The sequence below is a fragment of the Streptomyces sp. NPDC034099 genome, from assembly GCF_055575415.1.
The window spans coordinates 1-56142 of sequence record NZ_JBVISR010000007.1 but is presented as its reverse complement, the minus strand read 5'-3'; the positions used below and the strand labels follow the sequence as shown (position 1 = coordinate 56142).

The window sequence follows — 56142 nt, the reverse complement described above, 5'->3', positions numbered from 1 at the left end:
CAGCTGGAGGCCGCGATCGAGCACGGCGCGCTGACCCCCGGCAGCCTGCTGGGCAACGAGATCGAGCTGGCCGCGCGGCTCGGTCTGTCCCGGCCCACCGTCCGCCAGGCCATCCAGTCGCTCGTCGACAAGGGCCTGCTCGTGCGCCGCCGCGGCGTCGGCACCCAGGTCGTGCACAGCAAGGTCCGGCGACCGCTGGAACTGAGCAGCCTCTTCGACGACCTGGAGGCGGCGGGCCAGCGCCCGGCCACGAAGGTCCTGGTCAACACCGTCGTGCCGGCCACCGCGGAGATCGCCGCCGCGCTCGGCGTCGCCGAGGACAGCGACGTGCACCGCATCGAGCGGCTGCGGCTGACGCACGGGGAACCGATGGCGTACCTGTGCAACTACCTGCCGCCCGGCCTGGTCGACCTGGACACCGGGCAGCTGGAGGCCACCGGCCTCTACCGGCTGATGCGCGCCGCCGGGATCACCCTGCACAGCGCCCGGCAGTCCATCGGCGCCCGCGCCGCCACCCCCGGTGAGGCCGAGCGGCTCGGCGAGGACGCGGGCGCCCCGCTGCTCACGATGGAGCGCACCACCTTCGACGACACGGGACGCGCCGTCGAGTTCGGCACCCACACCTACCGGCCGTCCCGCTACTCCTTCGAGTTCCAGCTGCTCGTGCGGTCCTGAGCGAAGCACCGCCGGTCCCCTCTGCGTCCCGTCCGGCGGCGGCTCCCACCGTGCGGGTTCGTCGCATTGTCCGGACAATGTGACCCTCGGCCGATCCCCGGAGGCATGCGCTCCGCTTGTGTGTCGGACAATGGGGCGTTTGGGGTTTCCAGAACCCGGCCGGGGTGGTGACAGACCCCGCACGCACAGCACGGCACAGCAAGAAGGGCACGGCCTCGTGGCACGGTTTCGGACATGGGTGGGCATCGCGCTGGCAGGGGCACTCTCGCTGTCCCTGGCGGGTTGCAGCAGCACCGGCGGCAAGCGCGCCGAGGACGCCCGCAAGGCCGCGTCGGCCGAGGGCAGGGCGGCGGTGAAGACCCCCCGCTGGACCTTCGCGATGATCACCCACTCGGGCGACGGCGACACCTTCTGGGACATCGTCCAGAGCGGCGCCGAGCAGGCCGCGGTCAAGGACAACATCAACTTCCTGTACTCCCACGACGACGAGGCGCAGCAGCAGGCCCAGCTCGTGAACGCGGCCATCGACAAGAAGGTCGACGGCATCATCGTCACGCTCGCCAAGCCCGACGCGATGAAGTCCGCCCTCGCCCGCGCGCACAAGGCGGGCATCCCCGTGATCACCGTGAACTCCGGCTCCGAGGAGTCCAAGGAGTTCGGCGCCCTCACCCACGTCGGCCAGGACGAGACGATCGCGGGCGAGGCCGTGGGCGAGGAGCTGAACCAGCGGGGCCGCGAGCAGGCGATCTGCGTGCTCCACGAGCAGGGCAACGTCGGCCACGAGCAGCGCTGCGACGGAGTGGAGAAGACCTTCGAGGGCAAGGTCCAGCGGCTCTACGTCAACGGCACCAGCATGCCGGACGTGCAGTCCGCCATCGAGGCCAAGCTCCAGACCGACAAGTCCGTCGACGCCGTGGTCACCCTCGGCGCCCCCTACGCCGACACCGCCGTCAAGGCCAAGCAGGGCGCCGGCAGCAAGGCCGAGATCGACACCTTCGACCTCAACGCCAAGGTGGCCGCCGGACTGGCGGACGGCACCCTCGGCTTCGCCGTCGACCAGCAGCCCTACCTCCAGGGCTACCAGGCCGTCGACCTGCTGTGGCTGTACAGGTACAACGCCGACGTCCTCGGCGGCGGCCGCCCCGTGCTCACCGGGCCGCAGATCATCACCAAGGACGACGCCGCCGCGCTCGCCGACTACACGAAGCGGGGCACCCGGTGAACGCCACGCAGGTGAAGGAGGCCGACGAAAGGCTTCTGCAGACCTCGCCGCTGCGCAAACTCCTGGGCCGCCCCGAGCTGGGCTCCGTCGTCGGCGCGATCGCCGTCTTCGTCTTCTTCGCGTTCTTCGCCGACAGCTTCCTGCACGCCGCCAGCCTCAGCACGGTGCTCTACGCCGCCTCGACGATCGGCATCATGGCCGTCCCGGTGGCGCTGCTGATGATCGGCGGCGAGTTCGACCTGTCCGCGGGCGTCATGGTCACCTCCTCGGCGCTGGTGTCGTCGATGTTCAGCTACCAGATGACCGCCAACGTCTGGGTCGGCGTCGGCGTGTCGCTGCTGGTCACCCTGGCGATCGGCGCCTTCAACGGCTTCATGCTCACCCGCACCGGACTGCCCAGCTTCATCATCACGCTGGGCACCTTCCTCATGCTGACCGGCCTGAACCTGGGCTTCACCAAGCTCATCGACGGCACCGTCTCCACCAAGTCGATCGCCGACATGGAGGGCTTCTCCTCCGCCCGCGACGTCTTCGCCTCCACGATCACCGTCGGCGGCGTCGGCTTCAAGGTGACCATCCTGTGGTGGCTCGCCCTGGTCGCCGTCGCCAGCTGGATCCTGCTGCGCACCCGCGCCGGCAACTGGATCTTCGCCGTCGGCGGCAACAAGGACGCCGCCCGCGCGGTCGGCGTCCCGGTCACCAGGACCAAGATCGGCCTCTACATGGGAGTGGGCTTCGGCGCCTGGATCTCGGGCCAGCACCTGCTCTTCTCCTACGACGTCGTCCAGTCCGGCGAGGGCGTCGGCAACGAGCTGATCTACATCATCGCGGCCGTCATCGGCGGCTGCCTGATCACCGGCGGCTACGGCAGCGCCGTCGGCTCGGCGGTCGGCGCGTTCATCTTCGGCATGACCAGCAAGGGCATCGTCTTCGCCGAGTGGAACCCCGACTGGTTCAAGTTCTTCCTCGGAGCGATGCTGCTCCTCGCGACCCTGCTCAACGCCTGGGTCCGCAAGCGTGCGGAGGCCACCACATGACGCAGACCGGAAGCCGTACGGCGCTCGTCGAGCTGTCCGACGTCAGCAAGAACTACGGCAACGTACGCGCCCTCGAAGGCGTGTCCCTGGAGGTCCACGCCGGGGAGATCACCTGTGTCCTGGGCGACAACGGCGCGGGCAAGTCCACCCTCATCAAGATCATCGCCGGTTTGCACCAGCACGACGGCGGCACGCTGAGCCTGGACGGCGAGGAGACCCGTCTGTCCTCCCCGCGCGAGGCGCTGGACCGCGGCATCGCCACCGTCTACCAGGACCTGGCCGTCGTCCCCCTCATGCCGGTCTGGCGCAACTTCTTCCTCGGCTCCGAGCCGCGCAAGGGCGTCGCCCCGTTCAAGCGCATGGACGTCGACCACATGCGCCGCACCACCCACGCGGAACTCCTGCGCATGGGCATCGACCTCCGCGACGTCGACCAGCCCATCGGCACCCTGTCCGGCGGCGAGCGCCAGTGCGTGGCGATCGCCCGCGCGGTGTACTTCGGCGCGAAGGTCCTGGTGCTCGACGAACCGACGGCGGCACTGGGGGTGAAGCAGTCGGGTGTGGTCCTCAAATATGTGGCGGCGGCACGTGACCAGGGCCTGGGTGTCGTACTCATCACCCACAACCCACACCACGCGTACCTGGTGGGCGACCGCTTCGTCCTCCTGAAGCGCGGCACGATGGTCGGCAACCACGAGCGGGACGCCATCACGCTGGACGAGCTGACCCGCCAGATGGCAGGCGGAAACGAGCTGGACGATCTACGCCACGAGCTGCAGCGCCCCTCTTAGGGGCGCGGGGAACTGCGCGACCAGCCACAACGCACCCGCACCCGGCAACAAACCGTTCCGCCCGCCCCCGCCCATTCGGCACCCGGCGTGAGCGTGCGGCACAATCGCACCCGATGAGCACCTACCGCGACTTCACCGCCCCCATCGGCTCCCGCCGCGCCCCGGTCCTGCGCACCGTGGGCACCAGGGAACGCCGCTCACACCTCACGGCACCCCGCGTGCCCACGGTCGGCATCGACATCGGCGGCACGAAGGTCATGGCGGGTGTCGTCGACGCCGACGGCAACATCCTGGAGAAGCTCCGTACGGAGACCCCGGACAAGTCCAAGAGCCCGAAGGTCGTCGAGGACACGATCGTCGAGCTGGTCCTGGACCTCTCCGACCGGCACGACGTGCACGCCGTCGGCATCGGCGCGGCCGGCTGGGTCGACGCCGACCGCAACCGCGTGCTGTTCGCCCCCCACCTGTCCTGGCGCAACGAACCGCTGCGCGACCGCATCGCCGGCCGCCTCGCGGTCCCCGTCCTGGTGGACAACGACGCCAACACCGCCGCCTGGGCCGAGTGGCGCTTCGGCGCCGGCCGCGGCGAGGACCACCTCGTCATGATCACGCTCGGCACCGGCATCGGCGGCGCGATCCTGGAGGACGGCCAGGTCAAGCGCGGCAAGTACGGTGTCGCCGGCGAGTTCGGGCACATGCAGGTCGTCCCCGGCGGCCATCGCTGCCCGTGCGGCAACCGCGGCTGCTGGGAGCAGTACAGCTCGGGGAACGCCCTGGTCAGGGAGGCCCGCGAGATGGCCGCCGCCGACTCGCCGGTGGCGTACGGGATCATCGAGCACGTCAAGGGCAGCATCGGGGACATCAGCGGCCCGATGATCACCGAGCTGGCCCGCGAGGGCGACGCCATGTGCGTCGAGCTGCTCCAGGACATCGGGCAATGGCTCGGCGTCGGCATCGCGAACCTCGCCGCGGCCCTCGACCCCTCCTGCTTCGTCATCGGCGGTGGCGTCAGCGCCGCCGACGACCTGCTGATCGGCCCCGCGCGCGACGCCTTCAAGCGCCAGCTGACCGGCCGCGGCTACCGCCCCGAGGCCCGCATCGTCCGGGCCCAGCTCGGCCCCGAGGCCGGCATGGTGGGCGCCGCCGACCTGGCCCGGCTGGTCGCCCGCCGGTTCCGCCGGGCCAAGCGCCGCCGGGTGGAGCGGTACGAGCGCTACGAGCGGTACGCCGAGGCCCGCCGCACGTCCGGGGAGTCACTGTGACGGAATCCCTGCCCCATCAGCCCGGCCCCCCGGAGGCGACCGGCCCCGCGACGGAGGGCCGCCGGCACATGATCCGCCGGCGTGCGCTCACCCTGATCATCATCGTGCTGCTCATCGGCGTCCCCGCCGGCTACCTCGCGATCTCCGCCGGCCAGAGCCGCGACAGCGGCCGGGACAAGGAGGCGAAGTACGCGGCGACCGGCATGACCGAGGGCTGGCCCTCCAAGCTCCAGCGCCGCATCTACGAGGTGCCCGTCCCGGTGCCGTCCGAAGAGGTCGCCTACTACGAGACGAACAACTGGAAGACCAGCCGGCTCTACGTCCAGTTCGAGACCACCGCCGCCGGGCTCGACGTCTTCCTGGCCGGGCTGGGCGTCGACCGGGACGCGCTGAAGAAGGACAGGATCGCGATCAGCGACCGCGCCCAGCGGGTCACCGGCTGGGAGTTCGGCGGGTCCGGCTCCTGGTGGGGCGTCGTCAACGAGCAGGAGGACCCGGCGCCGACCCAGGATGTGGTCGTGAACATGGAGAACCCGGACTACCCGATGGTGTACGTCGTCTCACACACCGTTCCGTAGGGCCCGGAGGTCCAGGCCAGGCGGTCCGGCCCCGGCGGCAGGCCGTCGGAGCCGATTGTCGGACCCCGCCCGTAGAGTCGAAGACATCTGATCGGGCAGACGGGCGGGAGGTGACAGGACGTATGGGTGACGTGGCCGTGACGGAGACGAGGCGGGCCGAGGCGCCGACGGCGTCCGTCCCCGTGCGGCTCGCGGCCGTCTTCCTGCCCGCGCCGCTCCCGCGCGGGGGACGGATCGCCTTCTGGGACCCCGCCGGCGACCCGGTCGCCTGGGAGGCGGAAGACGACCGGCCCGGCGAACCGACGGAGCTGACCGTCGTACGGCGGCACGGCGCCGGGGTGCGGCGCGGGACCGCACCCGCGCTGTCGCTGCCGCTCACCGAGGCGCTGCCGCTGCTGGTGCGCGCCCGGCACGACCCGGCCGCCCACCCGGCCACCGCCTGCTGGGGCGCGGCGGCCCTGCACGCCCTGCGGCTCACCGCGCGCGGCCGGCTGCTGCCCGGCCTGACCGCGGCCGGACACGACGCCTGGCGGGCCGGTCCGCTCGACCCCGACGACATCGCGCACCTGCGGGCCGTGGCCGCCGCCCTGCCCCCGGAGGGCCACGCGGTCCCGCTCGAAGGGCCGGGCCCGATCCGGCTGCCGGAGCCGGAAGCGCTGGTCCGCGCGTTTCTGGACGCGGTCGCCGACACCCTGCCCCGCACCCCCGCCGCACCGCACGCCACGGGCCGGCCGTTTGCCGCACGCGAGGCCCAGCGCCTGCCCGACGCCCACGACTGGGCGGCGGAGGTCGCCGCCGGCATGGACGCGGGCGTGCGGATCTCGCTCCGCCTGGACCTGTCGGCGTACGACCTGTTCGACCGGGACGGGGAAGGCGCCCCGGGGGCCGGGGGAAGCGGTGACGTCGGCCCGCGCAACGCCGGAGCGGCCGTCGTCCAGGTGCACAGCCTCGCCGACCCCACCCTCGTCACCGACGCGGCGGACCTGTGGTCGGGGGTGGCCGACGCGGAGTTCGGCGCCCGCGCGCGCGTGGACACCGCCCTGGCGGTACGGCGCGCGGCCCGGGTCTGGCCGCCGCTGGACCGGCTCACCGAGCAGGACGTGCCCGACGTGCTCGCCCTGTCCGAGGAGGAGGTCACCGACCTGCTCGGGGTGGCGGCCGCCCGTCTCGCCGCCGCCGGGGTCGCCGTGCACTGGCCCCGCGACCTGGCCCAGGACCTCACCGCCACCGCGGTCATCAGGACCGCCCCCGGTTCCGCGACCGACGGCACGGGCTTCTTCGAGAGCGAGGACCTCCTTCAGTTCCGCTGGCAGCTCGCGATCGGCGGCGATCCCCTCACCGAGGCCGAGATGGACACCCTCGCGGAGGCCCACCGCCCCGTCGTCCGGCTCCGTGACCGGTGGGTGCTGGTCGACCCGGCGCTCGTCCGCCGGGCCCGCAAGCGCGATCTCGGCCTGCTCGACCCGGTCGACGCCCTCTCCGTCGCCCTCACCGGCAGCGCGGAGGCCGACGGCGAGACGGTCGACGTGGTGCCCGTCGGCGCGCTGGCCGCCCTGCGCGACCGGCTCACCGCGGGCGTACGGCCCGCCGAGGCACCGCCCGGCCTGCACGCCACCCTGCGCGACTACCAGCTGCGCGGTCTCTCCTGGCTCGACCTCATGACCTCGCTCGGCCTCGGCGGCTGCCTCGCCGACGACATGGGCCTCGGCAAGACCGTCACCGTCATCGCCCTGCACCTGAGGCGGGCCCGGACCGAACCGACCCTGGTGGTCTGCCCGGCCTCCCTGCTGGGCAACTGGCAGCGGGAGATCGAGCGGTTCGCGCCCGGCGTCCCCGTCCGCCGCTTCCACGGCCCCGACCGCACCCTCGACGACCTCACCGGCGGCTTCGTCCTCACCACGTACGGCACCATGCGGTCCGCCGCCACGAGCCTGGCCGAGCAGCCCTGGGGCATGGTCGTCGCGGACGAGGCCCAGCACGTGAAGAACCCGTACTCGGCGACGGCGAAGGCCCTGCGGATCATCCCGTCCCCCGCGCGGGTCGCCCTGACGGGCACGCCCGTGGAGAACAACCTCTCCGAGCTGTGGGCGCTGCTCGACTGGACCACCCCCGGGCTGCTCGGCCCCCTGAAGTCCTTCCGCGCCCGGCACGCGCGCGCGGTGGAGAACGGCGAGGACGACCAGGCGGTGGAGCGCCTGGCCCGCCTCATCCGGCCCTTCCTGCTGCGCCGCAAGAAGTCCGACCCGGGCATCGTCCCCGAGCTGCCGCCGAAGACCGAGACGGACCACCCCGTCCCGCTCACCCGCGAACAGGCCGCGCTGTACGAGGCGGTGGTGCGCGAGTCGATGCTCGCCATCGAGGAGGCCGAGGGCATGGGCCGCCGCGGTCTCGTCCTCAAGCTGCTGACCTCGCTGAAGCAGATCTGCGACCACCCCGCGCTGTTCCTCAAGGAGGAGCACCCGCAGGGCGGCACCGACCGGATGACCGCGCGTTCGGGCAAACTCGCCCTGCTGGACGAGCTGCTGGACACCGTGCTCGCGGAGGACGGCTCGGCGCTGGTTTTCACGCAGTACGTCGGCATGGCCCGCCTCATCACCTCCCACCTGACCGCCCGCGCGGTCCCGGTCGACCTGCTGCACGGGGGTACGCCGGTGCTGGAGCGGGAGCGGATGGTGGACCGCTTCCAGAGCGGGGCGACCCCCGTCCTCGTGCTGTCCCTGAAGGCCGCCGGTACCGGCCTCAACCTCACCCGCGCCGGGCACGTCGTGCACTTCGACCGCTGGTGGAACCCAGCCGTGGAGGAACAGGCCACCGACCGCGCCTACCGCATCGGACAGACCCAGCCGGTCCAAGTTCACCGGCTCATCACCGAGGGCACGGTCGAGGACCGCATCGCCGAGATGCTCCAGTCCAAGCGGGCCCTGGCCGACGCGATCCTCGGCTCAGGGGAGTCGGCCCTCACCGAACTGACGGCCCGTGAACTGTCCGACCTGGTGTCCCTGCGGAGGCCGTCATGACCTCCCGGCCCGCCGACGAGGCCCGCCGCGCCCTGCGGGAGGCACGCGGGCGCGGGGAGGCGGCGGGCGCGGACGGGGAACGCGGGGTGACATCACCGCCCTCGTCGCCGTCGCCGTCGTCGCACCCGGCCCCGTCGCCGTCGGTCCCGGAACAGGAGCAGGAGGGCGACCCGGGGCGGAAGCCGGGGGAACCCACCCTGTCGCGCCCCGGGGACATCGCCCGCGCCGCGCTGCGCAGCGCACGCACCGCACGGCAGGCGGGGGCGCACAACCCCGCGGACAGCCCTGACACGCCGCCCGACGTCCACGACGAGCCCGAGGTCTCCAACGCCTCCGACGTGCCGCCGCCGGGGTCGCCGGGCGCTGGGCATCCGGCCGGTTGGGCGACCCCGGCAGACCCGGCCGACCCGACCGGCTCGGAAGATCCGGGTCCCGTGGGGGAGCCGGTGGCTCCGGGAGAGAGGACCGGCCGGTCCGACGACGTGCCCGCACCGGACGGCTCGGAGGGGTCGGGCGGCCGGGACGGCCGGGCCGGCTCGGACGGCCGAGCCGTTCCCGAGGGGGCGTCACTCCCCGGCTCCGTGGGCGCGGGGGCCGCCCGGCCGGCGGATGTGGCGCGCGAGGCCTTGCGGGCGGCGCGTCGGCAGGCGAAGGCGGAGGCGTCGGCCAAGAGCGGTTCGGCCGAGGGCGGTTCGGCCGAGGGCGCGGCGCACGCGCGGCGGTCGTCCCGTCCGGCCGGTCGTCAGCGGCGGGCGGACGGTCCGGGCACCGCCGACGCCCGCGCCCGTGCCGTACGGGACTTCGCCGCGGGCGCGTTCCGACTGCCCCCGGAGGCCGACCCCGTCGAGGAGGTCCTGCCTGCCGGGGAGCCGGCCGGTGGCCCCGCCGCCGGGGTCCGGGCGGCCGCCCACCCGGAGCAGGACTCGGCCCCGGTCGAGGAGGTCCTGCCTGCCGGGGAGCCGGCCGCTGCAACCGACGCCGAGGGCCGAGCGGCCACCCACCCGCACCCGGAGCCGGACCCGTCACCCGGCGCGGACCGCGCCGCCGAAGCTACGCCCACCTCCTCTGACGCCGACGCCGACCTCACGCCGGACCCGGAGCCGGACCCGTCACCCGGCGCGGACCGCGCCGCCGAAGCCACGCCCACCTCCCCTGACGCCGACCCCGCGCCGGACCCGGAGCCGGACCCGTCACCCGGCGCGGACCGCGCCGCCGAAGCCACGCCCACCTCCCCTGACGCCGACCCCACGCCGCACCCGGAGCCGGACCCGTCACCCGGCGCGGACCGGGCCGCCGAAGCCACGCCCACCTCCCCTGACGCCGACGCCGACCCCACGCCGCACCCGGAAAGCCCGGAGCCCGGCGCCGAGTGGGCGCGGCGCCCGCGGCAGCCGTCGACGCCGCGCGGCCGGGCCATCGCCGACGCCACCGCACCGCCCGCGCAACCTCGCGCACCCCGCTCGATGGCGGCCCCGGACCGTGACGGCGATCTCCGGCGCACCTTTCCCGCGCTGCCGCCCCGGGCCGCGGACGAGGGCTTCGCCGGGACGTGGTGGGGAAACGCGTGGGTGACCGCGCTGGAAGAGGGCGCCCTGGACGCCGCCCGGCTGGAGCGCGGGCGCGGCTACGCGGAGCGGGGACACGTCGACGCCATCACCGTGACGCCCGGTCTGGTCCTCGCCTACGTGCAGGGCAGCCGCGCCCGGCCGTACCGCGTCCAGGTGCGGCTGCGGACGCTCGGCGACGCCGACTGGGACCGGTTCCTGGACGCCGCCGTCGAACGGCCCGGACACATCGCCGCCCTCCTCGACAGGGAACTTCCGCACTCCCTGGCCGACTTGGCCGATCGCGGTGTCCCGCTGCTCCCCGGACCGGGCGACCTCACCCCGCAGTGCAGCTGCCCCGACTCCGGCCACCCCTGCAAGCACGCCGCCGCCCTCTGCTACCAGACGGCACGTCTGCTCGACGCCGATCCCTTCGTCCTGCTCCTGCTGCGCGGCCGGGGCGAACGCGCGCTGCTCGACGCCCTGTCCCGGCGGAACGCGGCCCGCGCGGCGCGTGCGGCCCAGGACCGCGGACCGGCGCCCCTGCCCGGCGTCCGGGCCGGTGAGGCGCTGACCCCGCGCGCCCTGCCGCCCCTCCCGGCGCCGCTGCCCGCGCCGCCGCACCCCGAGCAGCCACCGGCCTACCCGGCCGCCCCCGGCGGCCCCGACCCGTTCGCGCTGGACCAGCTGGCCACCGACGCGGCCGCCCGCGCCCACGCCCTGCTCACCACGGGGCGCGATCCCGTCGGCGGCCTGACGCTGTGGCAGGACGCCGTCCGGCTCGCCGCCGCGCGCCCCGGCTCCGGCCTCACCGCGGGCACCCGCGCGCTCTACGCGTCCCTCGCCTCGGCCACCGGACGCGACACGGCGGAGCTGGCGCGGGCCGTCGCCGCCTGGCGGCAGGGCGGGCCGGACGGCCTCGACGTCCTGGAGGAGCCCTGGGACCCGCCGGCCGGCCGGTTCGACCGCGCCCGCCCGCTGCTGCTCGCCGCCGACCTCCCCGCCTTCCGCCCCTGGCGCAACCGCCTCACCCACCCCCGGGCCCATGTCCAGCTCAGACTCGGCCGGACGGGGCTCTGGTACGCGTACGAGTCGGAGCCCGGCCGCGAGGACTGGTGGCCGCGCGGCACTCCCGACCTCGACCCGGTCGGCGCCCTGACCGGCCTGGGCACCCGAGTCGATCTCTGACCCCCTCCGATCGCCGGGGACGAGCCGGGGACGAGCCGGGGACGAAGGGGGCGTTGTCTTCCTCCTGCCGGATGTATAGCCTCACCCATGGCATGTGACATTGCACAGTGCGGTGCGCGCGGAGGAGGAGCCGTTGACCCTGAAGGTCGTCGTCGTGGGCGCGGGAGTCGTCGGAGCCGCCTGTGCCTTCCACGCCGCATCGGCGGGCCTGGACGTCACGGTCACCGACCGCGGACCCGTCGGCGCCGGGACGACGAGCCGGGGGGAGGGCAACGTCCTCCTCTCCGACAAGGAACCCGGCCCCGAACTCGACCTGGCGCGGCTCAGCCGCACGCTGTGGGACGAGGCGGGCCGGGAGTTGGGCCCCGGCACCTTCGAACTGGAGCCGAAGGGCGGCCTGGTCGTCGCGAGCGGCCCCGAAGGCCTCGCCGCGCTCCAGGAGTTCGCCGCCCGGCAGGAGGCGGCGGGGGTCCGCGTCGAGCGGGTCGACCGGGTGCGGGACCTCGAACCCCACCTCGCGCCCGGCATCCCCGGCGGCGTCCACTACCCGCAGGACGCGCAGGTGCAGCCGGTGCTGGCGGCGGCCGCCCTGCTCCGAGCCGCCGTACGGCACGGCGCGCGCTTCCACCCGGGCGAGGTGGCCGGGGCGGTCACCGGCCGGGACGGCCGCGTCACGGGCGTCCGGACGGCCGCCGGTGACGTGCTGCCCGCCGACGCCGTCGTCAACGCCGCCGGGACCTGGGGCGGCGAGGTCGGCCGACGGCTCGGCGCTCCCGTCGAGGTGCTGCCGCGCCGCGGCTTCGTCCTGGTGACCGAACCGCTGCCGCCGATGGTCCGTCACAAGGTCTACTCCGCCGACTACGTCGCCAACGTCGCCTCCTCCGACGCCGGACTGGAGACCTCGTGCGTCGTCGAGGGCACGCGCGGCGGCACGATCCTCATCGGCGCCAGCCGGGAACGCGTCGGCTTCGACACCACCATGAACACCGCCGTGGTCACCAGGCTCGCGGCCCAGGCGTGCCGGCTCTTCCCGTTCCTGCGCGGAGTCCATCTGATGCGCGCCTACCGCGGGTTCCGGCCGTACTGCCCGGACCACCTGCCGGTGGTGGGCCCCGACCCGCGCGTGCCGGGCGTCGTCCACGCGTGCGGTCACGAGGGGGCGGGCATCGGGCTCGCCCCCGGGACCGGCGCGCTCGTCACGGCCCACCTGCTCGGCCGCCCCTGGCGCGGCGCCGATCCGGCCGCCCACACCGGTCTTCTCCCCGACCGCTTCCTGACCGCCGGAGGTGCTCCCCAGTGAGCGAGATCGTCGTCGACGGCGAGCCCCTGCCGTTCGTCGAGGGACAGACCGTCGCCGCGGCCCTCGTGGCGACGGGCCGCCTCGCCTGGCGCACCACCCGCGTCGGACACCGCCCGCGGGGGGTCTTCTGCGGCATCGGCGTGTGCTTCGACTGCCTCGTCACCGTCGACGGAGCCCGTGGACAGCGCGCCTGCCTGGTGCCGGCCCGGCCGGGCATGACCGTCACGACCCGGGAGGGCGACGATGAGTGAACCGGCGGACCTCGTCGTCGTGGGCGCGGGCCCGGCCGGCATGGCCGCCGCGGCCACGGCGCTGGCCGGTGGACTGTGCGTCGTACTGCTGGACTCCGGCACCGCCCTCGGCGGTCAGTACTGGCGGCACCCGCCGGAGCACGCACGCGCGGCCGTCCCGACCGACGACCTGCACCACGGACTGCGCCGGTACCGCGCCCTGTGCGAGACGCTGGCGGCGGGCCGGGCCGCGGGCCGGCTCGACCTGCGCCTGGGACACCACGTGTGGTCCGCCGTCCGCGAGGACGACGGGTTCGCGGTCCACGCGGTGGACCGTCGCGAGGCGCCGCGGGAGACCGCCCTCGCCCTGCGGACGCCCAGACTTCTGATCGCCACCGGCGCCTACGACCGTCAACTGCCCTTCCCGGGCTGGGACCTGCCCGGCGTACTGACCGTCGGCGGCCTCCAGGCGCTGCTCAAGGGCGGCGGAGTGGCGGCCGGAAGCCGCGTGGCGCTGGGCGGCACCGGCCCGTTCCTGCTGCCGGTCGCCGCCGGACTCGCGGCACGCGGCGTCGAGGTCGTCGCGGTGTGCGAGGCAGCCCACCCGAAGGCGTGGCTGCGGCACCCCGGCCCGCTGCTGCGCAACCCCGGCAAGTGGGCCGAGGGAGCCGGGTACGCCGCCGCGCTCGTGCGCCACCGCGTCCCCCTCCGCCCGCGCACGGCGATCGTCGCCGCGGAGGGCGGCGAACGCGTGACCGCCGTGCGGATCGCCTCGCTGGCGCCGGACGGCAGCCCGCGTCCCGGTACGGAACGATGTGTCGAGGTCGACGCCGTCGGCGTCGGCTGGGGCTTCGCACCCCAGCTCGACCTGCTCGTCCCCCTCGGCTGTGCCCTCACCGACTCGGCGGACGGCAACGCGGTCGTCGCGGTCGACGGCGGCCAGCGCACCACCGTCCCCGGTCTCTACGCCGCGGGGGAGACCTGCGGTGTGGGCGGGGCGGCCCTCGCCGTGAACGAGGGCCGGCTGGCCGCCCGGTCGGTCCTCGCCGACTCCCGCGCCACCCACGTACCGGCGAACAGGCGGCCGGCCGCGGTGCGTTCGGCGGTGAGCCGGCAGCGGGCCTTCGCCCGGGCGATGGCCCTGGCCCACCCGCTCCCTCCCGCCTGGCCCTCGTGGCTGACCGACGAGACCGTCGTGTGCCGCTGCGAGGAGGTGACCGCCGGGGCGGTCCGCGCCGCCCGCGCCGACGGCGCCCACGACCACCGGCAGGTCAAGCAACTGACCCGGGCCGGCATGGGCTGGTGCCAGGGCCGGATGTGCGGGCCCGCCGTGCACTGCCTCACGGAGCGGCGGCGGGCCTACGAGCCCGCGGAACGGCTCGTCGCGACGCCCGTCACCCTCGGGGCGCTCGCCGACCTCGACGAAGCACCGGCGGCACCTTCGGGATCGACTGCATCGACGGCACCTTCGGCATCGACGGACAACGGGGAAACCGACAAGGAGTGTTCATGAGCGAGACCCGCAAGCCCTGGCACGGCGTCATCGTCGCGACCAGCCTGCCGTTCCACGACGACCTCTCGGTCGACTTCGCGGCCTACGGCGAGAGCGTCGCCCACCTCGCCGAGCAGGGCATGCACGGCGTCGCCCCGAACGGCTCCCTGGGCGAGTACCAGACCCTCACGTACGAGGAGCGCGACCGCGTCGTCGAGACCGCCCTCGCCAACGCCCCCGAAGGGTTCACCGTCATGCCGGGCGTCGGCGCCTACGGCGGCCGCGAGGCCGAGCGGCACGCCAGGTTCGCCAAGGACGCGGGCTGCCAGGCGGTCATGTGCCTGCCGCCCAACGCCTACCGCGCCGACGACCGCGCGGTGCTCGAACACTTCGAACGGGTGGCGTCGGTGGGCCTGCCCGTCACCGCGTACAACAACCCCATCGACACCAAGGTGGACCTGCGCCCCGACCTGCTCGCGAAGCTGCACGCCGAGGGGTTCATCGTCGGGGTCAAGGAGTTCTCCGGCGATGTCCGGCGCTGCTACGAGATCTCCGAGCTGGCCCCCGGCCTCGACCTCATGATCGGCACCGACGACACCGTGCTGGAGGTCGCCGTCGCCGGCGCCAAGGGCTGGGTCGCCGGGTACCCGCAGGTCTTCCCCCGGGCCTGTCTCGCGCTGTACGAGGCGTCCGTCCGGGGCGACCTGGAGACCGCGCTGCCGCTCTACCGTCAACTGCACCCCGTACTGCGGTGGGACAGCAAGACGGAGTTCGTCCAGGCCATCAAACTCGGCCAGGAGATGACCGGCCGCCGCGGCGGTGCCTGCCGTCCGCCGCGACAGCCGCTGGCTCCGGAGACGGAAGCCGTCGTCCGGGCCGCCACCCAGGCCCTCGTCGACGCCGGGGTGAACTGACGATGCGCTCGACGGTCTGCTACCACGCCGTCGACTCGCACACCGAGGGCATGCCCACCCGCGTGATCACGGGTGGTGTGGGTGTCCTCCCGGGCGCGACGATGTTCGAGCGACGCCGGCGGTTCGTCGCCGAACGCGACCACCTGCGCACCCTGCTGATGTGCGAACCGCGCGGACACGCCTCGATGTCCGGGGCGATTCTGCAACCCCCCACCCGGCCGGACGCCGACTACGGCGTCCTGTTCATCGAGGTCTCCGGCTGCCTGCCGATGTGCGGGCACGGGACCATCGGGGTCGCGACGGTCCTCGTCGAGACCGGCATGGTCGAGGTGACCGAGCCGGAGACCCTGGTGCGGCTCGACACCCCGGCGGGGCTGGTCACGGCCCGGGTGCGGGTGCGCGAGGGCCACGCCGAGTCGGTGACCCTGGAGAACGTCGCCTCGTACTGCCACGCACTCGACCAGGTCGTCGACGTCCCCGGGTACGGGGCGGTGCGCTACGACATCGCCTACGGCGGCAACTTCTACGCCTTCGTCCGCACCGACGACCTCGGCATCCCCTTCGAGCGGGCGCACAAGCAGCGGCTGCTGGACGCCGGGCTGGCCGTCATGGACGCGGTCAACAAGCAGAACCCGGTGTCCCACCCGGAGAATCCGGAGATCGACGTGTGCCACCACGTCTACCTGGAGGCCCCCGGATCGACCGCGCGGCACTCACGGCACGCCATGGCGATCCATCCGGGATGGTTCGACCGGTCGCCCTGCGGCACGGGCACCAGCGCCCGGATGGCGCAACTGCACGCTCGCGGTCTGCTGCCGGCCGGTGAGGACTTCGTCAACGAGTCCTTCATCGGCTCCCGGTTCGTCGGGCGGGTCCTGGAGGAGACGACGGTCGGGGACCGCCCGGCCGTCCTGCCGTCCGTCACCGGCCGCGCCTGGATCACCGGCACCGCCCAGTACCTGCTCGACCCCACGGACCCCTACCCGGCGGGTTTCACTCTCTGACGGACTCGGCGGTGCCGTCTGCCCACAGCGTGCGGACGTGCGCGAGATGGCGGCGCATGCACTCCTCGGCCTCCCGGCCGCGGCCCGCCACCATCAGATCCAGCAGGTCGACGTGCTCCTGGGCGGACGCGACCAGCCGCCCCGCCTCGTCGAGGCTGCCCAGCCCGAACAGGCGGGAACGCTTGCGCAGGCCGGCCACCACCTCCACCAGATGGTGGTTGCCGGCCAGGCCCAGCAGTTCGAGGTGGAAGCGGTGATCGGCTTCGAGGTACGCGAGGACGTCGTGCTCGCGGGCCGCGGTGACGATCCGCCGCGCCAGCGGCCGGAGGGCCTCCAACTGCTCGACGGTCGCGGTGGCGGCGACGCGTCCCACGGTGGGAACCTCGATCAGCGTCCGGATCTCGGTGAACTCGTCGAGGTCCCGCTCGGTCATCTCGGTGACGCGGAACCCCTTGTTGCGCACCGCTTCGACCAGCCCCTCCCGGGCCAGGTCCAGCATGGCCTCGCGCACCGGAGTGGCGGAGACGCCGAGTTCCGCGGCCAGGGTGGGCGCGGAGTAGACGACACCGGGCCGCAGATCACCGGCGATGAGCGCGGCCCGCAGCGCCTCGGCGACCTGATCACGCAGATGGGCCTGGACGGAGATCGCCTGGGACTTGAGATGCGGCATCCGTGCTCCTGCGTCCGGCCAGACAATTGGCCCTCACCATACAATGTCACGTTGCGCCGAACGCGGGCCGCACGGTGTCCGGTTCTCGACGGTCCGCCGTAAATGCCTGGACTGCGTACCCCGTCCGACGGGAAACTTCCGGCTTGCGAACCTCCGGGAGTGTGATGGGGACAACAGAGACGCGAGGGCCGGCGCCGGGCAGGAGCGCCGTCGTCCTGGCGCTGCGCCACTACGGCCGGGAACTGCTGCGACTACGACGACTGGCCCTGCCCGCGCTGCTGCTGCCGGCCGTGGGCAACATCGGCATCCGCTACGTCGCCCCGCTGCTGATCGCCAAGCTGGCCGGACAGGCCGCCGACGAGCGCGGGCTCACCCTCGGCCCGGCGCTGCCGTACGTGCTGGGCTTCGGTGTGACGCTGCTGCTCGCCGAGGCCGTCTGGCGGATCGGTCAGCACTGCCTGAACCGCGTGGACGCCCTCGGCATGGAGCATCTGTACGTGAGCGGCATGGACGAACTCCTCGCCAAGGACGCCGCGTTCTTCCACGACAACTTCGCCGGCTCGCTGACCAAGCGGGTGCTCAGCTACGGCAAGCGCTTCGAGGACTTCGTCGACACCGTGACGTACCGGATCGTGGGCAGCCTCGTCCCCCTGGTGTTCGGCGCCGTGGTGCTGTGGAGCTACGAGCCGATGCTCGTCGTCGGCCTGTTCGTCATGATCGCGCTGACGGTGGTGACCGCGACGCCGCTGATCCGCCGTCGGCAGCGGCTCGTCAACGACCGGGAGGCCGCGATCGCCCGGGTCTCCGGCCATGTCGCCGACAGCCTCATGAACATGGAGACCATCAGGGCCTTCGCGGCCGAGCGGCGGGAGGCCGCCGAACACCGCAGCCGGGTCGCGGAGTCCCGACGCCTGACGCTGAGGTCGTGGGACTACGGCAACCTGCGCGTGGACGTCCTGATCGCGCCCATGTCCGTACTGACCAACGTACTGGGCCTGTTGGTCGCCATCGCCTTCGGCGGTCCGGGCCAGGGAGTGGAGGAGGTCGTCGTCGCCTTCACCTACTACTCCAACGCCACTCAGATCATGTTCGAGTTCAACCAGATCTACCGGCGGCTGGAGAGCTCGATGACCGAGGCCGCCCAGTTCACGGAGCTGCTGCTCGACCCGCCCACCGTGCTGGACGCCGACGCACCCGAACCCCTCGCGCCGCGGGACACCGGCATCCGCTTCGAGGCGGTGACCTTCGCCCACACGGGAGCGAAGCCCATCTTCCAGGGACTCGGCCTGGACGTGCCCGCGGGCGCCCGGATCGGCCTGGTCGGCAGGTCCGGCGGCGGCAAGACCACCCTCACCCGGCTCCTGCTGCGGATGTCGGACATCGACCACGGACGCATCCTGATCGGCGGTCAGGACATCAGCCGGCTGCGCCAGACCGACCTGCGCTCACTGATCGCCTACGTCCCGCAGGAACCTGCCATGTTCCACCGCAGCCTGCGGGACAACATCGCCTTCGCCCGGCCGGGCGCCACCGACGAGGAGATCCACGCGGCCGCCGCGGCCGCGCACGTCACGGAGTTCGCCGAACAGCTCCCCGACGGATTCGGCACGCTGGTGGGGGAGAGGGGGGTGAAGCTGTCCGGCGGCCAGCGCCAGCGCGTCGCCCTCGCCAGGGCCGTCCTGCGCGACGCCCCGATCCTGCTGCTCGACGAGGCGACCAGCGCCCTGGACTCGGAGAGCGAACTCCTCGTCCAGGACGCCCTGTGGCGGCTGATGGACGGACGCACGGCCCTCGTGGTCGCCCACCGTCTGAGCACCGTCGCCGGCATGGACCGCCTCGTCGTCCTGGACCGCGGACGCGTCGTGGAGCAGGGCACCCACCAGGAACTGCTCGCGACGGACGGCGCCTACGCCAGGCTGTGGCAGCACCAGTCGGGCGGGTTCCTCGGCGAGAGCGACGAGTCCGAGCGCGACGAGCCCGAGCGCGACGAGACGGAGCCGGCCCTGGAACGGCCGGTCGTCTGACCCGGCGCCCCCGGGCGTCAGTCGTCGTACGACAGGCCGTGCCCGATGGGGAAGAGGACCTCGGTCGGGTCGTCGGCCCGCTGGACGGGGACGGGCAGCTTGCCGCGCGGCTCGACCCGGCCCGCGATCACCCGCGCGGCGGCGCGCAGTTCGACCTCGGTCCAGCAGTAACAGGCCAGCGAGGCCGGGACGTCGCCGAGGTGGGCGATGTCGTAGGGGTTGCGCACCGCGAGGTGGACGACGGGGACGCCCGTCGCGCGCAGCCGGGACACCAGGGTGCGCTGGGCGCCGGCGGCGCCGACGTTGTCGGTGGTGACGACCACCGCGTCCCGTCCCCGTGCGGCGGCCACGGCCTCGTCGATCTTCGCCGCGTCGGGCTCCCGGCCGGTGGCGAGGTGGGTGGTGCGGTAGCCCAGCTCCTCGAACGCCTTGGCCAGCTCCGGCACCGAGGTGCGGGTGTCGTCGGTCGGGAAGGCCGGGCTGGCGCCGGTCACGAGCAGTTTCCGCTGCCCGCGGCGCAGCGGGAGCGCGTTGTCCTCGTTGACCAGCAGGGTGGTGGTGCGCTCGGCGATCCGGGCGGCGGCGAGCCGGTGCCCGCGGGCGCCGACGACCCGGTCGACCTCCCCCGGGGAGGTGTGGGGGCTGCCGCTGAGCAGGCCGACCTTGTCCTTGATGCGCAGGATGCGCAGGACCGACTCGTCGAGCCGGTCCTCGGTGATCTCCCCGCTGCGCACGGCGGCCAGGACACCGTGGTAGGCGACGTCGATGTCCGGGGGGAACAGCAGCTGGTCGACGCCGGCCTCGAGGGCGAGGACGGGCACGCGGTCGTCGCCGTACTTGGTGCGCACACCGGCCATGTTGAGGGCGTCGGTGACGATGACGCCGTCGAAGCCGAGTTCGTCGCGCAGTACGCCCTGGAGGATCGCGGACGACAGGGTGGCCGGTTCGTTGCTGGGGTCGAGCGCGGGGACCTGGAGGTGCGCGGTCATGATCGAGTCGACGCCGGCGGCGATCGCGGCCCGGAAGGGCGGGGCGTCGACGCGCTCCCACTCCTCGCGGGTGTGGGTGATCACGGGCAGTCCGGTGTGGCTGTCCTGTCCGGTGTCCCCGTGGCCCGGGAAGTGCTTGGCGCAGGCCACCACGCCGCTCTGCTGGTAGCCCGTCACCTGCGCGGCCACCATACGCCCGACCTGGCGGGCGTCGGCGCCGAAGGAACGGACGTTGATGACGGGGTTGGCCGGATTCACGTTGACGTCGGCGACCGGGGCGAAGTTCTGGTGGATGCCCAGGGCGGCGAGTTCGGTGCCCGAGATCCGCCCGGCGGTGCGCGCGTCGGAGGGCGAGCGGCCCGCGCCGAGCGCCATCGCCCCCGGCAACTGGGTGGCGCCGCTGGCGATGCGGACGTTCGCCCCGTGTTCCTGGTCGATGGAGATCAGGGACGGGACGGGGGTGGGCAGGGCCAGCGAGGCCCGCTGCACGCCGTTCGTCAGGTCCGCGACCTGCCGGGGGTCCCGGATGTTGTTCGTCCAGCCGGAGAAGAGGATCACCCCGCCGACGTGGTACTTGGCGATCAGCTCGGCCACCGTGCGGACGCCGAGTTCCCGGAGGTTGCGGTCCTGGTCGAACTGGCTGGGAGAAGTCGCCGACGTGCCGTAGAAGTACGGGACGAACAGCTGGCCGATCTTCGCCTCGATGCTCATCCTGGAAATGATCTTCTTGAGGCGGTGGTCGCGCCCGTGCGCGGCCGCGGGGGTGGCCGTCACCCCCACGGCACCCGCCGTGCCCGCGGCGACCACGGTCGCGGAGGCGAGAACGGTCCGTCTGGACAGACTCCGGTCCTGCATGCGGACATGCTCCTTCCAGCCTTGCTCGTCAAGGGAGTTGAAGGAAACTTGAAGGACGCCGAACAGCGGGAAACGTAGCCTGCGCGTCACGGGCGGGCAAGAGGTCTAGACAAAATAGGTCTAGGCCACGGCAGGGATCGAGCGGCCCGCCCACTCCGGAGCCGGTTCGGTCAGTTCCGTGAAGCGGCGCCGCACCGCGTCCGGGAACTCGACGGCCCGGCCCGCCCGCTGGTCGACGTGGACCGCCAGCAGCTCCGTCGTCGCCACCGGAACCGCGCCGGACGGCGGCTCCGACTCCGGTCCGGACACCACGTACATCTCGTGCGTGAAACGCGCCTTGCGCGCCGCCGCGCCCAGCACCCGGGTACGGACGGCGAGGTGCGAGGCCGCGGGCACTTCCCGCAGGAAACGGACGTGGGACTCGGCCGTGTAGAGGGAGCAGCCCGTGGTCTCCCGGTAGCCGGAGTCCAGGCCCGTCCCGATCATCAGCGCGTCCGTGGCGTGGCCGAAGACGAGGACGTAGAAGGCCTCGCTCATATGGCCGTTGTAGTCGATCCATTCCGGGCGGACCGTGCTGTGGAACAGGGGAAGCCTCGTCATCGGGAGCCCTCCCCGCGGTCCAGGCGGCCGGTGGCGCGCAGCACGTCGACGACACCCCGGTCGCGTTCGGCCACCAGGTCCGCGAGGGAACGGCCGTCCGCCGCCTCGTCGCAGCCCGCCACCACGGCGTCGTACAACTCCTTGTCCAGCTCCGGCGCTTCGAGGCGTGTCCACGGCGACTTCAGGGACGGGCCGAAGTGGTCCAGCATGTGCGCCATGCCGCCCTCGCCGCCCGCGAGCGCGAAGGTCAGCATCGGCCCCATCACCGCCCAGCGCAGCCCCGGACCCTCGGTGATCGACAGGTCGATGTCCCGGACCGTCGCCTCGCCGTTCGCGACCATGTGCAGCGCCTCGCGCCACAGGGCCTCCTGGAGGCGGTTCGCGATGAACCCCGGTACCTCGTTGTCCATTGTGATGACGGACTTGCCCGCGACCTCGTAGAAGCGGGCGGCCCAGGAGACGGCCGCCGCGTCGGTGCGCTCGCCGCCGACGACCTCGACCAGCGGGATGAGATAGGGCGGATTGAACGGGTGCCCGACGACCAGGCGGGACGGGTCGGCGGCCGTCGTCTGCATGTCGGTCATCGGATAGCCGGAGGTGGAGGAGGCGATGACGACGCCTGGCGGTGTCGCCGCGTCCAGGCGGGCCAGCAGATCACGCTTGAGGTCGAGCTTCTCGGGGGCGCTCTCCTGGACGAAGTCGGCGTGGGCGACGGCCTGTTCGAGGGTGTCGGTCACGGTGAGCCGGTCGGTCGACGCGCCGTCGGCGAGGCCGAGGAGGGTGAGCGTCGGCCAGGCCGCGTCGACCAGGCGGCGCAGCTTCCGGGAGGCGTCGGGCGCCGGGTCCCAGGCGGTCACGTCGTAGCCGCGCGCCAGGAAGTGGGCGACCCAGCCGCCGCCGATGACTCCGGCTCCGACGCAGGCGACGCGGCGGACGTTCTCGGGTGAGGTCATGAGGGGATCCTTTGTCGTCCGGGCGGACCTGCGGGCTACTTACGGGGCTTGAGACCGAGGACGGCGCGGGCCTCGTCCGGCGTCGCGACGCGGGCGCCGATCGACTCGGTGATGGTCACCGCCCGCTCGACGAGCTGGGCGTTGGTCGCCTTGTTGCCCTTGCCGAGGTACAGGTTGTCCTCCAGGCCCACGCGGACGTGACCGCCGAGCAGGATCGACTGGGCGACCCACGGCATCTGCATCCGGCCGAGCGCGAAGCTCGCCCAACGGGCGCCCTCCGGAAGCATGGTGACCATCGACTGGAGCACCCCGGGGTCCGCGGGCGCGCCCCACGGAATGCCCATGCAGAGCTGGAACACCGTCGGGTCGTCGAGCAGGCCCTCCGCGAGCAACTGCTTGGCGAACCAGAGCTGCCCCGTGTCGAAGATCTCCAGCTCGGGGCGTACGCCCAGCTCCTGGATGCGCCGCGCGCCCGCGCGCAGCATGTCGGGCGTCGAGACGTAGAGGTTCGAGCCGTCGCCGAAGTTGAGCGAACCGCAGTCCAGCGTGCAGATGTCCGGAAGCAGGTCCTCGACGTGCGGAAGCCGGTCCAGCCCGCTGACGAGGTCGGTGCCGGGGAGGTGGGTGAGCGGGTCGTCCGGGTCGATGACCAGGTCGCCGCCCATGCCGGCGGTGAGGTTGATGACGACGTCGGTACCGGTCTCCTTGACGCGCTCGACGACCTCCCGGTACAGCTTCGGGTCGCGGGACGGATCGCCGGTCTCCGGGTCGCGTACGTGAATGTGGACGACGGCCGCTCCGGCGGCGGCCGCCTCCACGGCGTTCCTGGCTATCTGCTCCGGGGTGACGGGCACGTGGGGGCTCTTGCGGACGGTGTCGGCGGCGCCGGTGAGCGCGCAGGTGATGATGACGTTCTCGGTCATGGGCATACGGGAACTCCCGGGGTCGGGGCCTATGTTGCTTCCGGGCCGGCTTGCGGCTCGGCTTCGGTCCGCTTCGGTCCGGTCTACGGGGCCGGAATCGTGTCGGTGACATGGGTGGTCAGCGCCGCGTGCATCGCGTCCGCGGCCGCGGCGGACGACGGCCCGCTCACCGAGAGGACGTGCGTCGCCAGGCCGTCGATCAGCGCGGTGAGCGTCAGCGCCGCCGCCTGCGGATCGAGCCCGGCGCGGAACACGCCCTGTGCGACACCTCGGCGTACGACGTCGGCGACGGTCTCCCGCCACTGCCGGTAGTACTCGGAGTGCAGCCGGCCCACCGCGGTCGAGCGGGCGGCCTCGGCCCACAGGTCGAGCCACACCGCCCACTGGCGGCGCTGCTGCGCGGTGCGCGGCGTCTGCAGCGCGATGAGCTGGCGCAGCTCCGCCGCCGCGTCGTCCGCCTCGGCGAGCCGGGCGGCACGGCGCGCGGTGTCCTCGTCCATGCACCAGCGCACGGCCGCCTCCAGAAGTTCGGCGCGGCCGGGGAAGTGGTAGTGGATCGCGGCGCTGCTGGTGGCGCAGGCGCGGGCGATGTCGGCGACCCGCACCGCGTGGAAGCCGTGCTCCGCGATCAGCCGGACCGTCTCGCGGACGATCTGCAGCGGCCGCCCGCCCTCGACGCCGGCGGACGGCTCCGTTGCCTGCTCGCGGGGCCGGGTGCCGAGCAGCCAGCCCGCGTCCACCCGCCCCTCGTCGGCGATCCGGGCCAGCTCCGCGGCCGTGAAGCGGCGGGTGCCGCTCAGCGAACGCGACAGCTTGGACGGATCCATGACGACACGGCGCGCGAACTCGCGCTGGCTGACGCCTGCGGCCGCGATGACCTCGCGGACGCGGGCGGCGGTGTCGGCGGTCGGTGCGCCGTCGAGGGCATCGTCGGTTTCCACGGGCACGACCCTAGACATGTGTTGCGAAAAACTCAACGGTAAGGGAGAAAGGACCTCCTGATACAAACCCCTATTGAGACACTGACTGATGCGTCAGTCAGAAGCGCGAGGGGGTGATGGCGACAGGGGAGGGAGCAGCCTCCGCGAGCCCCGTTCCATCACGGTTGAGTACCTGGCCGGAACTATGGCTTCCGTCACAGCAAACGCGATCTTGGCCTGGTGAGATCGCCGGATGCTCGGTTTCCTCGTCCGTCTCCTGCCCTTCTGGGTCCGCGAGCCGCTGCTCATCGTCGTCGGGTCCGTCTTCGGCGTGCGCATCATGTACCTCGCCCACCGCGACGGCGAGTGGGTGGCGGCCGGGATCGGCCTGGCGTTCCTGGTGTTCACCGCGGTGCGGATCCACACGGTGGTCCAGGCCCTGCGCGCACGCCGCACCACGGCCCCGCAACCGCAACCGCAACCGGGGCCCCAGCCCCAGCCGCAGCGCCCGGCTGTGCAGCGCCCCACCACCCCGACCGTTCCGGAGAAGGAACCCAACGCGTGGGGCCAGGCGTTCGCGGCCGTGGCCGTCATCGCGGCACTCGGGGCGGCGGCGTGGCTGGGTCCGAACCTGCTGCCCTCCGAGGACGACGGCACGCCGCGGGCCGCCTCGTGCGCGAGCGGTGAGGACGAGAAGCTGCCGGCCGCCTACGAGAAGACGTCCCGGGCCGTGACCGGCGACGAACTGTGCAAGGCGCTCAACAGGTCCGACCTGGCCCAGCTCCTCGGAACGCCCGCGGAGACCGCGACCGTGGCATCCGGCACCAGCGACACCGCCCCGCTGACCGACGGGAAGGTCGCCCAGCCGGAGGCCGAGGTCCAGTTCGACACGTACACCGTGAACGTCTCGGTCACGTACAACCAGCTGTCGGTCGCCCAGTACGTCAAGCTGATGAAGTACGGCGAGGAGACGGACGTCAGGACACTGTCCGTCCTCGGCCGGCCCGCGGTCCTCGCCTCGGACCACACCATGAAGATCGAGATCAACCTGGGGGGCGGCAGCTCCGGCGGACCGGTCGAACAGGGCCCCCTGGCCCGCACCTTGTCCGTGGCCCTCGACGCGAAGGATCAGGGCGGCTACTACGACATCACCGTGTGGAGCGCCTCCGGAGCCCTCCCGGACGACACCGCCCTCCTGGACATCGCCGAGAAGGTGCTCCCGACGATCCCCGAACGGCCCGTGTGACGAGCCGGGCCCTCCACCTTCTGCCGAGGCCGAGGCGGCTACTTCTTGTGCGCCACGTACACGGTGTTGGTCGCGGTGCCCCCTTGGAGGGGATTGTCGAACGTGACGACGTGAGCCCGCGGTGCGGCGAAGGCGTCCGCGAGCGCGGAGGTGAACTGCTCGTCCGGCGGGTCGTTCGACCACAGGGCGAACACTCCGCCGGGGTGGAGGTGCGTTGCCAGGGCGCGGAGCCCGGCGGGCCGGTAAAGGGCGGCGTGGCGGGGGTTGAGCACGTGGCTCGGCGAGTGGTCGATGTCCAGCAGGACCGCGTGGAAACGACGGCCCGGCATAGTCGGGTCCAGTCCACCGGGATCGGCGGCCAGCGCGAAGAAGTCGCCGTGCACCAGTCGGCAGCGCGCGTCCGAGGTCAGCGCGGTACCGAGGGGGACCAGCCCGCGTCGGTGCCAGTCGATGACTTCGGCGAGTGCGTCGATCACCGTGAGGGTGTCCGTCCGGGGGTCGTCCAGCGCGGCCCGGGCGGTGTACCCCAGTCCGAGTCCCCCGACGGCCACGTCCAGCCGGACGTCCGCCAGCCCCGCCAGCCCCAGTTCGGCCAGCGCGATCTCGCCGGCCGTGAAGAGGCTGGACATCAGGAACTCGTCGTCCAGTTTCACCTCGTAGACGTCCTCGCCCGTCGCCGGATGGCGGCGCCTTCGCAGGCTGATGTCACCGATCGGCGTCTCCCGCCAGTCGATCTCCTCGAAACGCAGACTCATCCGTTCGCCTCTCCCTCGCCGGCTGCCGTGCGGGCCGCTGCCTGCCGGGAGTCGGTCTCGAGCCTTCGCCGCAGGGTGGCGGCGAAGTCCTCGGCCATCGTCAGGCGCGCGCGCAAGGTCTCGCAGCGCACGTCGGCCACCTTCCGGTAGGAGTCGAGACGCTCCCGCAGCCGTTCCCTCTCCTCGCCGACCGGTGGCTCGTCGGGTGCGGCGAGCCGGTCGGTGATGTCCAGCAGGTCCCGCATCTCCTCGAGGGAGAAGTCCAGCGGCTTCATGCGGCGGATCACCATGAGCCGGTCGACGTCGGACTCCGTGTAGAGGCGGAAACCGCCCTTGCTGCGGGCCGAGGGAATGACCAGGCCGACCTCTTCGTAGTGACGGATCGTGCGCAGCGACAAACCGGTCCGTTCGGCCACCTCGCCGATCTGCATGTGCCGCTGCTCCGTCATCGTCCTGCCGTCTCTGTCCGTTCGGTCCGCCGGGGCTCCGAGAACACACTCTGCTCTTACGTGAGGGTAGAGTGTCCACGGCTGCACTGAAGACTTCCGGGCAATGATGCCCGACCGGCGACCTGAGAGTTGCCGCCCAGTCCGGCAGGGCCCCCGCCGAGGCGGCTGGGCTGCCGGACGATTCCTCACCGGGATCACGTACGCCGAGCGCGTGTGTCCAGCGGCAACGGACGCCTGCGCCTGAACAGAAACGGTCGCATGTCCTCACCGCTGTCCCACGCTCCCAAGCCGCGCCTGTCCAGGCCCGAATGGCTCGCGTCACCCAAGGTCGTGCGCACCGAGGTACTGGCCGGGCTGGTCGTCGCCCTGGCGCTCATCCCGGAGGCGATCTCGTTCTCCATCATCGCCGGCGTCGACCCCGAGATCGGCCTGTTCGCCTCCTTCACGATGGCCGTCGTCATCTCCGTCGTGGGCGGCCGCAAGGCGATGATCTCCGCCGCCACCGGCGCCGTCGCCCTGGTCATCGCGCCGCTCAACCACGAGTACGGCTTCGGGTACCTGGTCGCCGCCGTCATCCTCGCGGGCGTCTTCCAGGTGATCCTCGGCGCGCTCGGGATCGCCAAGCTGATGCGGTTCGTGCCGCGCAGCGTCATGGTGGGCTTCGTCAACGCCCTGGCCGTCCTGATCTTCATGGCCCAGGTGCCGGAGATGCACGACGTGCCCTGGGCCGTCTACCCGCTCATCGCCGCCGGCCTGGCCCTGATGGTGTTCTTCCCGAAGGTCACCAGGGTGATCCCGGCACCGCTGGTCTCCATCGTCATCCTGACCGTGATCACTGTCGGTGCGGGCATCGCCGTCCCCGACGTGGGCGACAAGGGCGAGCTGCCGTCCTCCCTGCCGGTGCCGGGCCTGCCGGACGTTCCGTTCACCCTGGACACGCTGACCACCATCGCCCCGTACGCGCTCGCCATGGCGCTGGTGGGCCTGATGGAGTCGCTGATGACGGCCAAGCTGGTCGACGACATCACCGACACCCGGTCGGGCAAGACCCGCGAGTCGATCGGCCAGGGCATCGCCAACATCGTCACCGGCTTCTTCGGCGGCATGGGCGGCTGCGCCATGATCGGCCAGACCATGATCAACGTGAAGGTCTCGGGCGCCCGCACCCGGCTCTCCACCTTCCTGGCCGGCACCTTCCTGATCATCCTGGTGGTCGTCTTCGGCCCCGTCGTGTCCGACATCCCGATGGCCGCCCTGGTCGCCGTCATGATCATGGTTTCGGTCGGCACCTTCGACTGGCACTCGATCCGGCCCAGGACGCTCAAGCGGATGCCGGTCGGCGAGACCGTCGTCATGGTCATCACCGTCGCGTGTGTGGTCACCACCCACAACCTGGCCATCGGCGTGGTCGTCGGCACCATCGCCGCGATGATCGTCTTCGCCAAGCGGGTCGCTCACCTGGCCCACGTCTCCGGCGTCGTCGACCCCGAGGGCAGGCAGGTCGTCTACTCGGTCACCGGGGAGCTGTTCTTCGCCTCCTCCAACGACCTCGTCTACCAGTTCGACTACAAGGACGACCCCGACGACGTCGTCATCGACCTCTCCGGCACCCACATCTGGGACGCGTCATCGGTCGCCGCGCTGGACGCGATCGAGACCAAGTACGCCCAACGCGGCAAGAAGGTCACCATCGTGGGCCTGAACCCGCCCAGCGCCGACATGCGCCGGCGCCTCGCCGGACAGCTCACCGGCGGCCACTGACGAACCGTGAGTCGGTCAGGACCGCGCCCGGTCACGCCTCTGCTGCGCGTCGAGCTCGGCGACGAGGGCCTCGACGCGAGTCCTGATCTCGTCGCGGATGGGGCGGACGGCGTCGACGCCCTTGCCGGCCGGGTCTTCCAGGGCCCAGTCGAGGTACTTCTTGCCGGGAAAGACGGGGCAGGCGTCGCCACAGCCCATGGTGATGACGTAGTCGGACGCCTGAACGGCCTCGGTGGTCAGGACCTTCGGCCTGGCGCCGGCGATGTCGACACCGACCTCCTTCATCGCCTCCACGGCGGCCGGGTTGACCTGTTCGCCCGGGACGGAGCCTGCGGAGCGGACCTCGACGCGGTCGCCCGCGAGGTGCTGGAGGAAGCCGGCGGCCATCTGGGAGCGGCCGGCGTTGTGGACGCAGACGAACAGCACGGAGGCGGGCGGAGCGGAGGACATGCGTTCTTCCTTCACAAAGTGAGAGAGCCTTCATGTCGTCGCGGGTTCGGCGGATCGACCGGCCCACGGATCAGCCTCGGCTGTTATCAGTGCAGGGTGATGTGACAGTATCAGCCCATGATGACGTCAGTCGACGCTGACCTGATCCGGGTGCTGGCCGACCCGCTCAGGCTGCGGATCGTGACCCTGCTCGCCCGCGAGACGCTGTGCACCACCCACCTCGTCGAGGAGACCGGCGCCCGGCAGACCAACCTCTCCAACCATCTGAGGGTCCTGCGCGAGGCCGGGGTCGTGGAGACCGAGCCGTGCGGGCGCTTCACCTACTACAAGCTGCGTCCCGACGTCATCGCCCAGCTCGCCGGGCGGTTCGCCGGCCTGGCCGAGTCCGCCCGCACCGCCGCCGACAACAAGAGGGCCTGCCCGTGACCTCCACCGAGCCCACCACCTCCGCTCGGGCCGGGGTCGGGGACGACTCGATCGCCAGGAAGCTCTCCACCCTCGACCGCTACCTGGCGGTGTGGATCCTCATCGCCATGGCCGTCGGCCTGGGCCTCGGACGGGTGATCCCCGGGCTGGACGACGCGTTGGCGAAGGTGGAGGTCGGCGGTGTCTCCCTGCCGATCGCCCTCGGCCTGCTGATCATGATGTATCCGGTCCTGGCGAAGGTCCGCTACGACAGGCTGGACGCCGTCACCGGCGACCGCAGGCTGATGATCTCCTCCCTGGTCGTCAACTGGGTCCTCGGACCCGCGGTCATGTTCGCCCTGGCGTGGATCTTCCTGCCGGATCTCCCCGAGTACCGCACCGGTCTGATCATCGTCGGCCTGGCCCGCTGCATCGCCATGGTCATCATCTGGAACGACCTCGCCTGCGGCGACCGCGAGGCCGCGGCCGTGCTCGTCGCGCTCAACTCGGTCTTCCAGGTCCTGGCGTTCGGCCTGCTCGGCTGGTTCTACCTCGATCTGCTGCCCGGCTGGCTGGGCCTGGGCGACGGGGAGCGCCTGGACATCTCGATGGGGGAGATCGCCTTCAACGTGGTCGTCTTCCTGGGCGTCCCGCTGCTGGCCGGCTTCCTGACCCGCCGGACCGGCGAGAGGAAGCTGGGCCGCGAGGGGTACGAGGCCCGTTTCCTGCCGAGGATCGGCCCCTGGGCGCTGTACGGGCTGCTGTTCACGATCGTCGTTCTCTTCGCCCTCCAGGGCAGGACCATCACGTCCCAGCCGCTGGACGTCGCCCGGATCGCGCTGCCGCTGCTGGTGTACTTCGCGGTCATGTTCTTCGGCACCTTCCTCCTCGGCAAGGGCCTCGGCCTGGCCTACGACCGCACCACCACCCTCGCCTTCACGGCGGCGGGCAACAACTTCGAGCTGGCCATCGCGGTCGCCATCGCCACCTTCGGCGTCACCTCCGGCCAGGCCCTCTCCGGCGTCGTCGGGCCGCTCATCGAAGTACCGGTCCTGATCGGCCTCGTCCACGTCGCGCTCGCCTGGCGCAAGAGATTCACCGCCGGCGCGGTGACGACGACCCGCTGACGCGGACGTGGACGTGATGGCGGCCGGGGGCGGCCGAGCAGGGCTCGCCGCCGGCCCCGGCGGCGGTCAGCCGCGCAGGTCGAGCATGGCCGCCATGGCCGCCACCACGGACGGGGCGACCTGGTAGTAGACCCAGGTGCCGCGCCGTTCGGAGGTCAGCAGTCCGGCCTCGCGGAGCTTCTTCAGGTGATGGGAGACGGTCGGCTGCGAGACGCCGACGTCCGCGATGTCGCACACGCACGCCTCGCCGCCCGGATGCGAGGCGATCTTGGAGAACAGGCGCAGGCGCACCGGGTCGGACAGTGCCTTGAACATGGCGGCCATCTTCTCCGCGTCCGCCCGGGACAGCTCCCCGGCGGTGATCGGCGGGCAGCACGGCACGACGTCCCCGTCCTGAAGGGCGGGGAGCTCCACGACCTCTGAATTCGACATGTGTCTATGTTGACGCTCGTCGATACGGGTGGCAAGCTCCGGGGCATAGAGACACATCGACAGACATCGAATCAAGGAGTCGTCGTGGCCACGAGCACCCATCAGCTCCCCGTCGTCGTCATCGGGGCCGGTCCCGTCGGACTCGCCGCCGCCGCCCACCTCGTCGAGCGCGGTGTCGCACCCCTCGTTCTCGAAGCGGGCGACCAGGCCGGCGCGGCCGTGCGTGCGTGGAGCCACGTACGCCTGTTCTCCACCTGGGGCGAAGTCGTCGATCCGGCCGCCGAGAAGCTCCTCGCCCCCGCGGGCTGGACCGGGCCCGACCCGGCGGCGTATCCGTCCGGCGGAGAGTGGGCCGAGCAGTACCTGCAGCCCCTCGCCGACGCGCTCGGCGACCGGGTGCGCACCGGGGCCACCGTCACCGGCGTCTCCCGGGCCGGCCGCGACCGGATCGTCGACGCCGACCGGGAGCGGCAGCCGTTCGTCGTGCACGTCGAGTACGCCGACGGCCGGGAGGAGCGCGTCCTCGCCCGCGCCGTGATCGACGCCTCCGGCACCTGGACCACGGCCGGCCCGGCCGGCGGCAGCGGCCTGCCCGCGCTCGGTGAGAAGGCGGCGGCCGACCGGATCACCTACCGCGTGCCGGACCTGGCGAACCCGGCCGTCCGCGCCCGGTACGCGGGCAGGCGCACCGCCGTCATCGGCTCGGGCGCGTCCGCGTTCACCGCGCTCGCGTACCTCGCCGAGCTGGCCGAGTCCGAGGACGGTACGGGCACCCACGCGGTGTGGATCCTGCGCCGCGGCATCTCCGGCTCCACCCTCGGCGGCGGCACCGCCGACCAGCTCCCCGCCCGCGGCGCCCTCGGCCTCGCCGCCAAGGCCGCCGTCGACAAGGGGCACGCCGACGCGGTCACCGGCTTCCGCACCGAGGCGTTCGAACGCGACGCCGACGGCCGCCTCGTCCTCCTCGGCGAGGACGGCCGCCGCCTCGACCCGGTGGACGAGGTGATCGTGCTGACCGGCTTCCGCCCCGACCTGTCCTTCCTGGACGAACTGCGCCTGGGCCTGGACGAGCGCCTCCAGGCACCGGTGGAACTCGCCCCGCTGATCGACCCCAACCAGCACTCCTGCGGCACCGTTTACCCGCACGGCCACCGCGAGCTCTCCCACCCCGAGCAGGGCGTCTACCTGGTCGGCATGAAGTCCTACGGCCGCGCCCCCACCTTCCTCGCCATGACCGGGTACGAGCAGGTCCGCTCCGTCGCCGCGGCCCTCGCCGGTGACCTCGACGCCGCCGACCGCGTAGAACTCACCCTCCCCGAGACCGGAGTCTGCGGCGGCGCGGGCCTGTTCGACACCCCCGACGCCCAGCAGACCGAAGGCGGCGGCTGCTGCGCCGCACCGGAGCCCCGGCTCGTACAGCTCGCCGCGCCGAAGCACCGGTCCTGATCCCCGGTCCCTCACATCCGGGATCTCAGCACGTCGACCTCGCAGCCCGGCGCGAACGGGTCGAAGCCGTGCCCGATCAGCCAGCGCACCGACAGCAGGCTGCGCAACGACCACCACGCGTGGATCACCTCCAGGTCGACGTCGGTGCCGTAGCCGGCGACGACGTCGTCGAGGTGCTCCTCATGTCCGAGCGTGAAGGTGGCGAGGTCGTACAGGGCGTCACCCCGGCCCGCCTCGGACCAGTCGATGATGCCCGTGACCTCGTCGCCGTCGAGGAAGACGTGCGCGATCTGCAGGTCGCCGTGCGTGAACGCCGGGGTCCACGGCCGGAGCGCGGCCCCGGCGACCCGGCGGTTGCGGGCGACCAGGTCCGCGGGCAGGACGCCGTTCGTCACGAGCGACTCGCACTCGTCGTCGAGTTCCGCCGCCAGCGCGACGGTGCTCCGCCCGGCCCGGCCCGGTCGGGACGGCGGCGGCGCGTCGTGCAGCTTCCGGATGGCGGCGCCCGCCGCGGCCCACGCCGCGGGCGACCCGGTCGACGGCCCACCGAGGCGCCCAAGCGTCGTCCCCGGAAGCGCGGCGATCGCGAGCACGGGCGGCCTGCGCCACAGGACCTCCGGGGTCGGGACCGGCGCCAGGGACATCGCCTCGACCTCGGCGTCGATGCGCGCCTGATCGGAGTCCACCTTCAGGAACACGTCGCCGACGCGCAGAGTCGCGCGCTCGGAGTGGGCGACGACGACTTCGACCTCATCCATGGGCGACCAGTATCCCGGCAGGTGATCGCCGACGTCGCCGGGTTTCTCACGTGCGACGACGCGGCCGACTCCGCGTACGGCCGGCCGCGGTCCCGACGGCCTCCTCGTGCGGGCAGGCCGAGACCGGTGCCACCTTGCCGTCGAGCCGCTTCACGGCGGCCCCTCGCGCAGGGCGTCCGAGACGGACTTGACGCCGCCGTGCGCGGTCATGCCGCCGTCCACCGGGATCTCCGCGCCGCTGATGAACGACGCGTCGTCGGACAGCAGGAACACGACCAGGGGCGCCACCTCGTCGACGGTTCCGGTGCGGCCGAGCGGCGTCTCGCGGACGTTGGCCTCGCGGAAGGCGGGCGCGGCGGAGGCGGTCATCCCGGTCTCGATGTAGCCGGGGTGGATCGTGTTGACCCGGATGCCGCGCGGTCCCAGTTCCAGGGCGGCGGTCCTGGACAGGCCGCGCAGCGCCCACTTGCTGGTCGTGTAGGCGACCGGGTAGTGCGCGGTGAGGGCCGCCGAGGAGCCGACGTTGACGACGGAGGAGCCCGGTGGCATGAGCGGGGCGAGGTGCTGGATGCCGAGCAGCGGGCCGGTGACGTTGACCGCGTGGACGCGGGCCATGTCCTCGGGGCGTACGTCGCCGACGCGGGCCCGCCAGGTGATGCCGGCGTTGTTGACCAGGCCGTGCACCCGCCCGTACGACTCCCGCAGCTCGGAGGCGAGCCGGGCCCAGTCCCGCTCGCTGCTGACGTCGAGACGCCGGCAGCCGGGCGCCCCGGTCACGTCGGTGGCGACGACGTGGGCGCCCTCCCGGGTGAGCGACTCGGCCGCGGCGGCGCCCTGCCCGCGGGCCGCGCCGGTGACGACGACCACCTTGCCGAGCAGCCTCTCGGGGCGCAGGTCGCTCACGGCCGCTCCCGGGACCGGCGCCGGCCGGCCGGCAACGGGACGGGCCCGACACCGGGAACGACGGTGTTGGTGAGGGTGCCGATGCCCTCGACGGTGAGCGTGACGGTGTCCCCGGGCTTCAGCGGCGCCGGGGTCTGCTCGCCGCGCCGGCCCCAGAGTTCGGCGAGGCAGCCGCCGTTGCCGCAGGTGCCCGAGCCGAGGACGTCGCCGGGGACGACGCGGGTGCCGCGGGAGGCGTAGGCGGTCATCTCCTCGAACGTCCAGCTCATGTTGGACAGCAGGTCCGCGCCGACCTTAGCGCCGTTGACCTCGGCGCTCAGGGCCAGCCGCAGGAAGCCTTCGGAGTCCCGGTACCTCTCCAACTCGTCGGCGGTGACGAGGTACGGGCCGAGGGCGGTGGCGGTGTCCTTGCCCTTGCAGGGGCCGAGGCCGACCTTCATCTCGGAGGACTGCAGGTCACGGGCGGACCAGTCGTTGAAGACCGTGTAGCCGACGATGTGGTCGCGGGCCCGTTCCGGGGTGAGGTCGCGGCCCTCCCGGCCGATCACGGCGCCCACCTCCAACTCGAAGTCCAGCACGGCCGAGCCGGGCGGGACCGGGATGCCGTCGCGGTGGCCGTAGACCGCGTGGGGGTTGGTGAAGTAGAACGTCGGGGCCGCGTACCACTGCTCGGGGACGCCGCCGGTGCTCTCCACGGACCGGCGTACCCCCTCCACGTGCTCCTCGAAGGTCACGAAGTCCCGTACCGAGGCGGGCTGCAGCGGGGGCAGCAGCCGTACTTCGGAGGCGTGCGGGCCGGGCGGCACGTCGAGGGCCGCTGCGCCGGCGGCGAGCAGTCCGGGGAGCCCGTCGGTCGCCTGGATCAGTGCGGTGAGCGAGATGGCGCCGGGAAGGGGGAAGAGAGTGTCGTCCTCTTCCACTACCGCCACCCGGCGGCGGTCTTGATGTTCGTATGCGGCGAAACGCATGGTGCGGCTCCAGCGGAGTCGGTCAGGTCAGGGGGATGCACAACGGGAACGCGGCAGCGCGCGCCAGGGCGGGGGCCGTACCGCCGCGTCCCCGGAGTCGACGGCCTCGACGGCCTAGACCGGAGGGGCGACGAAGACGCCGCGGTCGGGGTCGTTGAAGGACTCCTTGGCGATCAGCTCGTTCATGGGGTTGGCGGTGCCCCACTGGTCGGTGACCTCCGGCTGGGAGAAGTCGTAGACGTGCGGGTGCCAGGTGTCCTCGTCCAGGCACTCCAGCTCGGTGGTGTACTCCACGGTGTTGCCGTGCGGGTCCAGGAAGTACGTGAAGGTGTTGTCGCCCGCCATGTGCCGTCCGGGGCCCCAGATCTTCTTGAAGCCGGCCCGGATGACCCGTCCGGAGCCGCGCATGTACTCGTCGATGCCGCGCATCTCGAAGGAGACGTGGTGCAGCGCGGTGTGCGGGCCCTGGGCGATGGCCATGGAGTGGTGCTGGTTGCTGATCCGCATGAAGTGCATGACCTCGCCCATGTGCGGCGAGCTCAGCGTGTCGGACAGGGCGAAGCCGAGGTGGTGTTCGTACCACTCGCGGGTGCGGTTCAGGTCGGGGGAGTTGAGGACGACGTGGCTCAGCTTGACCGGGATGGACTCCTTCTCCTCGATCCTGCGGTGCTGCCGCACCTCCACGTCGGCGGAGACCTCGATGGTGCGGCCGTCGACGTCGAAGAAGCGGAAGCCGTATCCGCCGCCGGGGGTGTCGACCTTGCCCGGCCGGGACAGCAACTGCACGCCTCCCGCGAGCAGTTGCTCCGCGAGCGTGTCGACGACGGCGGGGCTCGCAGCGCCGTAGGAGACGAGGTCGAGGCGCTTCTCGTCGGCCTTGCGGAGCCGGACGACGTACTGCTCCGGGGAGCCCTCGGCGGCCAGGAAGGAGATGCCGGAGTCCTCGGCGACCTTGGTCAGGCCCCAGACGCCGGCGTAGAAGTCGAGCTGCTTGTCGTAGTCGGGCACGGCGAGGTCGACGTGCCGCAGGTGGGTGAGCAGACGCATGGTGTCAGTCCTTCCGGAGGAGGTCCGCCGCGTTGCCGCCGCGGACGGCGTGGAAGCCGGCCTCGGGGAGCCCGGCGGCGCGCAGGGCGCCGACCGGGTCCTCGGTGCCCATGTCGAAGGGGAAGTCCGAACCGAGCAGCACCCGGTCCGCACCGGCGACCCGGACCAGCTCCCGCAGTACGCCCGGGTCGTGGACGAGCGAGTCGAAGTACAGCCGCTTCAGATAGCTGCTGGGCGGGTGGGCGCAGCCGGCGCCCGCGTCGGAGCGCGCCGACCAGGCGTGGTCGGAACGGCCGATGTGGGTGGGGAGGTAACCGCCGCCGTGCGCGGCGATCAACTTCAGACCCGGGTGCCGGTCCAGGACACCGGAGAAGATCAGGTGCGAGAGGGCGACGGCGTTCTCGGTGGGCTGGCCGACGGTGTTGGACAGGTACCACTGGTCGAGGCGCTCGTCGAGGGTGCAGCCGAAGGGGTGCAGGAAGAGCAGTGCGCCCGTCTCCTCGGCCCGGGACCAGAAGGGTTCGTAGGCCGGGTCGGAGAGTTCGCGTCCGGGTGCGTGGCTGGAGATCTCCACACCGAGCAGCCCCTGCGCGAGGGCGTGGTCGAGCGCGTCGACCGCGAGCGCCGGGTGCTGGAGCGGCACCAGGCCCAGTCCGCGCAGCCGGTCGGGAGCGGCCGCACAGTGCGCGGCGGTGGCCTCGCCGGCCAGCCGGCAGACCTTCTCCGCGGTCGTCTCGTCGGCCCAGTAGTGGTAGTGCGAGGGGGAGGGGCTGACCAGCTGGACGTCCACGCCCTGGGCGTCCATCGCCGCCAGCCGTACGGTCACGTCGGTCAGCCGGGTCAAGCGCTCGCGGAGCATGGGCCCGCTGACGGCGAGTGCGGCCGGGCCGTTGCGGCGGGCGTCCAGGGCCCGCGCCTCGGCGAGCCCTCGCTCGCCCGCCACCAGCGCCTCGACCTCCGGCAGCAGGACGTGCGCGTGCACGTCCACGGTGGGGGCCAGCGCCCCGAGTTCCGGAACGGTCACGGCAGCTCCCGCAGCAGGGTCATGGTGCGGGCCATCAGACCGGGCACATCGGCGTCGCGCACGCCGTCCAGCTGCCACTGCCCGATCCGCACCGACGCCTCCACGACCGGGCGAACGCGGGTGATCCGCCGCTCGTGGTACGCCTGGAACAGCGCGTCGTCCCAGGTCTCCGCGGCGGTCAGCATCTCGGCGAGGACGAGCGCGTCCTCCAGCGACAGGGCGGCGCCCTGGGCGAGGGTGGGCGGGCAGCAGTGGGCGGCGTCGCCGACGAGGACCACGCGGCCGCGATGCCAGGAGCCCTCGACCAGCAGCCGGTCGAACCAGGTGTAGTTGACCTTCGCCGGGTCGGTGATGTGCTCGGTGATCTCCGGCCAGAAACCGCCGTACGCCGAGGCCAGCCGCCGCATCTCGTCGGCGTAGGTCTGCGGCGGTATGGAGGCGCGGTCGCGGTTGGCCTCGACGACGTACGCGTACAGCGTCGTCTCGCTGGTGGGGCAGTACCCGGCGATGTAGGCCGGGCCCCCGTAGGCGAGGTCGGTGCGGACGACTCCCGCCGGGCGCGGGGCGGCGACCCGCCAGATCGCCATCCCGGTGGGCTCGGGCTTGTCGGTGATGCCGATCGCGGCGCGGGTGGCGGAGCCGAGGCCGTCGGCGGCGATCACCAGGTCGTAGCGGGCCTCGGTGCCGTCGCTGAGCCGTACGGAGACACCGCCGGCGTCCTGGCCCAGGATCTCGGTGGTGGTGCCGAGCCGGACGGTGGCGCCGCTCGCCCGGACGGCCTCGATCAGAATCCGCTGGAGCCGCGGGCGCTGCATGCCGACGGTGGCGGGCAGGTCGTCGCCGCCGGTGCGCAGGTCGTCCTGGGCGTGCAGGACGGTGCCGTCGGGGGCGGTGATACCGACCGAACTGAAGCCGAAGCCGGACGCCTCCACCTGTTCCCAGACACCGAGTTCGCGCAGCACGCGCAGGGCGTTGCCCTGGAGGGTGATGCCCGAGCCGGCGGTGGCGTTCCAGTCGTCCCTGGCCTCGACCAGGTCCACGGTGAGACCGGCGCGGCGCAGCAGGATCGTCACCGCGTTGCCGGCCGCGCCGCCACCGACGACGAGGACCGTGCGGGGCTGGGTCATGAAGAACTCCTTCGTTCCTCGGTCTACTTGACCGCGATCGGGTTGACGGGCGAGCCGACCGCGCCGGTGATGGGCAGGGGGGCCGCGGTGAGCCAGAACGCGTACTCCGCGTCGGCCGCGCAGTCCTCGGCGAGGGCGTCTAGGTCCCACATCTCGCCGATCAGCAGGCCGAGGTGGGGGATGGCGACCTGGTGCAACGGCTGGAAGGCGTGCTCGAACTCGTTCGGACGGACCTCGAAGCCCCAGGTGTCGGTGGCGATCGCGGCGATCTCGCTGCCGTGCAGCCAGCCGGCCGTGGTGAACGACAGGCCGGGCGCGGGACCGCCCGCGTAGTCGCCCCAGCCCTCGCGCCGGACCCGGGTGAGCTGCCCGGTGCGCACCAGCACGATGTCTCCGCGCCCCACGGTCACGCCCTGGGCCGCGGCGGTCGCCGTCAGGTGCTCCTCGGTGACCGCGAAGCCGTCGGGCAGCTCCCCGTTCTCGCCGACCGCGCGGCCGACGTCCAGCAGGACACCGCGTCCGGCGACGTGCGGGGCCATGTGCTCGATGCCGGTGACCAGGTCACCGTCGGAGGTGACGACCTTCTCCGCCGGGCGCCCGTTCCACGCCTTGCCGTGGTCGAAGATGTGCCCGAGCCCGTCCCACTGGGTGGAGCACTGCAGCGGCATGGCGATGACGTCGTCGGCGCCGCCGATGCCGTGCGGGAAGCCCTGGTTGCCGAGCGCGGCGTCGGCGCCGGTGTCGAGCATGGTGTGCACCGGGTTGGTGCGCCTGCGCCAGCCCTTCTGCGGGCCGTTCATGTCGAACCGCTGCGAGAGGGAGAAGCTGACGCCCCGTCGGATCAACGCGGCTCCCTCGCGGCGCTTGGCCTCGTCCAGGAAGTTGAGCGTCCCCAGCACGTCGTCCTCGCCCCAGCGGCCCCAGTTGGAGTACGCCTTCGCGGCCCGGGCGACCGAGCCCGCGGGGTCCGTGCGGTCCAGGGTCACTCGGTCACCTCCGCCACGCAGCGGGTGCGCTGGGCACCGAGCCCGGTGATGGAGGCGTCCATGACGTCGCCGTCGCGCAGCAGCCGCCCCCAGTGCATGCCGTTGCCGGCCGGGGAGCCGGTCAGGACCAGGTCGCCGGGGAGGAGCCGGGCGGTCTGCGAGGCGTAGGACACCATCCGCGCCACGTCGAAGATCATGTCCTTGGTCGACTCGTCCTGCATGGTCTCGCCGTTGAGCTTCAGCGTCAGCCGCAGATCGTCCGGGTCGGTGACCGATCCGGTGGGCACGATGAAGGGGCCGAGCGGGGTGAAGCCGGGCGCGTTCTTGCTGCGCAGCCAGTCGGTGCCGATCTGCGGCATGTCCCGGCGGAAGACCGTGGCACGGTCGGTGAGGTCGTTGGCGATCGTGTAACCCGCGACGTGGCCGAGCGCCTCCTCGACGGGCACCCGGTGGGCGGTCCGGCCGATGACCGCCGCCAACTCCAGCTCCCAGTCCGGCTTCTCGGCCCAGGACGGCAGCACGACGTCGTCGTACGGTCCGGTGATCGCGCTCGGCAGGCCGATGAACACGTACGGCAGGTCCTCGGCGGCCCGCCGGTCCATGATCTCCGCGGCCTCGGCGCGCCGCTCCTTCTCCGGCCGTTCGTCACCGGGCGCGCGGTGCGCGACGTGGAGGTCGATGACGTGCTGCCGGTAGTTGGCGCCGGACTGGAACACCTGGCGCGGCTCGACGGGCGCGTGTACGCGGAACTCCGCCAGCGGCCTGCGCGCCAGGGTGCCGTCGTCGGCCAGCGCGGCCAGTCGCGGTGCCGTCGAGTCCCAGTTCTCCAGGAGCCCGCGCATGCTCAGGCCGGTGCCGCCGAGGACGGGCCCCAGGTCGAGCACCTGGGCGTCGGGTGTGAGGAGAGCGGGGAAGGCGGGGCCCTCGGGAGCGGAAAGGGTGGCCAGGGCGAAGGGTCCGGCGAAGAGGGCGGACGCGGCTTCAGGTTTCACGGACAGGTCCTCCTGATTGCGGTGGCACTAATCTGGACCCGCCATCAGTGATCAGGGAAATCAATTCTGTGGATGACTGTCATCCACCCGGTGAATTCCCGCAGGTCGTCGCAGGACGGGTAGGGAAAACGCAGTGAATCTCAGTCGCCTGGACCTCAACCTCGTCGTCGCCCTGCGGGCCCTACTGGAAGAACGCAACGTCACCCGTGCCGGGCGGCGGGTCGGACTCAGCCAGCCCGCGATGAGCGCGGCCCTGTCCCGGCTGCGCCGCCACTTCGACGACGACCTGCTCGCCCGGGTCGGCGGCCACTACGAGCTGACCGCCCTCGGCCAGGTCCTCCTGGACCGCACCTCCACGGCGTACGACGTGCTGGAGCGCCTCTTCGCCAGCCAGGCGGACTTCGACCCCGCCAAGGAGCACCGGGAGTTCAAGCTGATCGCGTCCGACTACGCCGTCGCGGTCTTCGGTGCCGAACTGGCCCGGGTCATGCACGAGGAGGCGCCCGGCATCCGGCTGCGGTTCGCGCAGACCCCGACCACGGTCGTGGACGCCACGGACACGCTGCTCAGCACGTCCGACGGGCTGCTGATGCCGCACGGTGTCATCAGCGACTTCCCGGCCACCGACCTCTACGGGGACCGCTGGGTCTTCCTCGTCGCCGACGACCACCCGAGCATCGACGACCACCTGACCCGCCAGGACCTCGCCCGGCTGCCCTGGGTCACCTACCAGCGCACCTACGACGCCCCGGCCGTGCGCCAGCTCGGCATGCTGGGCATCGAACCCCACGTCGAGGTCTCCGTCGACAGCTTCCAGATCATCCCGCTGCTGGTGGCCGGCACCCGCCGCATCGCCCTCATCCAGGCCCGCCTGGCCCGGCTCCTGGCGCCCCTCGCCGGCGTGCGCGTGGTGGAGCCGCCGTACGAGGCCGTGCCGTTGCGGGAGGCCATGTGGTGGCACCCCGTGCACACCCACGACGCGGCCCACATCTGGCTGCGCGAGACCGCCGCGCGCGTGGGCAGAGGGATGGCCGACGAGCCCGAGAGGTGAGAGCGGCGGCACGTCTGCTGCTTGACTCCTGGCAGAGCGCGAGTCCGTGCCGTGCCGCCCCGGTGAGGCGGCCCGGCACGGACGGGCTCAGCTCAAGAGCCGGTACAGGAACGCCCAGAGGTTGGCGCGGGCGCGGTCGATCTGCTGCTCGACGGTGAGGGACTCCTCCATGCGTCCGCCGGGGTGGGGCGTGAGGCAGAGCGAACACATGCTGCGGCGCAGGAAGCCGCGCGTGGTGGACGACGAGAGCAGGGTCACGCCGACCGGTTCACCGCCGCGCTCGGTGACGAGGTAGCTGCGGGCGGGCGCGGACAGATCGCGCCAGCCCAGGAAGTACAGGTCGCTCCAGTGGTCGATGTCCGCCAGATCCTCGGGCAGGGGGAGGCGTTCGGCCACACCCTTGGAGCAGTTGACGAAGGAGGTGCGGATGTCGCGCTCGGTCAGGGGTCTCATGATGTGGATTCCTTCGGTGCGCGAGATGAGTCGCGTCGCGTCGAGTTGTTTTGAGTTGTTTTGAGTCGAGTCGAGTCGAGGGTTACGGAAGGGGGTTTGGGACAGCGGACGAGAGGTCGGTACGGGGTTGAGCCGGGCTAGGCTCTTCGGATGCGCGATCGGAGCCGACCAGCCGCGTCACGGGCAGATGCAGCGCGTGCTGCGGGGACGGTCCGAACACCTGGATCGTGAGCCCGCGAAGCGCCGGGATACGAGGCAGCAGGCTCGTAAGTCCCGACGCCGAGCCGGCCTGCAACCTCACCTGTCTCCGCCGTCTGCGAAGGGACGGTGCCGCCTGCGCCCTGGTAGCCCTTGTTCGCCCAACAGTTGATGCCGGCCCGGGCGAGGGCGTCGATGATGCCGTGTTCATGTGCGGACCGGACGTCATGGACAGCGCCGGCCAGGGCCGGTGAAGCCCAGAGCAGGTGTCCTTTGGGATCGGCTATGAGCTGCACGTTCATGCCGTGCTTCCGGTGTTCTGCCCGAGTAGAAAGGCCGGTCGGCAGCGATGCGGTCCATGGGCAGAAGGGCCCCGTCCAGGATCAGGTATGCCTTCATCGACGCGGCCGTACGGTTTGCGAGCGTGGGAGCGAGGGCGGCCAGGAGCTCGACTGCCTCGGCGATGTACCGGTAGGCGGTGGTGGTGCCGATCCCGAAACCGGCTGCGAGCTGGGCAAGGGCTGGCCGTTGCGGAGGTGGTCTCGCGGGGCCGGGCTCTTCGAAGCCGCCCACCGGGCCTGTCCCGGGGACGACGAACATGCGGTCGCCTGCGGCCACCGCACGCCTTTTGCGGCCCCGCCCCGTATTCTCATTGGCCCCTGGCACACGATCACGGGACCAGTCAGCTCTGGTCCGGTCCCGGGAGCGGAGTGGACTGCAGGCGTTGCATCCACAGGGAGCTCAGGTACTGGCCGTTCTTCACGGCGTACTCGTGGAAGGTTCCGATTTCGGCGAAGCCGAACTTGCGGTGCAGGGCCAGCGACACGTCGTTCGGCAGCGCGATGCCGGCGAGGGCGACATGCACCGGTTCGTCGGCCAGGAGACCGAAGAGCGCACGGTAGAGGGCGGTTCCCAGCCCCTGTCCTCTGCTGTCCTCGCCGAGTCCGATGCTCACCTCGACCGTTTCCCGGAAAGCGTCCTGATCGCGGTAGCACTGGCTGCAGGCATAACCGAGAACCTGATTGCCGCGCCGGGCGACGAGCATTCGGTACGGACCCGTCTCCGCGAACTGAGCGAACCAGTCCCGCCGCTCCTCCATGCGATGCGGTCTGGTGGCGAACCGGGCGTGCGAGGTCGCGGCCGTGTGATTCTGGATGGCGACGATCCCGGGCAGATCATCCGTAATCGCAGGGACGAGTTCGACAGCGGTCTCGTAAATCTCGTGCAAGAGAGGCTCCTCACCTCACCGGGAATGTCATACCAGGCACGCTATGGGCGCCGTCGGCCACACAGAATCCCGTGATCCCAAGGCGCTGGCGATAGGTTGCACCTATGGCTCTGGAACTCGCGGACCTGCGTGTCTTCGTCACCGCCGCATCCGTCGGCTCGCTGTCCGCCGCAGCACGTGAGCTGCGCGTTGCGCAACCGTCCGTCAGCGAGCGGCTGCGCCGGCTGGAACGGCTCGTCGGCCAGCCACTGCTCGACCGCTCCAGCCGAGGAGTGTCGCTGACGCCCGCGGGGGAACGGCTGCTGCCCCATGCGGAGCGGTGTCTGGATCTGGCGGCTCGCGCCCTGGACATTGCACGGGAGGACGACACCCAGGGCACCCTGCACGTGACCACCCACGCCAGCTACGCACCGCTGGCCGTCCCCTTCGTCATCGGTGCCCTGCAGCAGCTCAGATACGCCGTCGTGGTCGACGACCAGCACAGCCAGGACGCACTCCAGCGGGTGGCCGCGGGCGCGACCGACATCGCCATCACACTGCCGATGCCGCACGCTCACGAGGTACGGCTGCACATGTTCCGCAGTGAGCCGGTCGTCGCGGTCTGTCACCCGGACCACCCGCTCACGGCGGGCCCCTGCGACACGGCAGGGCTGAGCGGCCACCCCCTCGCCGTGAACCTCTGGGGCAGCGGTGCGCAGCTCTTTCACGATCTGCTCCTGGACGCCCCCGCCCGCGCGCATCAGCTCTACCGCATCAGTTCCGCCGAGACGGCAGCCGATCTCGCGCGCTCCGGGCAGGCCGTCGCCGTCCTCACCCGCGCCACGGTCGAACGCGACCTCGCCGCCCGTACCCTGGTCGAACTCGACGTGAGCGACATGCCGGAATGGCACGTCCACCTCATGGCAGCCCACCACCGCGAACGCGCCGCCGAGCCTGCCATCGCTGCCGTGATCAACGCCCTGGGCCACCTCGAGTCCTGACCTACCGCACCCACGGACACCACCACGCGGGAAACGCCCCGTCCCCACGCATCACCAGCCTCGTCCGAGCCGTCCTCACTCTCCATCTGGCCAGCACAACTTGAAGTTGACCTCCGCGAAGCCCGCCGGCACATGGGATGGCCTGCACGGTGATCTGAACGGTGTTCGCCGTGGATCGAGGTCCCCGACGACTTGGTCGTCGGGGCTGGGCCGGCGTAGGAGGCCAGGTGGGCGGCGGTAGGGAAGCTGGTTCCGTCGCCGATGGTGACCAGCAGGGTGGCGGCGGTCCTGACCGCGACCCCCGGAATCGAGGTCAGGACCGCGGAAAGAGGGTGGGCCTCCAGCAGTTGTCCGATCTGCGCTTCCAGGGCTCGTCGCTGTTCATGGACGGCAGCAAGCGAACGGGCCAGGGACGGGATCACGAGGTTGAGGGTGCCAGTGCCCGGGACCACGACGGTCTGCCCGTCGAGCGCGTCGAACACCTCGTCGATCAGTCGCTGGGCCATGCGCGGAGCCTTGGGCCGGATCACCTCGACCAGCTTGCGGCGTCCAGCTTTCCGCAGGGCGGCTGGAGATCCGTAGCGTTCCAGCAGCCAGGTCACGGCGGGGTGGTCCGGGCGCGGGCCGAGGACGCGTTCCAGGCTAGGGTGGAAGTGGGTGAGCAGGCCGCGTATCCGATTCGAGGTGCGGGTCGCCTCGGCCGCGAGGTCCTGGTCGAAGCCCACCAGCACGGTCAGCTCGGCGGTGATCTCACCGGTCAGTTCCAACGAGCGCAGGGTGTGCGACATGGTCCGTGCGGCCTCCGCGATCACCGCAGCGTCTTTGGCGTCGGTCTTCGCCTCGCCCGGGTAGAGATCGGCGATCCGCCGCACGGACAGGCCGGGCAGGTAGGCGACCTTGCAGCCACCCAGCCCGCGTCGGCGCTTGAGGTGAACTCGCATTGCCGGGCCGGGGCCGATGACGCGCATTCCCGTATGGGCCGGCCCGGTATCGCCTACCGGCCTTGCTCCTCGTCCTCTTCGTCTTCTTCCTCCTCTCCGTCCTCCTCGTCCGCGTACGGGGCGTCGGCGTCGTCCGCGTCGTCCGCGTCGTCCGCGTCGCCTTCCTCGGCTTCCTCGTCGTCCCGCTCCCCGTCCCCTTGCTCCTCGTCGTCCTCGAGACCTTCTTCGTGCGATCGGACCACCTCGCCGTCGCGGATCTCGCCGCGCCAGCCCTCCAGGTCCTCGTCGTCCGAGAGAGTGACGTACCGCAGGAAGTGCTTGAGGTCGAGGCGCAGGCGGCGTCCCTGCGCACGCCAGATGTTGCCGGTCTTCTCGAAGAAGCCGGACGGGTAGTACTCGACCACGGCGACGACCCGTGTGAGATCCGGAGTCAGCTCGTGGAAGCTGACGGCCCCGCGCGTGGTGCCTTTGCCGCCTTCGGAGTTCCAGACGATGCGCTCGTCGGGTACCTGCTCCTGAACGGTGGCCTTCCAGCTACGGCTGGAGAAGGCGATCTTGGCATTCCAGTCACTCTCGGTCTCGTCCGACTGCGAGACGCTCTGGACGCCCTTGGTGAAGGAGCTGAACTCCTCCAGCTGGGTCCAGCGGTCGTACACGGTGCGCAGCGGCTTGCCGACGTCGATGACCTCGACGATGTTCGTGACCTTCACGCTCCCCGCCTTGCCACCGCCGCCGAATGCGCCCTTCACGGTGTCGGCCACCTTGTCCTTCACATCGCCCGCCTTCTCTCCGAGGAACGCCTTGATCGGCGACTCCCCTTCGCCGAGTACGCGTTTGCCGACATTGAGCAACGTGCTGTTGCCGTCGCTCACGTCCCCCAGGCCCTGCGAGAGATCGCTGATCTTGTCACTGGCCTTGTCCACCAGACGCTGGCCCTGCGCCGCAGCGAACGCGGACAACTGCTCCTTGAGCCGGTCCATGCCGGAAGCGCCGGCATGGGCTGCTTTCTCCGCCGTCTTGGCCATGACCTACCTCTTTCGGCTGCCACGGGTAGATGCCTTGCCGGAGGCGACCTTCTTCTCCGCGGGCTTCGAAGCGGCACCCTTCTTCCCGGCGGGAGCCTTCTGCGCCGGAGCGGTCAGGGATGCGGACCTCTTCGCCGGGCTCTTCTTCGTCCGGCTCCGACGGGGCGGCGCCTGGGGGCCGTCCCCTTCTTCTCCTCCGGTGCCCTCTTCCTGCCCTTCTTCGTCGTCCGGTTCCGCTTCCTCAGACGGTCCCTCGTCCTCGTCGCCGGGCCGGCCCACGAGAGAGTCGGTGCGCTGCTGCAACGAGTCGGCCAGCGCACCCAAGCGGCGGTCGGCGGTCGCGGACAGGGCGGATCGAGCGGAGTCCATGAGTTCCCCGCGCACCTGCTCCAGCAGCTGCGCGGCCTGCGGACTTCCGAATGCCTTGCGCAGTGCTCGGTTGATCAGCTCCTTGGGACTCAGCAGTCCTTGTCCGGCGAGTACGGAAGTGACCCCGATGGCGACTCTGCCCTTTTTGGTGCGACCCAACGCGTATCCGGCCGCGAGGGCGGCGGCGAGCGTGGCTTGCGTCTCGGTATCCATGAACGGCCCCAAGTACGGTCGGCGAATCATGCTGTTCAGGTCGCATGCGACCCTGCCGCCCGGTCCGTGGGTGCCCCCGGCTCCTGCGCCCCGGCTGGACGGCCGCGACCCCTATCCCCACCCTCCTCCGACATCCGTGCCCTCGCATCTCACCGGGGGTCGGGGCCGGGCACAGTCGCTGCGCACACCGCAGCCGTCCGCCTAGGCCCGAAGAGGCGTGCCCCGCAGCGGTGCCCCGGCCTGGTGGAGGCTGACGAGCACGAGCCGGTACGAGGCGACCAGCCCCGTCTCGGCACAGTCGACACCCAGTTCCCGGCAGTACTGCAGGACGATGGTGCGGGCCTTGCGCAGGTTGGGGCTGGGCATGCTGGGGAACAGATGGTGCTCGATCTGGTTGAGGCCGCCGAGCGCGAGGTCCGTGAACCGGCCGCCGTGGACGTTGCGCGAGGTGAGTACCTGGCGGCGGAGGAAGTCGGGGCGGTCGTGGGCCGTCAGGATTGGCATGCCCTTGTGGTTGGCTGCAAAGGAGGAACCGAGGCAGACGCCGATCGGGCACTGGTGGACGGCGAGGAAGGCTAAAGGAGGTTGTCCAGCCATGGAACGCCTCGGAGGTGGGTGCCTTCGTCGCTGCGATGAAGAGTGACCGCCTGTTTGCGCCGCTGCTGCTGTCCCTGATGGGGCTCCGTCCGGCGGAGGTCTGCGGCTTGCGGTGGTCGGACATCGACTTGGACGCGGCCACGCTCAGCATCGCCAACACCCGCACCGTGATGGGCAACCGCACGGTGGTGGAGAAGGACAAAGAGCATGGCGGGGGAGCGTGTGTTGCCGCTCCCGAGCCTCGTACGGGAGGCGTTGAAGACGTTCCGCGCCACGCAGGCAGTGGACACCTGGCGGCGGGCGAGGGGTACGAGGGCGACGGGTATGTGCTCGTGGATGAACTTGGGGGCGCGCTGAACGGTCGGCAGCTCCGAACGCGGGCCCAAAATAATGGATGCAAACGGCCTTCGCAGGGTCCGTCTGTACGATGCTCGGGCGTCTTGCCTCACGTACCTGGCCAACAACGGGGTGCCGGATCACCTGCTCGCCATGTGGGTCGGGCACACCAACGTGAAGACGCCGAAGAAGTGGTACGTGAAGCCGGACGTGGCGGACCTGCTTCCTGCGGCGGAGGCATGGGGAGGTCTCGCAGGGGGCGTGTGACAAATTGTGACAGATGAAGGTGTGAACCCGTGACCGAAGCCAAGATCGAAACACTGCAATACCGCTTTGACGGGCCAGAACACCTCCCCGTGCTGATCTTGGGACCGTCCCTCGGTACCACATGGCACATGTGGGACCGGCAGGTGCCCGAACTGGCTCAGCAGTGGCGGGTCTTCCGGTTCGACCTGCCCGGACACGGCGGTGCCCCGGCCCACCCGGCAGGGTCCGTCGCCGAACTCACCACGCGTCTGCTGGCCACCCTCGACGGACTCGGCGTGCACCGCTTCGGGTACGCGGGCTGCGCCTTCGGCGGCGCGGTCGGTATCGAGCTGGCCCTGCGCCACCCCGAGCGGCTCGCCTCCCTCGCGCTGATCGCCGCCTCGCCCCGGTTCGGCACGGCCGACGAGTTCCGCCAGCGCGGCGTGATCGTGCGTACCAACGGGCTCGACCCCATCGCCCGCAGCTCCCCGGAGCGCTGGTTCACCGGCGGGTACGCGGCCGCGCAGCCCGCGATCACCGAGTGGGCCGTGCAGATGGTGCGGACCACCGACCCCGGCTGCTACATCTCCGCCTGCGAGGCCCTCGCCGCCTTCGACGTGCGCGGCGAACTAGGCCGGGTCGGCGTCCCCACCCTGGTCCTCGTCGGCTCCGACGACCAGGTCACCGGCCCCGCCGAGGCCCGCACCCTGGTCGCCGGCATCCCCGACGCCCGCCTCGCGGTGGTCCCCGGCGCCTCCCACCTGGTCCCGGTCGAGCAGCCCGCCGCCGTCACCGACCTGCTGGTGCGGCACTTCACCACCGCCTGGCAGGCCCCCCACGACGCCACCTCCACCGGCCAGATCCCCGTCCCGGTCCACCTCGCACACCCGGTCCCGGTCGCCGGGACCGGCGCCGGGCCCGTCCAGCCGGTGCCCGCCCAGCCGCCGCAGACCGCGCCCATCGCCGAGATCGCCCCGGCCCCCGCCGTGCCGCCGCAGGCACAGGGGCGGCCCGATCCGTACGACGCGGGGCTCAAGGTGCGCCGCGAGGTCCTCGGCGACGGGCACGTCGACCAGGCGCTCGCGCAGGCGGACGAGTTCTCGGGGGACTTCCAGGAGTTCCTCACCCGGTACGCCTGGGGAGAGATCTGGGACCGTCCGGGCCTCGACCGGCGCTCGCGCAGCTGTGTCACCCTCACCGCCCTCGTCGCCGGCGGCCACCTGGACGAGCTGGCACCCCACCTCAGGGCCGCCCTGCGCAACGGCCTCACCCCGGGCGAGATCAAGGAAGTACTGCTCCAGGCGGCCGTCTACTGCGGCGTGCCGGCCGCGAGCGGCGCGTTCCGGGTGGCCCAGCAGGTCATCCGCGAGGAGACGACACCGCCCGAGTGAGCCCCACGGGCGGGCAGCGGGCGCGCGGCGGCAGGATGGAGTCATGAAGCTCACCAAGAAGTCGCACGCCTGCGTCCGCCTCGAGAAGGACGGGCAGACGCTCGTCCTGGACCCCGGCGGGTTCAGCGAGGAGGACGCCGCCCTGGGCGCGGACGCGATCCTCGTCACCCACGAACACCCGGACCACTTCGACGAGCTGCGGCTGCGCGCCGCCATGGAGGACAACCCGGCCGCCGCGATCTGGACGCTGAAGTCGGTCGCGGAGAAGATCTCGGCGGCGTTCCCGGGCCGCGTCCACACCGTCGGTCACGGCGACACCTTCACCGCCGCCGGTTTCGACGTACAGGTCCACGGGGAGCTGCACGCGGTGATCCACCCGGACATCCCGCGCGTCACCAACGTCGGCTTCCTGGTGGACGGCGGCAAGGTCTTCCACCCCGGCGACGCCCTCACCGTCCCCGACCGCCCGGTCGAGACGCTGATGCTGCCGGTCATGGCCCCGTGGAACAAGATCGCCGAGGTGATCGAGTACGTCCGCGAGGTCAAACCGCGGCGGGCCTACGACATCCACGACGCCCTCCTCACCGACCTCGCCCGCCCGATCTACGACCGTCAGATCGGCGAGCTGGGCGGCTCCGAGCACCTGCGGCTGACGCCGGGCGACTCCGCCCGGGTGTGAGACCCGGGGCCGGACCCCGGGCGGGACCCGTTGTCAGTCCCGCCCGGTAGGTTGTGGGACATGCGCATCGCGACCTGGAACGTGAACTCGATCACCGCCCGCCTGCCGAGGCTGCTCGCCTGGCTGGAGAGCAGCGGCACCGACGTGCTGTGCCTCCAGGAGGCCAAGGTCGCCGAGGCGCAGTTCCCCTTCGACGAGCTGCGCGAGGCGGGATACGAGGCGGCGGTCCACGCCACCGGCCGATGGAACGGGGTGGCGGTGCTCTCCCGCGTCGGCCTCGACGACGTGGTCAAGGGCCTGCCCGGCGACCCGGGCTACGAGGGCGTCCAGGAGCCCCGCGCGATCTCCGCCACCTGCGGCCCGGCCCGCGTCTGGTCCGTGTACGTGCCGAACGGGCGCGAGGTGGACCACCCCCACTACGCGTACAAGCTCCAGTGGTTCGAGGCCCTGCGCGCCGCCGTCGAGGGCGACGCCTCCGGCAGCCGCCCCTTCGCCGTGATGGGTGACTACAACGTCGCGCCGACCGACGACGACGTCTACGACCGTGCGGCCTTCGAGGGCGCCACCCACGTCACCCCCGCCGAGCGCGCCGCCCTCGCGTCCCTGCGCGGGGCCGGCCTGTCCGACGTGGTCCCGCGCCCACTCAAGTACGACCACCCCTTCACGTACTGGGACTACCGCCAGCTCTGCTTCCCCAAGAACCGCGGCATGCGCATCGACCTGGTGTACGGCAACGAGCCCTTCGCCAAGGCGGTCACCGACTCCTACGTCGACCGCGAGGAGCGCAAGGGCAAGGGCGCCTCGGACCACGCGCCGGTCGTCGTGGACCTGGACCTGTAGCCGCGCACGCCGCGCACACCTTCCGCGTGCCCTGTGGTGCACATGGCGGTACGAATGACAGTGTGGAGGTATGAACATCCCCTTCCTGGGCAAGCGGCGCGAGGACCCCCGGGCGCACGACGCGGAGGGCATCGGCGAGCTGCTCGCCGACTGTGATCTGCTGCGCTCGCAGGCGCTGCGGGAGGGGGTCAGGCTCGACGACTCCGCGCTCTCCCTGGAACAGCTGGACCAGGTGCTGCCACGCTGGCGCAGCGACGAGGAGATCCTGACCTGGCTCGGCAACGACGCCGGTCTGTACCTCGGCACCGTGATCGTGCGCACCGTGCCCGGCGCCGCCTGGGCCATCCGCTCCGACGGGCAGCCTGTCGTCCGGCTCGCCTCCGGCCGGGAGTTCGACGTGGTGGCGAACGGCCACGCGTGGGCGGAGGACGGCGTGCCCGAACTCTCCCAGCTGTATGGAGAAGTCGCCGAGGCCTGAGGCGAGGCGTGGGCCGAAGTGCGCACCGCGGAGCCGCCGCCGCGGTCGCCCGCCGTCACGCCCTCCCCAAAGCCCGCCTTAAATAGGGGTAATGATCAAAGGGTGCGTGTCGGTGGCATTCGTACCGTTTGTCTCGATACGTTGCGGTGGTCGGAGCCGACACGAACGCACGGGGGACTACGCAGGGTGCAGCCGGAGATCACTGCTCGCGGGCGAGGAGAAGGTCAGCTGCATACCGGCGAGCGACCGCGTCGAGGCACCGCTCGACGACTCGGCGCTCGCCGGTCGGCTCAGCGTGCGGTGCCGGACGGAGCCGAGGGCAGATACCGGGGCGCCCGCCAGGCGTCCAGCCGATGCTCCACCGCCGCCCCCAGGGACAGCAGTTCGGCGTCCTGGCGGTCGCCGGCCATGAGGAGCAGCCCCACCGGCAGCTCCCCGGCGAAGCCGGCGGGCACGGACAACGAGGGGTACCCGGCGACGGCGGCGGGGGTCGAGGACGGGATCACGTCGTTGTCGCCGCGCGCGCAGTCGGTGGTCCAGGCGGGCGGGTTCGCGGGGGAGGCGATGGCGTCCAGGCCGTGCGCGGCCATGACCTCGTCGATGGACCGCCGGGACAGGTCGGTCAACTCCGCGCGCATCGCCCGGTACTCCGGGTCCGTGGTGGGCGGTGCGGCCAGCGCCTGCTCGAACAGCTCCTGGCCGGCGAAGCAGGTCTGCTCCCGCGGGTGCGTGCGGTTGAACTCGATCAGTCCGGCCAGGTCCTGCGGCCCGCCGCGGGTCGGGAGGTAGGCGTCGATGTCCCGGTGGAACTCGCTCAGCAGTGCCGGGAACTCGAGTTCGGCCAGCCGCTCCTGGTAGGGCATGGTCACCTCGACGACCTCGGCCCCCGCGGCGGTCAGCCGCTGCGCGGTACGGGTCATGAGGGCGTCCACCTCGGCGCCGAGCGACGGCAGCCGCCACAGGCCGATCCGTTTGCCGCGCAGGCTGCCGGGACGGCCGGCCGCGTCCGTGAGGCTCGGAGCGCCGCCGGTGCGCACGGTGTCACGGCCGCCGAGCACGGAGAGGGTGAGCGCGGCGTCGATCACGTTGCGGGCCATGGGTCCCGCGGTGTCCTGCTCGGCGGAGATCGGTACGACGCCCGACTGGCTGACCACTCCGAGGCTGGGCTTGAGGCCGACCACGCCGTTCATCCCGGCGGGGCACACGATGGAGCCGTCCGTCTCGGTCCCGATCGCCACCTGGGCCAGCGACGCGGCGAGCGCCGCGGCCGAACCGGAGGACGAACCGCAGGGGTTGCGGTCCAGGACGTACGGGTTGTTGGTCTGCCCGCCCACCGCCGACCACCCCGACGTCGGCTTCGCCGCGCGGAAGTTGGCCCACTCGGAGAGGTTGGTCTTGCCGAGGATCACCGCGCCGGCCGCCCGCAGCTTCCCGACCAGGTCCGCGTCGGTGTCCGGTGGGGTCCCGGCGAGGGCCAGCGACCCGGCGGTGGTCGGCATGTCGCGGGTGTTCACATTGTCCTTGAGCAGAACGGGGATGCCGTCCAGCGGGCCCCGGGTCCTGCCGAGGCGATGCCTCAGGTCGCTGGCGGCCGCCTGGCGCAGGGCCGTCGGGCTGGTGCGCAGCACCGAGTTGATCCTCGGGTCGACGGCCTTGATCCGCCGCAGGTAGGCGCGGGTCAGCTTGAGCGAGGACAGCGATCCGCGGTTCATACGGACCTGGAGTTCGGGGATGGTCACCGTGTCGAGGTCGACCCCGCCGACCAGCGTCGACTCGGCGGATCGCGCCGCGTCGCCGGGTCCGGAATCAGCGGCCACGGCCCGTTGACCGGGCGCCACCGCGAGGAGGGAGGCCACGACCAGGATCGCGGTCAGGGCCGCCATGCTTCTCTTCTTCATGGCGGACAGCCCACTACACCGGGCCGCCCGGCACAAGGGCCCCCTCGGCCTTGGGTGTTGGCGCGACGCGCACCCCCTTGACGGCCCTCACTCCTTCGCTAAGGTCTAGACCTACACGCGCAGGTCTAGACCTGCGGGCGAGGTTGCCTCATCGGCACCGTCGTAAGCCGGGGCAGGCTGATTCGACGCGGACCGAAGGGAACAGTGATGTCATGCGCATGAAAAGAAGGGTGGCCGCCGCCGTGGGAGCGCTGGTCGCCCCCGTGGTGGCCCTGAGCCTGCCGGCGCCCACGGCGAGCGCCCACGGCTGGGTGGTCTCGCCGGGGAGCAGGCAGGACCAGTGCGCCAACCGCGTGGTGCAGTGCGGCCAGATCAAGTGGGAACCGGCGAGCGTCGAGGGCCCGAAGGGGCTGCGCAACTGCAGTGGCGGGGACGCCCGGTGGGCCGACCTGGACGACGACGGCAAGGGCTGGCGGGTCACGCCGATCGGGACCACGCACACCTTCACCTGGACCATCGAGGCGCGGCACGCCACCAGCAACTGGCAGTACTTCATCGGCGACCGGAAGATCGCCCAGTTCGACGGGCACGGCGCCCTGCCGCCCGCCTCGGTCAGCCACCAGCTGGACTTCGGCGGGTTCAGCGGGCGGCAGAAGGTGCTCGCGGTCTGGAACATCGCGGACACCGCCAACGCCTTCTACGCCTGCATCGACGTCAACATCGGCGGCGGCGGTGACGACGGCGGTGGCGGCCAACCGGGCGACTGCGTCGCGGGAGCCTGGAACGCCGGGAGCGTCTACAACGGCGGCGAGACCGTCTCCCACGACGGCCGCACCTGGCGTGCCAAGTGGTGGGTGACGGGCGAGGAGCCCGGCACCACCGGCGAGTGGGGCGTCTGGGAGGACCTCGGCGCCTGCTGAGCACGACCGGTCGGCGTACGCACCGGAAGGCGCGTGCGCCGACCCGCGCCGTCCTGGACCGGCCCACATCGTCCTGCTGCTCGGCGTCACGGCGTCCGCCACGGGTCCCGCGCGAGCTCCTGAGGTCGACGGTGTGTCGTAGCGGCCTGATAGCGATGCCAGCGGCCCCCCTGGGTTGCCTCCGGTGCTGGCCTGCTGATCGCGTCCCGAGAAGGATTGGCATCGATAACATCGTCTGCCATAGTCGCAGCCATCGATGGTCAAGGAGGCACCGTGCAGCGATCCACCCTCACCCACGCCGACGGCACCCTGCTGCGGAACGGGCGCCCGCACCGCCTCCTGGCGGGCTCGCTGCACTACTTCCGGGTCCATCCCGGACACTGGGCCGACCGGCTCCGACGGCTGGCCGCCCTCGGTCTGAACACGGTCGACACCTACGTCCCGTGGAACTTCCACGAACGCACCCCGGGCGACATCCGCTTCGACGGTCCGCGCGACCTGGACCGCTTCGTCCGACTGGCCCAGGACGAGGGGCTGGACGTCGTCGTGCGGCCGGGCCCGTACATCTGCGCCGAGTGGGACAACGGCGGTCTGCCCGCCTGGCTGACCGGCACCCCGGGCATGCGGCTGCGCACGTCCCACGGCCCTTTCCTGGAAGCGGTCGACCGCTGGTTCGACGCGCTGATCCCCCGCGTCGCGGACCTCCAGGCCGGCCGGGGCGGACCGGTCGTGGCCGTGCAGATCGAGAACGAGTACGGCAGCTACGGCGACGACCACTCCTACGTCCGCCACATCCGGGACGCCCTCGTCGCCCGGGGCATCACCGAACTGCTCTACACCGCGGACGGACCGACCCCGCTGATGCAGGACGGCGGAGCCCTGCCCGGCGAACTGGCGGCGGCGACCTTCGGCTCACGTCCCGCCGAGGCCGCGGCGCTGCTGCGCTCGCGCCGGAGCCGGGAGCCGTTCTTCTGTGCCGAGTTCTGGAACGGCTGGTTCGACCACTGGGGCGAGAAGCACCACGTCCGGTCGGCGGCGAGCGCGGCCGAGGACCTCGGCGGCATCCTCGACGAGGGCGGCTCCGTGAGCCTCTACATGGCGCACGGAGGCACCAACTTCGGGCTGTGGGCGGGCGCCAACCACGACGGCGAGGGCCTCCAGCCGACCGTCACCAGCTACGACTCGGACGCCCCCGTCGCCGAGAACGGTGCCCTGACCCCGAAGTTCTTCGCCCTGCGGGACAGACTCACCGCGCTCGACGGCGCCGGAGCCCGGCGACCGCTGCCGGCCGACCCACCGCTGCTGGCCCCCCGCGACCTGCCGGTCACCCGGCACGCGGGCCTGCTCGACGCGCTGCGCGCGGTGTCCGAGCCGGTGTCCGCACCGCTGCCACTGAGCTTCGAGGAACTTTCCCTGGCCTCCGGCCTGGTGCTCTACGAGGCCGAGCCGCTGCTGCCCCCGGGGAACCACGAGGTGACCGTCACGGGTCTGCACGACCGCGCCCAGGTGTTCGTCGACGACACACCCGTCGCCGTACTGGACCGCGAGAGCGCCTCCTTCACCGTCTCCGGGACCGGCGCGCGGGTCCGGCTGGCGCTGCTGGTGGAGAACCAGGGGCGGATCAACTACGGCCCGCTGCTCGGCCAGGGCAAGGGCATCCTCGGCGGCGTCCGGGTGGACCGACGGCTGGTGCACGGCTGGACGACGCGTCCCCTGCCGCTCGACGCGTGGACCCCGCGGGACACGGCACGCGCCGCTGCGGCGGCTCCCTCGGACGGCCGGGCGGGGTTCGCCACCGCGGTCCTGTCCGTGGCCGAGCCCGCGGACACCTTCGTCGCCCTGCCCGGGTTCGGCAAGGGGTTCCTGTGGGTCAACGGCACCCTGTTGGGCCGCTACTGGGAGATCGGTCCCCAGACCACGCTCTACCTGCCCGGCCCGCTCCTGCGCCCCGGCAACAACACCCTGACCGTGCTGGAACTCGAACGCCTCGGCGACCGCGTCGCCCTGCGCGACCGCCCCGGCCTCGGGCCGTCGGAGGAGTACGTCGAGACCTTCGACTGACCGCTTCGGCCGACGGCGGCCGGGTGCGGCCCGCCTCCCCAAGGGACGGGCCGCACCCGGCCGGTGGCTCAGCGGACGTCGGCCGGGCGTTCCCCCGGCGGGTAGCCCGTGGGAAGGTCCACGGGCACGCCGTACACGCGCATCTCCGCGGCGGCCGCGTAGGGCTGCCCGTTG

General features: G+C 72.1%; 50 protein-coding genes and 3 pseudogenes (1 of these 53 only partly in view). 27 read left to right on the top strand and 26 right to left on the bottom strand.

Going from position 1 to position 56142, the window contains the following annotated elements; translation table 11 throughout:
* The 13 genes from ACZ56V_RS20920 to ACZ56V_RS20860 all read left to right on the top strand — a co-directional run.
* A protein-coding gene (locus tag ACZ56V_RS20920; RefSeq protein WP_356362595.1) for a myo-inositol degradation transcriptional regulator crosses the window boundary here: on the top strand, window positions 1–675 show its 3' portion. The gene continues 63 nt to the left of window position 1, outside the view; only the last 675 of its 738 coding nucleotides appear in the window; its start codon lies off the left edge, out of view; the stop codon is at window positions 673–675.
* 217 nt (window positions 676–892) lie between these two features.
* Complete coding sequence (locus ACZ56V_RS20915) at window positions 893–1897, top strand: sugar ABC transporter substrate-binding protein (RefSeq protein WP_468944201.1); 1005 nt, start codon at window positions 893–895, stop codon at window positions 1895–1897.
* Window positions 1894–2934 carry an ABC transporter permease gene (locus ACZ56V_RS20910; protein WP_467381069.1) on the top strand — a complete coding sequence of 347 codons (1041 nt, stop codon included), beginning with the start codon at window positions 1894–1896 and terminating at the stop codon, window positions 2932–2934. Before ACZ56V_RS20915 ends, ACZ56V_RS20910 begins: the two co-directional genes overlap by 4 nt.
* Window positions 2931–3725, top strand: coding sequence for an ATP-binding cassette domain-containing protein (locus ACZ56V_RS20905; protein WP_104634563.1), 795 nt, complete (start codon window positions 2931–2933; stop codon window positions 3723–3725). Before ACZ56V_RS20910 ends, ACZ56V_RS20905 begins: the two co-directional genes overlap by 4 nt.
* 113 nt (window positions 3726–3838) lie before the next feature.
* Window positions 3839–4987 carry an ROK family glucokinase gene (locus ACZ56V_RS20900; RefSeq protein ID WP_104634564.1) on the top strand — a complete coding sequence of 383 codons (1149 nt, stop codon included), beginning with the start codon at window positions 3839–3841 and terminating at the stop codon, window positions 4985–4987.
* Complete coding sequence (locus tag ACZ56V_RS20895) at window positions 4984–5565, top strand: sugar kinase (RefSeq protein WP_467381072.1); 582 nt, start codon at window positions 4984–4986, stop codon at window positions 5563–5565. The genes ACZ56V_RS20900 and ACZ56V_RS20895 overlap by 4 nt, the downstream gene beginning before the upstream one ends.
* Before the next feature lie 122 nt (window positions 5566–5687).
* A complete protein-coding gene (locus ACZ56V_RS20890; RefSeq protein ID WP_468944195.1) occupies window positions 5688–8582 on the top strand; it encodes a DEAD/DEAH box helicase in 2895 nt (964 codons plus the stop codon).
* A 581-nt stretch (window positions 8583–9163) separates the two neighbouring features.
* A complete protein-coding gene (locus ACZ56V_RS20885; protein WP_468944667.1) occupies window positions 9164–11314 on the top strand; it encodes an SWIM zinc finger family protein in 2151 nt (716 codons plus the stop codon).
* Window positions 11315–11453: 139 nt separating this feature from the next.
* Window positions 11454–12614: an NAD(P)/FAD-dependent oxidoreductase gene (locus tag ACZ56V_RS20880; protein ID WP_398916329.1), complete on the top strand. Its 1161-nt coding sequence runs from the start codon at window positions 11454–11456 to the stop codon at window positions 12612–12614.
* On the top strand, window positions 12611–12865 hold the full coding sequence (locus ACZ56V_RS20875; RefSeq protein ID WP_398916206.1) for a (2Fe-2S)-binding protein: 255 nt from the start codon (window positions 12611–12613) through the stop codon (window positions 12863–12865). Before ACZ56V_RS20880 ends, ACZ56V_RS20875 begins: the two co-directional genes overlap by 4 nt.
* The gene (locus ACZ56V_RS20870; RefSeq protein ID WP_398916208.1) at window positions 12858–14357 is read left to right on the top strand and encodes an FAD/NAD(P)-dependent oxidoreductase; all 1500 of its coding nucleotides are present in this window, start codon (window positions 12858–12860) and stop codon (window positions 14355–14357) included. Before ACZ56V_RS20875 ends, ACZ56V_RS20870 begins: the two co-directional genes overlap by 8 nt.
* Window positions 14354–15250: a dihydrodipicolinate synthase family protein gene (locus ACZ56V_RS20865; RefSeq protein WP_398916210.1), complete on the top strand. Its 897-nt coding sequence runs from the start codon at window positions 14354–14356 to the stop codon at window positions 15248–15250. The genes ACZ56V_RS20870 and ACZ56V_RS20865 overlap by 4 nt, the downstream gene beginning before the upstream one ends.
* Before the next feature lie 2 nt (window positions 15251–15252).
* Complete coding sequence (locus tag ACZ56V_RS20860; protein ID WP_398916212.1) at window positions 15253–16254, top strand: proline racemase family protein; 1002 nt, start codon at window positions 15253–15255, stop codon at window positions 16252–16254.
* On the opposite strand, the gene ACZ56V_RS20855 is transcribed toward ACZ56V_RS20860, so the two are convergent.
* The gene (locus ACZ56V_RS20855; protein ID WP_398916213.1) at window positions 16244–16924 is read right to left on the bottom strand and encodes a GntR family transcriptional regulator; all 681 of its coding nucleotides are present in this window, start codon (window positions 16922–16924) and stop codon (window positions 16244–16246) included. The genes ACZ56V_RS20860 and ACZ56V_RS20855 overlap by 11 nt on opposite strands.
* Before the next feature lie 164 nt (window positions 16925–17088).
* Here ACZ56V_RS20855 and ACZ56V_RS20850 point away from each other — a divergent pair, with 164 nt between their 5' ends.
* Window positions 17089–18948, top strand: a complete 1860-nt coding sequence (locus ACZ56V_RS20850) for an ABC transporter ATP-binding protein (protein ID WP_398916215.1) — start codon at window positions 17089–17091, stop codon at window positions 18946–18948.
* A 17-nt stretch (window positions 18949–18965) separates the two neighbouring features.
* Here ACZ56V_RS20850 and ACZ56V_RS20845 read toward each other — a convergent pair whose 3' ends face one another.
* The 5 genes from ACZ56V_RS20845 to ACZ56V_RS20825 form a co-directional block, all read right to left on the bottom strand.
* The gene (locus tag ACZ56V_RS20845) at window positions 18966–20792 is read right to left on the bottom strand and encodes a glycoside hydrolase family 3 protein (RefSeq protein ID WP_468944188.1); all 1827 of its coding nucleotides are present in this window, start codon (window positions 20790–20792) and stop codon (window positions 18966–18968) included.
* Between the two features lie 120 nt (window positions 20793–20912).
* Entirely contained in the window at window positions 20913–21392 is a 480-nt protein-coding gene (locus ACZ56V_RS20840) for a thioesterase family protein (RefSeq protein ID WP_467381081.1), read from the bottom strand.
* The gene (locus ACZ56V_RS20835; protein ID WP_398916221.1) at window positions 21389–22345 is read right to left on the bottom strand and encodes a 3-hydroxyacyl-CoA dehydrogenase NAD-binding domain-containing protein; all 957 of its coding nucleotides are present in this window, start codon (window positions 22343–22345) and stop codon (window positions 21389–21391) included. Before ACZ56V_RS20835 ends, ACZ56V_RS20840 begins: the two co-directional genes overlap by 4 nt.
* A gap of 35 nt (window positions 22346–22380) precedes the next feature.
* The gene (locus ACZ56V_RS20830; protein WP_468944183.1) at window positions 22381–23274 is read right to left on the bottom strand and encodes a beta-keto acid cleavage family enzyme; all 894 of its coding nucleotides are present in this window, start codon (window positions 23272–23274) and stop codon (window positions 22381–22383) included.
* A gap of 77 nt (window positions 23275–23351) precedes the next feature.
* Window positions 23352–24209 carry a TetR/AcrR family transcriptional regulator gene (locus ACZ56V_RS20825; RefSeq protein ID WP_468944180.1) on the bottom strand — a complete coding sequence of 286 codons (858 nt, stop codon included), beginning with the start codon at window positions 24207–24209 and terminating at the stop codon, window positions 23352–23354.
* 232 nt (window positions 24210–24441) lie between these two features.
* Between ACZ56V_RS20825 and ACZ56V_RS20820 the strand changes: the two genes are divergently transcribed.
* A complete protein-coding gene (locus tag ACZ56V_RS20820) occupies window positions 24442–25434 on the top strand; it encodes a DUF6215 domain-containing protein (protein ID WP_468944177.1) in 993 nt (330 codons plus the stop codon).
* Window positions 25435–25472: 38 nt separating this feature from the next.
* Here ACZ56V_RS20820 and ACZ56V_RS20815 read toward each other — a convergent pair whose 3' ends face one another.
* Together ACZ56V_RS20815 and ACZ56V_RS20810 are read right to left on the bottom strand one after the other, a co-directional pair.
* Window positions 25473–26189, bottom strand: coding sequence for a polyamine aminopropyltransferase (locus tag ACZ56V_RS20815; RefSeq protein WP_468944174.1), 717 nt, complete (start codon window positions 26187–26189; stop codon window positions 25473–25475).
* Window positions 26186–26638, bottom strand: a complete 453-nt coding sequence (locus ACZ56V_RS20810) for a MerR family transcriptional regulator (RefSeq protein ID WP_398916231.1) — start codon at window positions 26636–26638, stop codon at window positions 26186–26188. Before ACZ56V_RS20810 ends, ACZ56V_RS20815 begins: the two co-directional genes overlap by 4 nt.
* Before the next feature lie 258 nt (window positions 26639–26896).
* On the opposite strand from ACZ56V_RS20810, the gene ACZ56V_RS20805 reads away from it, so the two are divergent.
* Entirely contained in the window at window positions 26897–28399 is a 1503-nt protein-coding gene (locus ACZ56V_RS20805) for a SulP family inorganic anion transporter (RefSeq protein ID WP_398916233.1), read from the top strand.
* Between the two features lie 15 nt (window positions 28400–28414).
* Here the strand turns inward: ACZ56V_RS20805 and ACZ56V_RS20800 are convergent, their stop codons facing one another.
* The gene (locus tag ACZ56V_RS20800; RefSeq protein WP_468944170.1) at window positions 28415–28849 is read right to left on the bottom strand and encodes an arsenate reductase ArsC; all 435 of its coding nucleotides are present in this window, start codon (window positions 28847–28849) and stop codon (window positions 28415–28417) included.
* Window positions 28850–28966: 117 nt separating this feature from the next.
* On the opposite strand from ACZ56V_RS20800, the gene ACZ56V_RS20795 reads away from it, so the two are divergent.
* Window positions 28967–29275 carry an ArsR/SmtB family transcription factor gene (locus ACZ56V_RS20795; RefSeq protein WP_398916237.1) on the top strand — a complete coding sequence of 103 codons (309 nt, stop codon included), beginning with the start codon at window positions 28967–28969 and terminating at the stop codon, window positions 29273–29275.
* Window positions 29272–30381, top strand: a complete 1110-nt coding sequence (gene arsB / locus ACZ56V_RS20790; protein WP_468944168.1) for an ACR3 family arsenite efflux transporter — start codon at window positions 29272–29274, stop codon at window positions 30379–30381. Before ACZ56V_RS20795 ends, arsB begins: the two co-directional genes overlap by 4 nt.
* Before the next feature lie 66 nt (window positions 30382–30447).
* On the opposite strand, the gene ACZ56V_RS20785 is transcribed toward arsB, so the two are convergent.
* On the bottom strand, window positions 30448–30813 hold the full coding sequence (locus ACZ56V_RS20785; RefSeq protein WP_468944165.1) for an ArsR/SmtB family transcription factor: 366 nt from the start codon (window positions 30811–30813) through the stop codon (window positions 30448–30450).
* Between the two features lie 84 nt (window positions 30814–30897).
* Here ACZ56V_RS20785 and ACZ56V_RS20780 point away from each other — a divergent pair, with 84 nt between their 5' ends.
* Window positions 30898–32259: an NAD(P)-binding domain-containing protein gene (locus ACZ56V_RS20780; RefSeq protein WP_468944162.1), complete on the top strand. Its 1362-nt coding sequence runs from the start codon at window positions 30898–30900 to the stop codon at window positions 32257–32259.
* Between the two features lie 11 nt (window positions 32260–32270).
* On the opposite strand, the gene ACZ56V_RS20775 is transcribed toward ACZ56V_RS20780, so the two are convergent.
* The 8 genes from ACZ56V_RS20775 to ACZ56V_RS20740 all read right to left on the bottom strand — a co-directional run bounded on the left by ACZ56V_RS20775 (window position 32271) and on the right by ACZ56V_RS20740 (window position 40070).
* On the bottom strand, window positions 32271–33017 hold the full coding sequence (locus ACZ56V_RS20775) for a phosphotransferase family protein (protein WP_468944159.1): 747 nt from the start codon (window positions 33015–33017) through the stop codon (window positions 32271–32273).
* Window positions 33018–33167: 150 nt separating this feature from the next.
* Window positions 33168–33920 carry an SDR family oxidoreductase gene (locus ACZ56V_RS20770; RefSeq protein WP_468944157.1) on the bottom strand — a complete coding sequence of 251 codons (753 nt, stop codon included), beginning with the start codon at window positions 33918–33920 and terminating at the stop codon, window positions 33168–33170.
* Window positions 33917–34888, bottom strand: coding sequence for a fumarylacetoacetate hydrolase family protein (locus ACZ56V_RS20765; RefSeq protein WP_468944154.1), 972 nt, complete (start codon window positions 34886–34888; stop codon window positions 33917–33919). Before ACZ56V_RS20765 ends, ACZ56V_RS20770 begins: the two co-directional genes overlap by 4 nt.
* 114 nt (window positions 34889–35002) lie before the next feature.
* Entirely contained in the window at window positions 35003–35935 is a 933-nt protein-coding gene (locus ACZ56V_RS20760) for a VOC family protein (RefSeq protein WP_468944151.1), read from the bottom strand.
* A 4-nt stretch (window positions 35936–35939) separates the two neighbouring features.
* On the bottom strand, window positions 35940–36959 hold the full coding sequence (locus ACZ56V_RS20755; RefSeq protein ID WP_468944148.1) for an amidohydrolase family protein: 1020 nt from the start codon (window positions 36957–36959) through the stop codon (window positions 35940–35942).
* The gene (locus ACZ56V_RS20750) at window positions 36956–38086 is read right to left on the bottom strand and encodes an FAD-dependent oxidoreductase (RefSeq protein WP_468944145.1); all 1131 of its coding nucleotides are present in this window, start codon (window positions 38084–38086) and stop codon (window positions 36956–36958) included. Before ACZ56V_RS20750 ends, ACZ56V_RS20755 begins: the two co-directional genes overlap by 4 nt.
* A gap of 23 nt (window positions 38087–38109) precedes the next feature.
* A complete protein-coding gene (locus tag ACZ56V_RS20745) occupies window positions 38110–39072 on the bottom strand; it encodes a cyclase family protein (protein ID WP_398916258.1) in 963 nt (320 codons plus the stop codon).
* Window positions 39069–40070: a fumarylacetoacetate hydrolase family protein gene (locus ACZ56V_RS20740; protein WP_468944664.1), complete on the bottom strand. Its 1002-nt coding sequence runs from the start codon at window positions 40068–40070 to the stop codon at window positions 39069–39071. The genes ACZ56V_RS20745 and ACZ56V_RS20740 overlap by 4 nt, the downstream gene beginning before the upstream one ends.
* A 127-nt stretch (window positions 40071–40197) precedes the next feature.
* Here ACZ56V_RS20740 and ACZ56V_RS20735 point away from each other — a divergent pair, with 127 nt between their 5' ends.
* Window positions 40198–41115, top strand: a complete 918-nt coding sequence (locus ACZ56V_RS20735) for a LysR family transcriptional regulator (RefSeq protein WP_398916260.1) — start codon at window positions 40198–40200, stop codon at window positions 41113–41115.
* Window positions 41116–41202: 87 nt separating this feature from the next.
* Here ACZ56V_RS20735 and ACZ56V_RS20730 read toward each other — a convergent pair whose 3' ends face one another.
* From ACZ56V_RS20730 to ACZ56V_RS20720, 3 genes and pseudogenes are all read right to left on the bottom strand, one after another.
* A complete protein-coding gene (locus ACZ56V_RS20730; protein ID WP_398916263.1) occupies window positions 41203–41568 on the bottom strand; it encodes an FBP domain-containing protein in 366 nt (121 codons plus the stop codon).
* A gap of 323 nt (window positions 41569–41891) precedes the next feature.
* Window positions 41892–42305 (bottom strand): annotated as a pseudogene (locus ACZ56V_RS20725) (transposase family protein); the annotation flags it as partial.
* Between the two features lie 143 nt (window positions 42306–42448).
* Window positions 42449–42994, bottom strand: coding sequence for a GNAT family N-acetyltransferase (locus tag ACZ56V_RS20720; protein WP_398916265.1), 546 nt, complete (start codon window positions 42992–42994; stop codon window positions 42449–42451).
* A 104-nt stretch (window positions 42995–43098) separates the two neighbouring features.
* Between ACZ56V_RS20720 and ACZ56V_RS20715 the strand changes: the two genes are divergently transcribed.
* Window positions 43099–43974 (top strand): LysR family transcriptional regulator, encoded by an 876-nt coding sequence (locus tag ACZ56V_RS20715; RefSeq protein WP_398916267.1) that lies wholly within the window; start codon window positions 43099–43101, stop codon window positions 43972–43974.
* Window positions 43975–44069: 95 nt separating this feature from the next.
* Here the strand turns inward: ACZ56V_RS20715 and ACZ56V_RS20710 are convergent.
* From ACZ56V_RS20710 to ACZ56V_RS20695, 4 genes and pseudogenes are all read right to left on the bottom strand, one after another.
* A pseudogene (locus ACZ56V_RS20710) lies at window positions 44070–44879 on the bottom strand (IS110 family RNA-guided transposase); the annotation flags it as partial.
* 89 nt (window positions 44880–44968) lie between these two features.
* The gene (locus ACZ56V_RS20705) at window positions 44969–45940 is read right to left on the bottom strand and encodes an SRPBCC family protein (RefSeq protein WP_468944138.1); all 972 of its coding nucleotides are present in this window, start codon (window positions 45938–45940) and stop codon (window positions 44969–44971) included.
* Window positions 45941–45943: 3 nt separating this feature from the next.
* Entirely contained in the window at window positions 45944–46522 is a 579-nt protein-coding gene (locus ACZ56V_RS20700; RefSeq protein ID WP_468944135.1) for a hypothetical protein, read from the bottom strand.
* Between the two features lie 201 nt (window positions 46523–46723).
* Window positions 46724–47101, bottom strand: a pseudogene (locus ACZ56V_RS20695) (fatty acid desaturase); the annotation flags it as partial.
* Between the two features lie 650 nt (window positions 47102–47751).
* Here ACZ56V_RS20695 and pcaDC point away from each other — a divergent pair.
* From pcaDC to ACZ56V_RS20675, 4 genes are all read left to right on the top strand, one after another.
* The gene (gene pcaDC, locus ACZ56V_RS20690; protein ID WP_467381106.1) at window positions 47752–49092 is read left to right on the top strand and encodes a bifunctional 3-oxoadipate enol-lactonase/4-carboxymuconolactone decarboxylase PcaDC; all 1341 of its coding nucleotides are present in this window, start codon (window positions 47752–47754) and stop codon (window positions 49090–49092) included.
* Between the two features lie 43 nt (window positions 49093–49135).
* Window positions 49136–49771: an MBL fold metallo-hydrolase gene (locus tag ACZ56V_RS20685; RefSeq protein ID WP_104631910.1), complete on the top strand. Its 636-nt coding sequence runs from the start codon at window positions 49136–49138 to the stop codon at window positions 49769–49771.
* Window positions 49772–49831: 60 nt separating this feature from the next.
* Window positions 49832–50611: an exodeoxyribonuclease III gene (locus ACZ56V_RS20680; RefSeq protein ID WP_398916298.1), complete on the top strand. Its 780-nt coding sequence runs from the start codon at window positions 49832–49834 to the stop codon at window positions 50609–50611.
* A 70-nt stretch (window positions 50612–50681) separates the two neighbouring features.
* Window positions 50682–51089 carry a DUF6278 family protein gene (locus ACZ56V_RS20675; protein WP_398916300.1) on the top strand — a complete coding sequence of 136 codons (408 nt, stop codon included), beginning with the start codon at window positions 50682–50684 and terminating at the stop codon, window positions 51087–51089.
* A gap of 290 nt (window positions 51090–51379) precedes the next feature.
* On the opposite strand, the gene ACZ56V_RS20670 is transcribed toward ACZ56V_RS20675, so the two are convergent.
* A complete protein-coding gene (locus tag ACZ56V_RS20670) occupies window positions 51380–52987 on the bottom strand; it encodes an amidase family protein (protein ID WP_468944130.1) in 1608 nt (535 codons plus the stop codon).
* A 212-nt stretch (window positions 52988–53199) separates the two neighbouring features.
* Here ACZ56V_RS20670 and ACZ56V_RS20665 point away from each other — a divergent pair, with 212 nt between their 5' ends.
* Both ACZ56V_RS20665 and ACZ56V_RS20660 read left to right on the top strand, forming a co-directional pair.
* Complete coding sequence (locus ACZ56V_RS20665; protein WP_468944127.1) at window positions 53200–53907, top strand: lytic polysaccharide monooxygenase; 708 nt, start codon at window positions 53200–53202, stop codon at window positions 53905–53907.
* Window positions 53908–54180: 273 nt separating this feature from the next.
* On the top strand, window positions 54181–55968 hold the full coding sequence (locus tag ACZ56V_RS20660; protein ID WP_468944125.1) for a glycoside hydrolase family 35 protein: 1788 nt from the start codon (window positions 54181–54183) through the stop codon (window positions 55966–55968).
* The last annotated feature ends 174 nt before the right edge of the window (window positions 55969–56142 follow it).

What these genes read in the sequence shown, in the direction of transcription:
- ACZ56V_RS20900 (WP_104634564.1), top strand. Translation starts at nt 3,839, where the DNA reads ATGAGCACCTACCGCGACTTCACCGCCCCCATCGGCTCCCGCCGCGCC.
- ACZ56V_RS20870 (WP_398916208.1), top strand. Translation starts at nt 12,858, where the DNA reads ATGAGTGAACCGGCGGACCTCGTCGTCGTGGGCGCGGGCCCGGCCGGC.
- ACZ56V_RS20830 (WP_468944183.1), bottom strand. Translation starts at nt 23,274, where the DNA reads ATGCCCATGACCGAGAACGTCATCATCACCTGCGCGCTCACCGGCGCC.
- ACZ56V_RS20810 (WP_398916231.1), bottom strand. Translation starts at nt 26,638, where the DNA reads ATGACGGAGCAGCGGCACATGCAGATCGGCGAGGTGGCCGAACGGACC.
- ACZ56V_RS20890 (WP_468944195.1), top strand. Translation starts at nt 5,688, where the DNA reads ATGGGTGACGTGGCCGTGACGGAGACGAGGCGGGCCGAGGCGCCGACG.
- ACZ56V_RS20820 (WP_468944177.1), top strand. Translation starts at nt 24,442, where the DNA reads ATGCTCGGTTTCCTCGTCCGTCTCCTGCCCTTCTGGGTCCGCGAGCCG.
- ACZ56V_RS20760 (WP_468944151.1), bottom strand. Translation starts at nt 35,935, where the DNA reads ATGCGTCTGCTCACCCACCTGCGGCACGTCGACCTCGCCGTGCCCGAC.
- ACZ56V_RS20845 (WP_468944188.1), bottom strand. Translation starts at nt 20,792, where the DNA reads ATGCAGGACCGGAGTCTGTCCAGACGGACCGTTCTCGCCTCCGCGACC.
- ACZ56V_RS20865 (WP_398916210.1), top strand. Translation starts at nt 14,354, where the DNA reads ATGAGCGAGACCCGCAAGCCCTGGCACGGCGTCATCGTCGCGACCAGC.
- ACZ56V_RS20675 (WP_398916300.1), top strand. Translation starts at nt 50,682, where the DNA reads ATGAACATCCCCTTCCTGGGCAAGCGGCGCGAGGACCCCCGGGCGCAC.
- ACZ56V_RS20860 (WP_398916212.1), top strand. Translation starts at nt 15,253, where the DNA reads ATGCGCTCGACGGTCTGCTACCACGCCGTCGACTCGCACACCGAGGGC.
- ACZ56V_RS20805 (WP_398916233.1), top strand. Translation starts at nt 26,897, where the DNA reads ATGTCCTCACCGCTGTCCCACGCTCCCAAGCCGCGCCTGTCCAGGCCC.
- ACZ56V_RS20855 (WP_398916213.1), bottom strand. Translation starts at nt 16,924, where the DNA reads ATGCCGCATCTCAAGTCCCAGGCGATCTCCGTCCAGGCCCATCTGCGT.
- ACZ56V_RS20700 (WP_468944135.1), bottom strand. Translation starts at nt 46,522, where the DNA reads ATGGATACCGAGACGCAAGCCACGCTCGCCGCCGCCCTCGCGGCCGGA.
- ACZ56V_RS20715 (WP_398916267.1), top strand. Translation starts at nt 43,099, where the DNA reads ATGGCTCTGGAACTCGCGGACCTGCGTGTCTTCGTCACCGCCGCATCC.
- ACZ56V_RS20815 (WP_468944174.1), bottom strand. Translation starts at nt 26,189, where the DNA reads ATGAGTCTGCGTTTCGAGGAGATCGACTGGCGGGAGACGCCGATCGGT.
- ACZ56V_RS20800 (WP_468944170.1), bottom strand. Translation starts at nt 28,849, where the DNA reads ATGTCCTCCGCTCCGCCCGCCTCCGTGCTGTTCGTCTGCGTCCACAAC.
- ACZ56V_RS20785 (WP_468944165.1), bottom strand. Translation starts at nt 30,813, where the DNA reads ATGTCGAATTCAGAGGTCGTGGAGCTCCCCGCCCTTCAGGACGGGGAC.
- ACZ56V_RS20850 (WP_398916215.1), top strand. Translation starts at nt 17,089, where the DNA reads ATGGGGACAACAGAGACGCGAGGGCCGGCGCCGGGCAGGAGCGCCGTC.
- ACZ56V_RS20905 (WP_104634563.1), top strand. Translation starts at nt 2,931, where the DNA reads ATGACGCAGACCGGAAGCCGTACGGCGCTCGTCGAGCTGTCCGACGTC.
- ACZ56V_RS20680 (WP_398916298.1), top strand. Translation starts at nt 49,832, where the DNA reads ATGCGCATCGCGACCTGGAACGTGAACTCGATCACCGCCCGCCTGCCG.
- ACZ56V_RS20835 (WP_398916221.1), bottom strand. Translation starts at nt 22,345, where the DNA reads ATGACCTCACCCGAGAACGTCCGCCGCGTCGCCTGCGTCGGAGCCGGA.
- ACZ56V_RS20840 (WP_467381081.1), bottom strand. Translation starts at nt 21,392, where the DNA reads ATGACGAGGCTTCCCCTGTTCCACAGCACGGTCCGCCCGGAATGGATC.
- ACZ56V_RS20775 (WP_468944159.1), bottom strand. Translation starts at nt 33,017, where the DNA reads ATGGATGAGGTCGAAGTCGTCGTCGCCCACTCCGAGCGCGCGACTCTG.
- ACZ56V_RS20765 (WP_468944154.1), bottom strand. Translation starts at nt 34,888, where the DNA reads ATGCGTTTCGCCGCATACGAACATCAAGACCGCCGCCGGGTGGCGGTA.
- ACZ56V_RS20750 (WP_468944145.1), bottom strand. Translation starts at nt 38,086, where the DNA reads ATGACCCAGCCCCGCACGGTCCTCGTCGTCGGTGGCGGCGCGGCCGGC.
- ACZ56V_RS20685 (WP_104631910.1), top strand. Translation starts at nt 49,136, where the DNA reads ATGAAGCTCACCAAGAAGTCGCACGCCTGCGTCCGCCTCGAGAAGGAC.
- ACZ56V_RS20795 (WP_398916237.1), top strand. Translation starts at nt 28,967, where the DNA reads ATGATGACGTCAGTCGACGCTGACCTGATCCGGGTGCTGGCCGACCCG.
- ACZ56V_RS20670 (WP_468944130.1), bottom strand. Translation starts at nt 52,987, where the DNA reads ATGAAGAAGAGAAGCATGGCGGCCCTGACCGCGATCCTGGTCGTGGCC.
- ACZ56V_RS20705 (WP_468944138.1), bottom strand. Translation starts at nt 45,940, where the DNA reads ATGGCCAAGACGGCGGAGAAAGCAGCCCATGCCGGCGCTTCCGGCATG.
- ACZ56V_RS20665 (WP_468944127.1), top strand. Translation starts at nt 53,200, where the DNA reads ATGCGCATGAAAAGAAGGGTGGCCGCCGCCGTGGGAGCGCTGGTCGCC.
- ACZ56V_RS20730 (WP_398916263.1), bottom strand. Translation starts at nt 41,568, where the DNA reads ATGAGACCCCTGACCGAGCGCGACATCCGCACCTCCTTCGTCAACTGC.